Source organism: Streptomyces toyocaensis, from assembly GCF_000725125.1.
Lineage (GTDB): Bacteria > Actinomycetota > Actinomycetes > Streptomycetales > Streptomycetaceae > Streptomyces > Streptomyces toyocaensis.
Genome location: NZ_JFCB01000002.1, coordinates 281,955 through 323,205 on the forward strand (window position 1 = coordinate 281,955; position 41,251 = coordinate 323,205).

At 70.5% G+C, this 41,251-nt stretch carries 41 protein-coding genes (1 of these 41 running past the window's edge); 24 read left to right on the forward strand and 17 right to left on the reverse strand.

Annotated features, from left to right (window positions below):
- On the reverse strand, positions 1-315 hold the beginning of the coding sequence (locus BU52_RS05110) for a TetR family transcriptional regulator (protein ID WP_051857926.1). It extends 348 nt beyond the left edge of the window; only the first 315 of its 663 coding nucleotides appear in the window; the start codon lies at positions 313-315; its stop codon lies off the left edge, out of view.
- A gap of 203 nt (positions 316-518) precedes the next feature.
- Between BU52_RS05110 and BU52_RS05115 the strand changes: the two genes are divergently transcribed.
- The 5 genes from BU52_RS05115 to BU52_RS05135 all read left to right on the forward strand — a co-directional run bounded on the left by BU52_RS05115 (position 519) and on the right by BU52_RS05135 (position 5,563).
- Positions 519-1,466 (forward strand): ABC transporter substrate-binding protein, encoded by a 948-nt coding sequence (locus BU52_RS05115; protein WP_051857927.1) that lies wholly within the window; start codon positions 519-521, stop codon positions 1,464-1,466.
- Positions 1,467-1,468: 2 nt separating this feature from the next.
- The gene (locus tag BU52_RS05120; RefSeq protein ID WP_051857928.1) at positions 1,469-2,446 is read left to right on the forward strand and encodes an amino acid ABC transporter permease; all 978 of its coding nucleotides are present in this window, start codon (positions 1,469-1,471) and stop codon (positions 2,444-2,446) included.
- A gap of 32 nt (positions 2,447-2,478) precedes the next feature.
- The gene (locus BU52_RS05125) at positions 2,479-3,231 is read left to right on the forward strand and encodes an amino acid ABC transporter ATP-binding protein (RefSeq protein ID WP_037928952.1); all 753 of its coding nucleotides are present in this window, start codon (positions 2,479-2,481) and stop codon (positions 3,229-3,231) included.
- Positions 3,228-4,466 (forward strand): M20 family metallopeptidase, encoded by a 1,239-nt coding sequence (locus BU52_RS05130; protein WP_037928715.1) that lies wholly within the window; start codon positions 3,228-3,230, stop codon positions 4,464-4,466. The genes BU52_RS05125 and BU52_RS05130 overlap by 4 nt, the downstream gene beginning before the upstream one ends.
- A 230-nt stretch (positions 4,467-4,696) precedes the next feature.
- On the forward strand, positions 4,697-5,563 hold the full coding sequence (locus tag BU52_RS05135; protein ID WP_037928718.1) for a MurR/RpiR family transcriptional regulator: 867 nt from the start codon (positions 4,697-4,699) through the stop codon (positions 5,561-5,563).
- A gap of 53 nt (positions 5,564-5,616) precedes the next feature.
- Here the strand turns inward: BU52_RS05135 and BU52_RS05140 are convergent, their stop codons facing one another.
- Positions 5,617-6,075 carry a DUF6233 domain-containing protein gene (locus tag BU52_RS05140; protein ID WP_235216258.1) on the reverse strand — a complete coding sequence of 153 codons (459 nt, stop codon included), beginning with the start codon at positions 6,073-6,075 and terminating at the stop codon, positions 5,617-5,619.
- An 88-nt stretch (positions 6,076-6,163) separates the two neighbouring features.
- On the opposite strand from BU52_RS05140, the gene BU52_RS05145 reads away from it, so the two are divergent.
- From BU52_RS05145 to BU52_RS05155, 3 genes are all read left to right on the forward strand, one after another.
- Positions 6,164-7,171, forward strand: coding sequence for a DNA polymerase Y family protein (locus BU52_RS05145; RefSeq protein ID WP_037928723.1), 1,008 nt, complete (start codon positions 6,164-6,166; stop codon positions 7,169-7,171).
- Positions 7,172-7,279: 108 nt separating this feature from the next.
- Entirely contained in the window at positions 7,280-7,927 is a 648-nt protein-coding gene (locus BU52_RS05150) for a formylglycine-generating enzyme family protein (RefSeq protein ID WP_037928726.1), read from the forward strand.
- Positions 7,928-8,094: 167 nt separating this feature from the next.
- Positions 8,095-10,266 (forward strand): TerD family protein, encoded by a 2,172-nt coding sequence (locus tag BU52_RS05155; protein WP_037928729.1) that lies wholly within the window; start codon positions 8,095-8,097, stop codon positions 10,264-10,266.
- A 192-nt stretch (positions 10,267-10,458) separates the two neighbouring features.
- On the opposite strand, the gene BU52_RS05160 is transcribed toward BU52_RS05155, so the two are convergent.
- Positions 10,459-11,547: a M23 family metallopeptidase gene (locus tag BU52_RS05160; protein WP_037928733.1), complete on the reverse strand. Its 1,089-nt coding sequence runs from the start codon at positions 11,545-11,547 to the stop codon at positions 10,459-10,461.
- A gap of 497 nt (positions 11,548-12,044) precedes the next feature.
- Entirely contained in the window at positions 12,045-12,764 is a 720-nt protein-coding gene (locus tag BU52_RS05165; protein WP_051857929.1) for a restriction endonuclease, read from the reverse strand.
- Between the two features lie 806 nt (positions 12,765-13,570).
- On the opposite strand from BU52_RS05165, the gene BU52_RS05170 reads away from it, so the two are divergent.
- From BU52_RS05170 to tpg, 5 genes are all read left to right on the forward strand, one after another.
- The gene (locus BU52_RS05170) at positions 13,571-15,229 is read left to right on the forward strand and encodes a multicopper oxidase family protein (protein WP_037928739.1); all 1,659 of its coding nucleotides are present in this window, start codon (positions 13,571-13,573) and stop codon (positions 15,227-15,229) included.
- A gap of 248 nt (positions 15,230-15,477) precedes the next feature.
- The gene (gene thrS / locus BU52_RS05175) at positions 15,478-16,728 is read left to right on the forward strand and encodes a threonine--tRNA ligase (protein ID WP_037928956.1); all 1,251 of its coding nucleotides are present in this window, start codon (positions 15,478-15,480) and stop codon (positions 16,726-16,728) included.
- A 160-nt stretch (positions 16,729-16,888) separates the two neighbouring features.
- Positions 16,889-17,056 (forward strand): hypothetical protein, encoded by a 168-nt coding sequence (locus BU52_RS35525; RefSeq protein WP_167343495.1) that lies wholly within the window; start codon positions 16,889-16,891, stop codon positions 17,054-17,056.
- A 277-nt stretch (positions 17,057-17,333) separates the two neighbouring features.
- Positions 17,334-19,580 carry a telomere-associated protein Tap gene (gene tap, locus BU52_RS05180; RefSeq protein ID WP_037928742.1) on the forward strand — a complete coding sequence of 749 codons (2,247 nt, stop codon included), beginning with the start codon at positions 17,334-17,336 and terminating at the stop codon, positions 19,578-19,580.
- A gap of 12 nt (positions 19,581-19,592) precedes the next feature.
- Positions 19,593-20,150: a telomere-protecting terminal protein Tpg gene (tpg, locus tag BU52_RS05185; RefSeq protein WP_037928745.1), complete on the forward strand. Its 558-nt coding sequence runs from the start codon at positions 19,593-19,595 to the stop codon at positions 20,148-20,150.
- A 60-nt stretch (positions 20,151-20,210) separates the two neighbouring features.
- Here the strand turns inward: tpg and BU52_RS05190 are convergent, their stop codons facing one another.
- The 4 genes from BU52_RS05190 to BU52_RS05205 form a co-directional block, all read right to left on the reverse strand.
- Positions 20,211-20,603, reverse strand: coding sequence for a VOC family protein (locus BU52_RS05190; RefSeq protein ID WP_037928748.1), 393 nt, complete (start codon positions 20,601-20,603; stop codon positions 20,211-20,213).
- Positions 20,600-20,902 (reverse strand): ArsR/SmtB family transcription factor, encoded by a 303-nt coding sequence (locus BU52_RS05195; RefSeq protein WP_037928752.1) that lies wholly within the window; start codon positions 20,900-20,902, stop codon positions 20,600-20,602. Before BU52_RS05195 ends, BU52_RS05190 begins: the two co-directional genes overlap by 4 nt.
- A 245-nt stretch (positions 20,903-21,147) precedes the next feature.
- Positions 21,148-22,032, reverse strand: coding sequence for an aldo/keto reductase (locus BU52_RS05200; RefSeq protein WP_037928754.1), 885 nt, complete (start codon positions 22,030-22,032; stop codon positions 21,148-21,150).
- Positions 22,033-22,045: 13 nt separating this feature from the next.
- On the reverse strand, positions 22,046-22,984 hold the full coding sequence (locus tag BU52_RS05205) for an NAD-dependent epimerase/dehydratase family protein (protein WP_037928756.1): 939 nt from the start codon (positions 22,982-22,984) through the stop codon (positions 22,046-22,048).
- A 70-nt stretch (positions 22,985-23,054) separates the two neighbouring features.
- Here BU52_RS05205 and BU52_RS05210 point away from each other — a divergent pair, with 70 nt between their 5' ends.
- Entirely contained in the window at positions 23,055-23,954 is a 900-nt protein-coding gene (locus tag BU52_RS05210; protein ID WP_037928758.1) for a LysR family transcriptional regulator, read from the forward strand.
- A gap of 208 nt (positions 23,955-24,162) precedes the next feature.
- Here BU52_RS05210 and BU52_RS33260 read toward each other — a convergent pair whose 3' ends face one another.
- From BU52_RS33260 to BU52_RS05225, 3 genes are all read right to left on the reverse strand, one after another.
- Positions 24,163-24,402, reverse strand: a complete 240-nt coding sequence (locus tag BU52_RS33260) for a hypothetical protein (RefSeq protein WP_078903123.1) — start codon at positions 24,400-24,402, stop codon at positions 24,163-24,165.
- A 394-nt stretch (positions 24,403-24,796) separates the two neighbouring features.
- Positions 24,797-25,660 carry a YwqG family protein gene (locus tag BU52_RS05220; protein ID WP_037928760.1) on the reverse strand — a complete coding sequence of 288 codons (864 nt, stop codon included), beginning with the start codon at positions 25,658-25,660 and terminating at the stop codon, positions 24,797-24,799.
- A gap of 162 nt (positions 25,661-25,822) precedes the next feature.
- The gene (locus BU52_RS05225) at positions 25,823-26,512 is read right to left on the reverse strand and encodes a helix-turn-helix domain-containing protein (RefSeq protein WP_078903118.1); all 690 of its coding nucleotides are present in this window, start codon (positions 26,510-26,512) and stop codon (positions 25,823-25,825) included.
- 142 nt (positions 26,513-26,654) lie between these two features.
- On the opposite strand from BU52_RS05225, the gene BU52_RS05230 reads away from it, so the two are divergent.
- Positions 26,655-27,644: an alpha/beta hydrolase gene (locus BU52_RS05230; RefSeq protein ID WP_037928762.1), complete on the forward strand. Its 990-nt coding sequence runs from the start codon at positions 26,655-26,657 to the stop codon at positions 27,642-27,644.
- 129 nt (positions 27,645-27,773) lie between these two features.
- A complete protein-coding gene (locus BU52_RS05235; RefSeq protein ID WP_037928763.1) occupies positions 27,774-28,202 on the forward strand; it encodes a VOC family protein in 429 nt (142 codons plus the stop codon).
- Positions 28,203-28,473: 271 nt separating this feature from the next.
- Here the strand turns inward: BU52_RS05235 and BU52_RS05240 are convergent, their stop codons facing one another.
- Positions 28,474-29,226 carry an HAD family hydrolase gene (locus BU52_RS05240; protein ID WP_037928765.1) on the reverse strand — a complete coding sequence of 251 codons (753 nt, stop codon included), beginning with the start codon at positions 29,224-29,226 and terminating at the stop codon, positions 28,474-28,476.
- A gap of 536 nt (positions 29,227-29,762) precedes the next feature.
- Between BU52_RS05240 and BU52_RS05245 the strand changes: the two genes are divergently transcribed.
- Complete coding sequence (locus BU52_RS05245; RefSeq protein ID WP_051857930.1) at positions 29,763-30,461, forward strand: ScbR family autoregulator-binding transcription factor; 699 nt, start codon at positions 29,763-29,765, stop codon at positions 30,459-30,461.
- A gap of 45 nt (positions 30,462-30,506) precedes the next feature.
- Here the strand turns inward: BU52_RS05245 and BU52_RS05250 are convergent, their stop codons facing one another.
- Positions 30,507-31,121: a hypothetical protein gene (locus tag BU52_RS05250; protein ID WP_037928776.1), complete on the reverse strand. Its 615-nt coding sequence runs from the start codon at positions 31,119-31,121 to the stop codon at positions 30,507-30,509.
- 243 nt (positions 31,122-31,364) lie between these two features.
- Between BU52_RS05250 and BU52_RS05255 the strand changes: the two genes are divergently transcribed.
- Positions 31,365-32,597 carry a PP2C family protein-serine/threonine phosphatase gene (locus BU52_RS05255; RefSeq protein WP_037928792.1) on the forward strand — a complete coding sequence of 411 codons (1,233 nt, stop codon included), beginning with the start codon at positions 31,365-31,367 and terminating at the stop codon, positions 32,595-32,597.
- Positions 32,598-32,917: 320 nt separating this feature from the next.
- Here BU52_RS05255 and BU52_RS05260 read toward each other — a convergent pair whose 3' ends face one another.
- The 4 genes from BU52_RS05260 to BU52_RS35210 are packed head-to-tail and all read right to left on the reverse strand — an operon-like array spanning position 32,918 to position 35,649.
- Positions 32,918-33,793 carry a cytochrome c biogenesis CcdA family protein gene (locus BU52_RS05260; RefSeq protein ID WP_037928802.1) on the reverse strand — a complete coding sequence of 292 codons (876 nt, stop codon included), beginning with the start codon at positions 33,791-33,793 and terminating at the stop codon, positions 32,918-32,920.
- Positions 33,786-34,571, reverse strand: a complete 786-nt coding sequence (locus BU52_RS05265) for a DsbA family protein (RefSeq protein WP_037928805.1) — start codon at positions 34,569-34,571, stop codon at positions 33,786-33,788. The genes BU52_RS05260 and BU52_RS05265 overlap by 8 nt, the downstream gene beginning before the upstream one ends.
- Before the next feature lie 59 nt (positions 34,572-34,630).
- On the reverse strand, positions 34,631-35,140 hold the full coding sequence (locus BU52_RS05270; RefSeq protein ID WP_037928808.1) for a hypothetical protein: 510 nt from the start codon (positions 35,138-35,140) through the stop codon (positions 34,631-34,633).
- Between the two features lie 53 nt (positions 35,141-35,193).
- Positions 35,194-35,649, reverse strand: a complete 456-nt coding sequence (locus BU52_RS35210) for a hypothetical protein (protein ID WP_157847817.1) — start codon at positions 35,647-35,649, stop codon at positions 35,194-35,196.
- Positions 35,650-35,774: 125 nt separating this feature from the next.
- Between BU52_RS35210 and BU52_RS05275 the strand changes: the two genes are divergently transcribed.
- From BU52_RS05275 to BU52_RS05300, 6 genes are all read left to right on the forward strand, one after another.
- Positions 35,775-36,764: a phosphotransferase family protein gene (locus BU52_RS05275; RefSeq protein ID WP_078903119.1), complete on the forward strand. Its 990-nt coding sequence runs from the start codon at positions 35,775-35,777 to the stop codon at positions 36,762-36,764.
- Positions 36,765-36,877: 113 nt separating this feature from the next.
- Positions 36,878-37,462: a GNAT family N-acetyltransferase gene (locus BU52_RS05280; RefSeq protein ID WP_037928972.1), complete on the forward strand. Its 585-nt coding sequence runs from the start codon at positions 36,878-36,880 to the stop codon at positions 37,460-37,462.
- 699 nt (positions 37,463-38,161) lie between these two features.
- Positions 38,162-38,401: an MbtH family protein gene (locus BU52_RS05285; RefSeq protein ID WP_037928811.1), complete on the forward strand. Its 240-nt coding sequence runs from the start codon at positions 38,162-38,164 to the stop codon at positions 38,399-38,401.
- Between the two features lie 23 nt (positions 38,402-38,424).
- Entirely contained in the window at positions 38,425-39,297 is an 873-nt protein-coding gene (locus BU52_RS05290; protein ID WP_037928813.1) for an aspartyl/asparaginyl beta-hydroxylase domain-containing protein, read from the forward strand.
- A gap of 28 nt (positions 39,298-39,325) precedes the next feature.
- The gene (locus tag BU52_RS05295; RefSeq protein WP_037928816.1) at positions 39,326-39,982 is read left to right on the forward strand and encodes a 4'-phosphopantetheinyl transferase family protein; all 657 of its coding nucleotides are present in this window, start codon (positions 39,326-39,328) and stop codon (positions 39,980-39,982) included.
- A 67-nt stretch (positions 39,983-40,049) separates the two neighbouring features.
- On the forward strand, positions 40,050-41,251 hold a 1,202-nt coding region (locus tag BU52_RS05300), incomplete at its 3' end, for a phosphopantetheine-binding protein (protein ID WP_037928819.1).

Genomic DNA, 41,251 nt, shown 5'->3' on the forward strand with positions numbered 1-41,251 from the left:
GGCCAACGCGTCCGACGCGGTCGGTGCCGGCTGCAGCAGGGCGCGGTCCACACCGATGAGGAAGCGCTCCGCCTCACGCCGTACCAGCGCCCGGCTCAGTCCGCCTCGGCTGCCGAACTCCTTGTACACCGTGGGCCGTGACACCTCGGCGCGGGATGCCACCTGCGACAGGCTCACGGAGTCCCAGCCCTTCTCCGCCGCCATGGCGCGTGCCGCGTCCAGGACGTCGTCACGCATCTTTCTCCGCCAGGCCTCGCGGGGCGGCAGCGCGACCGCCGGACGGTTCGAGGCTTCGGTGAACGATGTGTCCTCCATGGCGCTCCCTTGAGTTCGTCGTGGGCCGGGTGTGCCGACGGACGTTACAGATCGGGCACTCCAGAGGGAATATGTACGACCGGATGCGCTCACGCCAACGTAACGTGAGATACATCTAGTCAGAACCAGAGGCTTTCTGTAACTTCCGGATCGTGGTCGGCGGCCCCTCCGCCGGCCAAGACTCCCGAGAGGTCCGATCCGCCATGAACGCTCGCACGGCCCGCCCCCTGGCGGCCGCCACCGTAGTGACCACCGCCCTTGCCGCGCTCACTGCCTGCTCCGGTGGTGACGACTCCGCACCTGCGGCGAGCGGCAGCGTCTCCGTCGCCGGCGTCACGATCGAGAAGGATCCCGCACTGCACGCCGCGCTGCCCGAGGAGATCAGGGACGCGGGCACCGTCAAGGTCGCCACCGACGTGCCGTATCCGCCCTTCGAGATGTACATGAAGGAGGGCGGGAGCGAGCTGACGGGCCTCGACTACGACCTCGGCCAGGCCCTGGGCGCCAAGCTGGGCGTGCGGTTCACCTTCGCCCCGCAGAAGTTCGACGGGATCGTCCCGGCCATCCAGGCCGGCAAGTTCCACGCGGCGATGTCGGCCATCACCGACAACAAGGAACGGCAGAAGGTCGTCGACTTCGTCGACTACTCGCAGTCCGGCTCCGGCATCCTCGTCGCCGAGGGCAACCCCGGGAAGATCGCCACCCTGGACGACCTGTGCGGGAACAAGGTGGCCGTGCAGACCGCCACCAACCAGCTCGACCTGCTCAAGAGCCACCAGGCCGAGTGCGCGAAGGCGGGCGGCAGCAAGATCGACATCCAGACCTTCCCCAAGGACTCCGACGCCCAACTCGCCCTGCGCTCCGGCAAGGTCGTCGCCCAGGTGCTGACCAAGCCGGCCGCCGGATGGACCGCCAAGACCGCCGACGACGGCAAGACCTTCGACCTCGTCGAGGACCCCGCCGCCCCCGGCGGTTACCACGCCTCGCCCAACGGCATCGCCGTCAGCAAGGACCTGCCGGAACTGACCGATGCCATCCAGAAGGCCCTCCAGTCCCTCATCGACGACGGCACCGCCACCAGGATCTTCGAGAAGTACGGTGTCGCCTCCATCGCCGTGAAGGAAGCCACCAGGAACGCGGCGGTCGACTGATCATGGTCGAGCTGAAGACACCCCGGGACACCGCCGCGCCCGCCCACGGTCACGCGGCGGACGACCTCGTCGTCGTGCCGGTACGCCACCACGGCCGCTGGGTGGCCGCCGCGGCGGCCTTCACCGCCCTGGCGGGGCTGCTCGGATCGCTGGCCCGGAACGACAACCTGCGCTGGGACATCGTCGGCGAGTACCTCTTCGCCGACCTCGTCTTCGACGGCCTGTTCACCACCCTGTGGCTGACCGCCGCCGCCATGGTCCTCGGACTCGCCCTGGGCACGCTGATCGCGGTCATGCGGCTCTCCCCCAGCCCCGTCCTCCACGGGCTCGCCACCCTCTTCGTGTGGATCTTCCGCGGCACTCCGCTGCTCGTGCAGATCATCTTCTGGGGGTACGCGGCCGCCCTCTACAAGTACGTGATGATCGGCATCCCGTTCACCGACATCACCTTCTTCCGGGCCGAGACGAACTCCCTGCTGACCCCGGCCGTCGCGGCACTGCTCGCCCTCGGGCTCAACGAGGCCGCCTACGCCTCCGAGATCGTGCGCGCCGGTATCCAGTCGGTCGACACAGGACAGGCCGAGGCCGCGCACTCGCTGGGTATGCGTCCCGCGCTCACCATGCGCCGGATCGTGCTGCCCCAGGCGATGCGCGTCATCATCCCCCCGATGGGCAACGAGACCATCAACATGCTGAAGATGACCGCCCTGGTGTCGGTCATCTCCGCCCACGACCTGATGTCCAACATCCAGGACGTGTACGCCCAGAACTACCAGGTCATCCCCATGCTCGTCGTCGCGAGCCTGTGGTACCTCGCCCTGGTGACCCTGCTCGGCATCCCGCAGGCCTGGCTGGAGCGCCGCTACGGCCGCGGTACTTCCCGCGCCCAGCACGTCTCCCCTCTGCGGCGCCTGCTCGGCGGAGTCGCCCGGACCACGCGCAGGGGAAGCCGCGTCATGAACAAGGAGGCGGGCCGGTGAGCGCCCCCACGGAGCAGGCCGGGAGCGTGCCGATGGTGCACGCGAAAGGTGTGCGCAAGCACTACGGCAGGCTGGAGGTCCTCAGGGGCATCGACCTCACCGTCCGGCGGGGCAGCGTGTGCTGCCTGCTCGGTCCGTCAGGCTCGGGCAAGTCCACCTTCCTGCGCTGCATCAACCACCTCGAGAGGGTCGACGGCGGCCGGCTCACCGTCGACGGCGAGCTCGTCGGTTACCGCCGGCACGGTGGCAAACTGCACGAACTGCGGGAACGGGAAGTGGCCGAGCGCCGCCGCGACATCGGCATGGTGTTCCAGCGTTTCAACCTCTTCCCGCACATGACGGCGCTGGAGAACGTCATCGAGGCACCCGTACGGGTCGCCGGGGTGGCCAGGGCACACGCCCGTGAGGAGGCGCGGCAGCTGCTGGAGAGAGTCGGCCTCGCCGACCGCGCCGGCCACTACCCCTCGCAGCTCTCCGGCGGCCAGCAGCAGCGGGTGGCCATCGCCCGCGCCCTCGCGATGAAACCCAAGCTGATGCTGTTCGACGAGCCGACCTCGGCCCTCGACCCGGAACTCGTCGGTGACGTCCTCGACGTGATGCGGCAGTTGGCCGACGACGGGATGACGATGGTCGTCGTCACGCACGAGATCGGCTTCGCCCGTGAAGTGGGCGACACGGCGGTCTTCATGGACGAGGGCGTCATCGTCGAGGCCGGCGACCCACGGCAGGTCCTGGTCGACCCCGAACAGGAACGAACCCGCGCGTTCCTGTCGAAGGTCCTGTGAGCGCCCCCTCCCGGAAGCGGCCCGGACCCCGTCCCGTCGACCTGCTCGGCCCGGCCCGCAGCCGTCTCCGGCGCTACCTGCACGACCTCGCCGACCTCGTGGCCACCGACTCCGGCTCGTACAGCCCCGACGGGGTCAACGCGGTCGCCGACTGGGTGCAGACGCGCCTGACGTCGCTCGGATTCGCCGTCGAACGGATCCGGCCGCCTGCCGCGGACGGCCCGCCCGTGGCCGCCCTCCGCACGGGCGACGTGCTGGTCGCCCGCAAGGCCGGCCGTCTCACCGAGGCGGACGGCGGGCGCAGGATCCTGCTCGCCGCCCATATGGACACCGTGTTCGAGGACGGGACCGCCGCCGAGCGGCCCTTCACCCTTGATGGCACGCGGGCCCACGGGCCCGGAGTCAGCGACGACAAGGGCGGGTTGCTGGCCGGTCTGACCGCGCTGGACCTGCTGCAGGAACAAGGGGAGTCCCCATACGCCGAGCTGGTGTTCCTGGCCACCCCGGACGAGGAGATCGGGTCCCCGGTCAGCCGGCGGATCACCGAGGAGGTCGCCCGTGGCGTCGACCACGCCCTCGGCCTGGAGTGCGCGCGCGAGAACGGGGACCTGGTACTCGCCCGCAAGGGCGTCGCGGACTTCCGGCTCACCGTCACCGGCCGCGCCGCCCATGCCGGTATCGAACCCGAGCGCGGCGCCAACGCGGCCCTCGCCGCGGCCCACCTCGTCGTGGCCCTGCAGGCCCTCAACGGGCGCTGGGACGGAGTCACCGTCAACGTCGGCGTCGTCCGGGCCGGCCACCGCCCCAACATCGTCTGCCCCGAGGCCGAACTCCGCCTGGAGGTACGCGCGCCCACCGCCACCGACGAGCGCAGGGCGAGGCGGGCCATCGAAGAGGCAGCCGCACGCCCCGCGGTGCCCGGCACCGCCGTGACCGTCGAACAACTCGACCACTGCCCGCCGATGGAGGCGACCGAGGCGTCACAGCGGATGTTCGCCGCGGCCCAGCGGGCGGCGGCCGCACTCGGATTCACCCTCGGGGCCACGGCCACCGGCGGCGTCGGTGACGCCAACCTGATCTCCGGCACGGGCGTTCCGGTCCTGGACGGCCTCGGTCCGGTCGGCGGCGCCGACCACAGCCCGCAGGAGTGGCTGGACACCACGACCGTGCCCCAGCGCGTCGCCCTGCTGGCCTCGCTGATCACCATCCTCGGTGACGGCGGCAACGACGCATGATCCAGAGCCCTCGGCCGTGACACGCCCCGGCCGAGGGCCCTGCCCGCACCGACGTCCGACACCTCCCGAGGAGCACCCATGCGCGAGCGTTCCCGCCCCCGCCGGCGCCACGTCCTCGCTCCCGACGCCGTCGGCGGTCCGGGACCGGCCGGCAGGTCCGGCCGGTCCCGGCCGCCCGCGCGGGCACTAGGCTCGGCACCGGCGCCCCGCAAGATCCGAAAGGAGCCCTCATGGCCTCCGGCACTCTCGCCGACGACATCCGCCTCAAGCTGGGCACCCTCAGCCCCGCCGAGCGGAAGGTCGCGCGGGTGCTCCTGGCCGCCTACCCCGCCGCGGGCTTCGAGACCGTCGCCACGATCGCCGAACGCGCCGCCGTCAGCGGGCCCACGGTCCTGCGCTTCGTCGCCCGCCTCGGGTTCGGCGGGTTCCCCGAATTCCAGGCCGCCCTGCGCGCCGAACTCGACCAGCGCAACGCCTCGCCGCTCTCCCTGTACGAGGAGACGGGGGACGACACCACCGGCGACGACTCGGCTGCGGGCCTCATGGCCCGCAGCAGCAAACTGTTCACCACCGCCGTGGCCCGGACCCTGGCCGAAACCCCGCCGCACGACCTGGAACGGGCCATCACGCTGCTGTCCGACCGCAAGCGCCGGATCACCCTGGTCGGCGGCCGGTTCACGCACCTGCTCGCCCAGTACCTCGGCCTGCACCTGATGCAGTTGCGCGGCGACGTCCACATCCTGCCCGAACGCGACGTCGAACGGGCCGCCGCCCTGGCCCGGCTCGGCCGCCGGGACGTCCTCGTGGTCTTCGACTACCGCCGCTACGAGAGCGACAAGATGGCCCTCGCCCAGCTCGCGCAGGACCAGGGCGGCAAGGTCGTCGTGTTCACCGACACCTGGCTCTCACCCACCAGCGCGCACGCCGAGGTCGTCCTGCCCAGCCAGGTCACCACTCCCTCCCCGTACGACAGCCTCGTGCCCACCCTCGCCGTCATCGAGACCGTCGTCGCGGGCCTCATCACCGCGCTCGGCGACGAGGCCCACCAGCACATGAGGCGCACCGAGGACGTCTCCCGCCGTACCGGGCTGGTGTGACCGGACCTCAGCAGCGCCGCCTCTGCGGCGAGGGAGCGCCGCCGGGCGCGGGGTCAGGGGCGGACGCCGTTGTGCTGCACGCCGGGCCCCACCTGTCCATGAACCGTGGCGACCGGACGGTTCCAGTGCTCGATCAACGGCACCGCGGCGGCAGCGAGGGCCGGGCGGCCGGATAAGTCGGTGATGCCGAGCAGGCTGTCGGGCCGGCAGTGCCCGCACGCTTTCAGTCCCGCGGCGAGCAGGCGGCGGGCTTCCTCCCGGTCGACGGAGCGGCGCCGCCTGCCGGCCATGTGGCAGTCCCCGGCGTGCACCTGCAGGGGTGGGCGCTGGTCGCCGATGCCGAGTTCGACGATCCAATCCGGCGGTGCCGGCCGGTTGCGGCGCCCACGCTCCTGTTCGGCCTGCCGCCTGGTGAGGGCGGCGATCTTGGCGTCGATGCGCTGCAGCCACAGGGTGTGCCAGACCCGCAAGGTGTGCAGGCGGTCGAGGTCGGGCGGCAAGTCGTCGAACATATTTTTGATTCTATGCCCATGATCCATCACTCGCGCACTCGCGTGTTCGATTTTTCGTTCGATAACGTGGGTGGTGGAGGTGGCTGTCATGACCGCAGAGGCCCTACCGGCACGTGAGGTGCCGACGGTGATGCATGTGCGCTGTCCCGACCGGCTGCCGGAGCCGACCTACCGGCGGGTGCTGGAAGAGCTCACCGAGCTGTCACCCGTGGTGCAGGCGTTGCCGCCCTCGGCGGCTCTGGTCGAGCTGAAGGGTGCCTTGCGCTACCACGGCACGGACACCCTGCGGCTGGGAGAGATGCTGAGGGTCCGCACGGTCTCCCGGCTCGGTGTCGACGTCCGTGTCGGGATCGGCCCCACGGTCACGGTCGCGGCCACCGCGTCCGCCCAGGTGCCCGAGCCGGGCGGTGTCCTGGCCGTCACGCCCGGCCGGGCAGCCGACTGGCTCGCTCCGCTGCCGGTCCAGGCGCTGCACGGCATCGGCCCGCGCCAGGCCGAAGCCCTGCACGAGTACGGCGTCCACACCGTCGGCCTGCTCGCCGCCGTCTCCCCGGCAACCGTGCAGCGCCTGCTCGGAGGCCAGGCCGGCCGGACGGCCGCCGACAGGGCCCGCGGCGTCGACCCACGCCCCGTCGTGCCCCGCGCCCTGCCGGCCTCCGCGACCGTCCGCCGCACCTTCGACCGTCAGGCGATCGACGGCGCCGCGGTCCGCGCGGCCCTCCTCGACCTGGTCGTCCAGCTCGGGCGGCTGTTGCGCCGCCGAGGCCAGGCCGCCCGCGCCCTGACCCTCACCCTGCGCTTCGCCGGCGGCGCCGCCTGGGAGAAGACCCGCCGCCTGACCGAGCCGTCCGCGCACGACGACGATCTGCGCGCCCTTGCCTACCGGCTGATGGATGCCGCCGGCCTGCAGCGCGGGCGTCTCACCGGCCTGGTCCTGAAGGGCGAGGACCTCGCCGACGCCGATCAGGTCGCCCGGCAGATCAGCCTGGACAGCGCCCGCGAGGCCCGCCTGGTCGCCGAAGCGGCCATGGACCGCATCCGCGACAAGTTCGGACCCGACGTCATCGGCCCGGCCGCGACACGCCGTGCGTCGTGAACCCGGCGTCGCCATCCCGCGAGGAGGGGCCGTGCTTGTGTCACCTCGGCCGCCGGCAGGAAAGAGGCCGGTAGGGTGGCCGTTGTGGAAGCGGGGGCACACAGCGAGATGGTCGCGATCCCGTCGGGACAGGTGATGCTGTCGGACCGGCGGACGCAGAAGAGCTGGCCGGTCGAGGTCGAGCCGTTCGAGATGTCGGCGTGCCCGGTCACACAGTCCTGGTACGCGCGAGTCACCGGCCGACGGCCGGGTGGCGCCCCGGGGGAGAGGCTGCCGGTCGAGGGCGTTTCCTGGTGGGACGCGGTCGGGTTCTGCAATGCCTTGTCCCGGCGCGAAGGGCTGGCGCCCGCATATCACCTGAGCGGCGACGCCGAGACGGCCGAATGGGACTTCTCCGCGGACGGGTACCGGTTGCCGACCGAGGCCGAATGGGAGCACGCCTGCCGTGCGGGTACCACCGGCCCGCGGTACGGCCGGCTCGACGACATCGCCTGGTACCGAGAGAATGCGGAGGGACGCCTCCACTCCGTCGGAGGCAGGCAGCCCAACGCGTGGGGCCTGTACGACATGCTGGGCAACGTGTGGGACTGGTGCTGGGACGTCTACGACGCCGAGGTGTACGGCACCTACCGGGTGCTCCGCGGTGGTGGATGGGCCGACGAGCACTGGAGCTGCCGGGCGTCGGTGAGGCGGCGCAGCCACCCGACCCTACGGATCGACGACGTGGGATTCCGCATCGCGCGCTCCACAGCCTGACGCGCCCCGAGGGAGCCGAAGGAGACTCGGTCCGCCCGCTGCCGAACGCCTGCCGTCCGGGCACTGACGCCCGCGCGGCCGCCCGGGCAACCGATGTCATGTCCGGAAGGCTGCCCGCACAGAAAACTCCCGTGCACCGTTTCGTACTACCCTGCGATCATTCCCGAATGGCGCACGATCTCGCATCACTGGTCATCCGGCACACCCACCGCATTCCCTTCCCGCAGGGCTCTGCAGGAGAAGGCGCCGCCGCCGCACGGCAGTTCGACGCGGCGCTGGCGTCCGTGGGCTTCAAGCTCTCGGCGGAGCTGCTGCAGCAGTTGTCCGGACTGTCCGAGGACGCGGTCGTGCGCACCGCCGAGCGGACGCTGGGCACGGTGAGCGAGATGGCGGGCGACCACGTCCGGCACAACGCGTACTTCATCGATTTCCCGGCGAACGTCCCCGACACCGAAGAGTTCTGGATGCGGTGCGTGGCGAAGGCCCTCGGCGACGACACGTCGCGGGAGAACGTACTGACCCAGTTGGCGCGCGGTGCGTTGAACCTGCTCAGTCTCCCCGCGTACGGGCGCTACCAGCACACCTACGAGGAGATGCTCGCCGCGCAGGACGAGCTGATCGCCTCGGCGGGTGACCGGGTGACCGTCCTGCACCTCGGTCGGGACCTGGACGACGAAGTCACGGACCTGTATCTGGCCCTGGCGGGCAGTACGACCCCACTGGGCGAAGACCACCTGGGCGACCTCAAAACCCTCGCCGGGCGGTGCGCGCTCGGCCCTCAGCCGGAGTCGATCCCGGTCAGGGAGAACCGGGCGGTCGTCAACGAGGCCCGTCTCGCTGTCGGCGCGGACCTCCTGCTGGACACCGTCGTCGACGTGCTGCGGCTGGCCTGCGCCCTCTCGGGCGGCGACGTCACGCTGCAGGAGCCGACCCGGTTCCGGGCGTTTCCGCGGCCGGTCCGCCGTGCGCTGCTCGCGGGCCTCGACGCCGTGGTCGCGGCGAACCCCACCAAGCTGACCGACGTACACGCGTACCGGGAACGCTTCAAGCGACTGGGGGAGCGTCTCCACCCGCACGAGTATCCGCGCTGGCCGCACGCGGCCGACGTGTTCGCCGTGGCCCGGGGCGAGAGGGACGCGCGGTCCATCGACAGCCGCCTCGAGAAGCTGCTCGACGAGTCCGACGTCCTCGGTGCCGTGCGCCTGCTGACATCCGCTCCCGGCAAGCTGTTCCGCGCCCTGGACCACCTGCTGCGCGTCGCCGCCGACCAGGCGGAACGGGACGCGGTGGTCGCCGCCGCGGTCCAGGTCGCTCCCGAGGTCTCGGGCCGGGTCGTGCTGTCGGTCCGCGAGCACCTCCAGAACCGGGAGAGGGAGAGCGGCAAGCCCCGCGTCTTCGTCAACCGCCGGGGCCGCGGCTGGGTCGCTCCCGACGTCCGGCCGCCGATCCCCGCAGCCGACCGCGATCGCCTGGTCGCCGCCCTCGACGCCGACATGCGCCGCAGACTCCCCGCGCCGGCCCGGCTGCTCCTCGACCCCGACGTCCTGGACGTCGCGATCCCGCTCAGCGGCAGGGCGACCGCTGCCGGCCTGGGCGTACTGCCGCGAGGCTCGATCTCGGCTGTCGACGGCGAGCAGTTGCGCTTCTTCGTGTACTGGAAGGAGACCGAGAGGCGGACCGACTACGATCTCTCGGCGCTGCTTCTCCGCTCCGACTACAGCACCGACTCCTGGCTCTCCTACACGTCCCTCACGGCTGTCGGGGGCGAACACTCGGGCGATGTCACCGAGGCGCCTGACGGTGCCTCGGAGTTCATCAACCTCTCCCTGGACCGGGTACGAAGCCCGGTCGTCGTTCCGCAGGTCAACATCTACGCCGGCGAGGGCTTCGAGGAGGTCGCGGAGTCGTTCTTCGGTTTCATGCTGCGTGACGGCGAACAGAGAGGCAGGCCGTTCGAGCCGCGCACGGTGCGTATGAAGTCGGAGCTCCGCGGGGTGGGGCGAGTCGCGCTGCCGGTGGTCTTCCGGCGGGAGGGGGACGGCCGGTGGGGCGCGAAGTGGCTGCACCTGTACCTGAGAGGTGTCTCGTCGGCCAACCGGGTCGAGGAGAATCGGATATCGGTGTCGAAGGCGGTGCGTGCCGTCGTGGAGCGCGAGTACCTGACGGTGCGGTACCTGATCGACCTGATGTCCGACCGTGCCACGGCCGTGGAACTGTGGGACGGCGAACGGGTCCCGGACGAGCCTGTGATGTACATCGGTCTCGAACGTCCCGAGGGCCTGCCCCCGGACTCCACGGTCATCACCCTCGACAATCTGCGCGACGTGATCCCGCGCTGAGTGCTAGCGTTGCCCGTGGCGAGGCCATGAAAGGGCTTCCTTCTCCCTTCCTTACTCCGAAACGAGTTCTTTCGCTTTCCTCGCCCTCGACGTCGCTCCGGGCGGCGCCCGCGCTCACCGCGCGGGCGTCGCCCGGAGCCGTTCCACAGCATCGAGCCCGGCCGGCCCGCGTGTCGGAGGCCTGAGCGCGCGTCAGCTGGTGCGGTTGTAGATCGCCGTACCGGGACAGGCCGTGTAGCCGAGACGGGTGCCGCAGCCGGAGTACTGGCTGGAGCCGTTCCACCAGGTCCAGCCACCGATGGTGCGGCCGTTCAGCCAGGTGTACTGGCCCGCGTAGTTGGCGTCGTACGTGCGCAGGCTCCAGTGCACGTGGGCGCCGGTCGCGGAACCGCCGGCACAGGTGTCGGTGCCGATGGTGCCGAGCAGGGCACTGCCGGAGATCGCCGTCCCGTTGTAGTAGGTCGCGTTCGACATGTGGTAGTAGTCCGTGGAGAAGCCGCCGGGGTGGATCACCCGGGTCCAGCCGCCGCCGGGGCCGCACATCGAGGTCGCCGTGCCCTCACGGGACGAACGGACTCGCCCGCTGGCGTTGCCACCGGCGAAGTCGAGGGCGCTCCAGTAACCGGTCGCGCCGTCATGGGAGTGCGGGCCACCGGTCAGTGTCATGTAGTAGTCGGGCATCCAGGGCAACAGCAACCCGTTCGTGTTGGCCTGGGCCCCGGCCGGCGACACCTGCGTGCCAGGCGTCGCCCTGTGCTCGGCGTACGCCGTCATGGTCTGCCGTTCCGCCTTGCCCACCAGCGGGGACCGGGCCACGTGGTCGGCGAACTCGCGGTCGCCCTCGAGGCCCGAGATCCATTGTCCGTCCTTGCGGTGGGCGATGTAGAGCCAGCCCTCCGGCTCGCCGTGCCGCGCGCGCGACGCCTCCACGTAGGCAACGCCACGGGCCCAGTCGCGCGAGGCGGTGCGTACGTCGACGACCACCTTGCGGCCCTCGTCCGCGAGCTTGGCGACGGCGGCCTCGGGGGCCAGTCCCTTGGCGTCGTGGGACCGGGAGAGGACGTCCGTGGAGACGGCGTCGACCAGTGCCTGACGGCCGGTGCCGAGACGGTCGGCGACGACGCCGGGCATCTTCGCGGTGACACCGGGGGACGGCGACTCGGCGGCTACGGGAAGCGTGGACGAGTCCCGGTCGGCCGCCGGCGCCGAAGGCGCCGCCGCGAGCAGGCCGGTGAGAGCAAGGGCGGTGACGGTGATTCTCATGGACAGTGCGGACAGCATGGGCGGTGGTCCTTCCGTGAGAGGACGGGCACGCCGTCGGGCGGACGGCGAAGCCCGAAGCGGAACGGCCTCAGGGGCAGCAGTCGGAGGCCGGCCGGTACAGGCCCGGCCCGGATGCCGCGCCGGAGGCCGGTCCGAAGCGGGTGCGCGGTTCCGGGCGTGCCGTGCGGGATGGAAGAGCGAGTGCGGACCGTCGCCGGGGTCGGCAGGGTCACCTAACGGGTGTTCAACCTGCTTTGACGTGTACCTGATCGAGTGTGCTGTCCTGGGTCAACGCGTGTCAACCAGGTCATGACGTCGTCATTCGTCGGCCCAATGACGGTTGAGCCCAGAGGCGCCGGAGTTCGTCGGCGCGGTGCACGGCCTGCGCGGCCGCCGGCGTTCCCGTCAGCGACCGGGGCAGCACCGGGGCCGACGGCGGCGAGCCCGTCACCCGAACCTCGCACCAACCGTGCGCCGCGCTGCGCGACTTCACGGCGGCCGACTGGTCCGCGTGGTCAGCCGGCAGACGTCGGGCGACGCGGGGGCGGCACGGCCCGCAGCAACTCCCACAGTGGACGCGAGCTCGACGCCCACACCGCCAGGGTCTGCCGGTCCACGACATGGAGCCGCTGCTCCTTGGCGAAGGTCACGGCCGGGCCCGTCACCCGTCCGTTCGTCACGATCACCGCGACGTCGGCACCGTGAACCTGCCGAGCCGTTCCGTTGAGCACCTGAAGCTCGGGCGTACCCACTGCCGCCCCACTGGCCCCGTTGCGGCGGTGCTTGCACTGGATCACCCAGCGCCGCCCGAAGGGATCCGTGGCCTTGACGTCCGCGCCCAGGTCACCTCTCCCACCGACCCGCTGGGCATCCTGACAGCCGTCGCGGCGCATCAGGTCCCGCACCGCGTCCTCGAACCGGGTGTGGTGCAGCGCGTCCAACTGGGGCAGCCCATACCGCAGACCACGCGCCCGTACGGCCTCCCAGCGCGCCTGCTGCCGCCGAGTGTGGAGCCGGCCGGCACCCACCAGCACGGCGAGCGCCAGGAGCACCATGAGCACCCACCCGTGCGCCACCAGCCACTTGGCCACCATCACGGCCAGTCCTACGCCGGCGGTGGCCGCCACGGCGAGCGCGGTCAGCTGGGCGTCCCTCTGCTGCTTCCTGCCGGCCCGACGCGTACGCCGCCGCGCCGGCGGCCGCCGCCGGGTCACCGATCCCTCCGCATCGGGCATGACACCGCGAACTTCGTCCGCGGGACTCTGTCGCCCGCCCCAAGGGCCCTTTTCATGTACGTCCGAACCCCAGGCATGCAAGCCTCCCCCTCGCGACGACTCCCCGTGCAACCGCATGATGGCAGTGCTCACTGACATCGCGTCAGGTTCTCATCACCTGACGGGACACGTCCTCGGAGCCGCACTGACGCGTAGGGAGGCCCGGCCTGCTCTCGGCCTGCAGGTCCGTGCGGGCGTGAGCCCGGCGGGTCTCCGCCGGCCGGTTTCAGGTGGTCCACGCCGGCGCCCGGCAGGATCCTCCTGGACGTGTGTCAAGGAGGGTCCTCTCCGACCGTTCACCGCGGCGTGAGCCGACTGCCCCACGCGCGCGGCGGACTCGCTCGTTCGGAGGCGGTTCCCGCCGACCCGATGTCGCCGGGGCGCCGACTCGTCGCACGGGTAAGGACGGACCACATGACCGCGCCGAAAAGTCTCATATGCGACAAAGGTGCACTCTGTCAGGGTAATGTGCTCATATGACTACTGACCCGGGAGTCGAATGCGGGCGCGGCCTGCACGGACGGCGCGTGCCGTCCGGTGCCCTGCCGGTCGGGATATCCGCACGGCCGCTCTGAGTGGCGTTCCGGGCGTCGGCGAGGGAGTTCGCCGATGCCCGGAACAGTCGATTCCGCCATCCGTCGGATCGTGCTCACCGCCCTGTCGGCGCCTGGTCAGGAGAGTGTCTCCGGCCGTCTGGTCCGGTCCGGGCAACGGTGGCAGACCCACGCCTTCACCTGCCTTCCCTCACCAGCGAGGTACACCCAGTCATGCGCACGGACCACACCAGTCAGACCTCTCCCACGCGTCGTGCCGTACTCGGCGCGGGGATCGCGGCCGCGGGCTCCGGGCTGCTCGCCGCCTGCTCCTCCGTCGGCTCGCGTGACCGCGGCAATCCCGGCGCGCCCGCGCCGGACACTTCCACCGGATCCACGCCGAACGGCAGAGAGGCCGGCGAGACGCATCCGGCCCCCGCCGAACCGCGCCGCAAGCACACCCTCAGGGCCACCCTGTCGCCGGTCGAGCTGGGCGCCGGACGCACCTTCAGGTCATGTACGTACGAGGGACTGCTGCCGGGCCGGGAGATGCGGGTCACCGCGGGGGACACCCTGGCGCTGACACTGGCCAACCAGCTGCCGGAGGCGACGACCGTGCACTGGCACGGCATCGCGCTGCGCAACGACATGGACGGCGTGCCCGGGGTGACCCAGCCGCCGGTCGAACCAGGGGAGACGTTCGACTACCGCTTCACCGCCCCGCACCCAGGCACCTACTGGTTCCACCCCCACATGGGACTGCAGATCGACCGCGGTATGTACGCGCCGCTGATCGTCGACGACCCGAGAGAGCCACTCAGGTACGACCACGAGTGGATCGTCATGCTGGACGACTGGATCGACGGCGTGGACGGCTCCACGCCCGACGACGTTCTTTATCAACTCCGCAAGGGCAAGCCGCCGGTGGGCCACGGCAACAGTCCGGAGGGGCCTGTGGGGGCCGGGGGCGGGGCGTTGGCCGGCGCCGCGTCCGAGGGAAGGGACGACGGGAAGGGCCCCGGAAGGGAAACGTCGCCGTACCGCGGAAAAGGGCCCAGGCGACTGATGTCGGGCGCCACCAGCAAGCTGCTCGGTGGCCACGCGGGACACATCGCTTACCCCTATTACCTGATCAACGGGCGCACGGCGGACGACCCCACACAGTTCAGGGCCAAGCCCGGCGACCGGATCAGGCTGCGCATCATCAACGCCGGCGGGGAGTCGGCCTTCCGGGTGGCTCTCGGCGGGCACCGGATGACCGTCACCCACAGCGACGGCTTCGCTGTGCAGCCCTACCGGACCGACGCCCTGGTCATCGGCATGGCCGAGCGGTACGACGTGCTGATCACCGCGCAGTCCGGGGTCTTCCCGCTCGTCGCGCTCGCCGAGGGCAAGCAGGGCAGGGCCATGGCTGTCCTGCGCACGGGCGCCGGAGCGGTCCCCAAGCCGTCCGCGCATCCGGTGGAGCTGGACCGTGAGGTGCTGGTGTCCGCCCGCCGGCTGCGGCCGGACGAGTCGGTCGCGATGCCCCGCCGTGGTTACGACCGCCTGCTCAGGCTGAAGCTGACCGGTGGCATGAAGAACTATGACTGGGGGATCGACCACAAACCCTACGACCCGGACACGCTCCACAGGGTCGAGCGGGGTGAGAGGGTGCGGCTGGTCATCATCAACGCCACCCACATGTGGCACCCCGTGCATCTGCACGGCCACACGTTCTCGCTCGCCGGCCTGGATTCGAACGGCGCCCGCAAGGACACCTCGATCGTGCTGCCCCACAACAAACTGGTGGCGGACTTCGACGCGGAGAACCCCGGAGCGTGGATGCTGCACTGCCACAACATCTACCACTCGGAGTCCGGGATGATGACAACCCTCGCATACCACGGCTGAGGCGTCTGCGAGCGAGCGGCCCGGCGCCCGGGGTTCTTGGGCACTCCTGACAGGAAATGACCGGGTGGACGTCGCCGCGTCCTGCTAACGTCTCCGACATGAAGCGCGCCGCTGTGACGACGACGCCGGAGAGTGTCCCGGCGCGCTGACGGACGACCTGACGTGAAGCCCCGGGGCAAGTGCTCCGGGGCTTCGTCGTGGGTCCGGTCACTTGCTCCGCCAGCAGCGAGGAGACCGCGATGACCACCGTGCACGAGCACCGCAGACTGGGCCGTGAGCTGGGCCTGTTCGACACCGACCCGCTGATCGGCGCCGGCCTGCCGTACTGGCTGCCCGACGGTGCGACCGTCAGACACACCCTGGAGGAGTACATCCGTGCCGTCGAGCGGCGGGCGGGCTACCAGCACGTCTACTCACCGGTCCTCGGCAAGCGGGAGCTGTACGAGATCTCTGGGCACTGGGCGCACTACAGCGACGACATGTTCCCCCCGATGGACCTCGGCGGGGAGCAGGTCGTCCTGCGGCCGAGCCTGTGCCCCCATCACGCGCTGATCTACCGCTCCCGCTCCCACAGCTACCGCGAACTGCCGCTGCGTATGGCCGAACTGGGCGGCATGTACCGCTCCGAACTGTCGGGCGTGCTCGGCGGGCTGACCAGGGTGCGGGCCATCCAGCTCAACGACGCGCACGTCTTCTGCACTCCGGGCCAGGTCGCCGAGGAGGCGCAGGCGGCACTGCGGATGATCCGCCGGGCGTACGAGGCGCTCGGTATCACCCCGACCCGTTACCGGCTCTCCCTTCCGGACTCCGGTGGCAAGTACGTGACCGCACCCGGGATGTGGGAACGGCCAACTGCCCTGCTGACCGACGTCCTCGACCGTTCCGGCCTGCCCTACGAGGCAGCCGGGGGAGAGGCCGCGTTCTACGGCCCCAAGATCGACGTCCAGGTCACCGACGGCGCAGGCCGGGAGTCCACCCTGTCCACCGTCCAGGTCGACTTCCACCAGCCCGAGCGGTTCGACCTGCACTACATCGGCGCGGACGGCGCCAAGCACCGCCCGGTCATGATTCACCGCAGCGTCATCGGCAGTGTGGAACGTGCCGTCGCCCATCTCGTCGAACAGCACGGCGGTGCCTTCCCCGCCTGGCTCGCCCCCACTCAACTGGCCGTCCTCCCGGTCTCGGACACCGAACTGCCCGATGCCACGGGCCTCGCCCGGCGCTGCACCCGCCTCGGAGTGCGTACCGAGATCCTGGGACCGGACCGCGGCAGCCTGGCCGCCCGTGTCCGCCAGGCCCGCCTGGTTCCCTACCAAGCAGTCATCGGCGCCAAGGAGGCCGCTGACGGTCACGTCGCGCTGCGCTTGCGCGACGGACGCCGGCTCGCCCCGCGACCGGTCAGTGACGTACTCACTCGCATCGGCGCTCTCATCGGGGCCCACAGCACCGACCTGTGGGCGGACACCGCCTCGTGGCAGCGCCCTGATCAGCAGCCCTGACTCACCCCCCAGGCAAAGCCACCACCGCGGCCGAGGCGGTCGGGGTGACGGCGCGGGGACAGCTTCTGCCACGCCGACGGCATCGGCAAAGGCCCTTGCACGTCTGCGGAGACGATGACCGGGCATACGGGCTTCACCCCCTTCGAGAGGAGCTCGTTCCATGGCCGGCATAGTCGCGGCGGTGCTGTTCTTCGTGGCGTTTCTGATCAACGCGGCGGATATCGGCACCAACGATGTGTTTTCTTCGACGAACGTGATGCTGCTGGGACTGACCGCCCTTGCCCTGCACGTGGCCGGGATCGGCGCCGGCAGGTCCCGCAGACGCTGACGCGGGTCTCTTCGACGGGTCGGTCAGTTGAGCGGATGGGTCCCTCCGCTCAGCGATCACCCGACTGGTGTGGAACCGGATCGCGCCGCTGACGCCGGCCGATCCGGTCCGCACGTGAACTCACGATCACATGGGGCCACGGACGGCGGTGCACGGACCCGGGCGTTCACCGTAACGGCACGCGTCCTTCTCTGACCGCGATTCGTACGCCACCCGTGCGGTACATGCATGCTGTCCGTACGGCTGGCGGGGTAGCATGCCGGCCAGGAGGTCGTGCATGTCCGAGCTGTTCGACGCGGTCGACGCGCTGGTGGCGTCCCGCGCCCCGCTGCCCCCGGCGCAGGAGCGCAAGAGGCTGCGTACCGCGCACGGCCTGACGCTGGATGAAGTGGCTGCCGTGCTCAAGGTGCGCCGGGCGACGGTGTCGGGCTGGGAGTCGGTCAAGAAGACGGTCGAGCCGCGGGGCCCGGAACGGGAGGCGTACGCGCGGCTGCTGAACAAGCTCGCCGAGCTCTACCCCGCCCCCGCAGCGCCGAAGGAGCCGGCCTCCACGGCGGTGCCGGCCGCGTGCACCGGCACACTCGCCCCGGTGGAAACGCAGACTGTGCCCCCTGGCCCGGTATCCGACGCCGCGGACACGACAGCATCCGGGAGCACCCGGACCCCTGTCTCCGCTCCCCCTGCCGCCGCTCGGGCCGCGACGTCGCGCCCGGCGCGCACCACCAGGCCGTCACCGCCGACGCGCCGTCCGGATCCGAAGAAGGCGCCCCGGGCCGACACCCCGGCGGACGGCACCGGCCTGCGGTTCGAGAACGGCCCGCTGGCGGTCGTCGACGTGGAGGACGGGCAGGTGCTGGCCTACTGCACCGGCGGCTTGGTCCTGGACGTGCCCGCCAAGAGCCTGCCGGCTCTGGTGGAGTGGACCCTCGGGGAGGCGAGGCTCGGGCAGCCGAGATTGTCCGGTGCGGGCCGGGACGCCGATCCGCTGCTCGTGCTCACCGAGGCCGCGCTGAAGCGCTTCGGCCTGCCGACAGCTCTCAGCGAGGAGGAGCGGCTGGCCGGGCGGATCCCGGAAGGCCACAGGGTCGTCAAGCAGCTGGCGCGCGCCGATTGGAAGCTCACCAAGCGCGGGTTGGGGCCGTGGGCGCGGATCTATCGCCCCGCGCAGGGTTCGGAGCGTGCCTGTGTGCAGCTGTGCATCCCGGCGTGGCACGCGCTCGACGCCCGCCACTGGGGTGGGGCAGGGCAGCTGCCGCCGGCGGAACTCGCCCGCATGCTCGGGCTGTACGCCTCCCGCGTGATGACGCCCCGCGGCTCCACCGCCGTGACCGGCCTGGAGCTGATGACCGCGCTGCACCCGCCGACCCGCGCCTCCGCGCCCGACACCGACGGCCGTCGCCACTCCGAGCACAACCCCGGCAGCCTGGGCAAGGACCCGGTCGACCCGGCGCCGTGCGAGGCACCCGACGGGCACCCGCTCCTGGCCGACCTGCCCCGCTTCCACGTCCGCGGTCCCCGGGAGAAGCTGTTCGAGGAGGCGTACGACTGGGCGCGGCCGATGACGGATGCCGAGTGCACCCTGCGGCACCTGGTCGGCATCGACGTGAACATGGCCTTCGCCGCCGGCGCGAACGGCCTGCTCGTCGGCCTCGGTGCGCCCACCCACGTCAAGGCCCCCCGGTTCGACCCGAAGCTGCCCGGCTCATGGCTGGTCGATCTCTCACACGTCGACCTGTCGAGGGTGAAGGTCGGCAAGGAGTGGGTGCAGCTGGACGGTTCGCTGCTGCCCAGCCCGTTCACGCCGAAGGGCGAGCGCCCCGAGGGGCCGGCCTGGTATGCGACACCCACCGTCGCCTACGCGGTGGAACTCGGCTACGAAGTGCGTCCACTCGAGGCGTACGTCCGGTACGAGAACGGCCGTTACCTGGACGGCTGGTACCAGCGGCTGCGGGACGCCTACCTCGCCACGATGGCCGACCTCGGCGTGCGCGCCGACATGGACCCGCCCGAGTTCCTCGCCGCGATGCACGCCTACCAGGAGCGCGATCCCCACCTGGCGATCGTCGCCTCCGCGATCAAGGCGACCGTCAAGGGCGGCCTGGGCAAACTGCGCGAGCGCCCCCGCGGTGAGGGCTGGCGGCCCGGGCAGCCGTGGCGCGCGCTGTCCCGCCCGACGTGGCGGCCCGACATCCGCGCGGCGGTCATCTCCCGCACCCGGACCAACCTGCACCGCAAGGTCGTCAAGCATGCGGCGTTCACCGGTCGGTATCCGGTCGCCATCCTGTCCGACTGCGTCGTCTACGCTGCCGCTGGTCCCTCGCCACTGGACGTCCTGCCCTACCGCGACGGCAAGCCGCTGCCGGGCGGCTTCAAGCTCGGCGTCAACCCCGGCCTGGTCAAGCACGAGGGCACCCAGACCGTCCTGTGGGGCGAAGAGGTCCGCGAGCGGTTCGACGCCCCCGACCTCAACCTCGCCCGCTACATCAAGGACGGCGCCGTCACCGACGTCGACAACGGAGAGTAGGGGAAGGCGAGGATGAGCCTGTTCGGTGAGGGCCTGGACGCCGCGGTGCACAGGGTGTTCACCCGCCCGACACCCAAGAGCGCACCCGCCCAGATGCGCTACCTCGTCAAGCAGCTCAAAGGCACCCGGCCTGTCGCCCGAACGCTTCGCATCTCCCAGCGCACCGTCGAGCGGTACGTGAAGGGCCAGATCAAAAAGCCCCGCCCCGACCTGGCCGCGCGCCTGGAGCGCGAGGTGACGAAGCGGTGGCAGCCGCAGATCCGGGCCAGGGCCAAGGCGAAGGCAGCCACCACCGACGGCATCGTCATCGACACCCGCGCCCGCCTCGGTTACACCGCACCCGTCGGCTCCACCGACGAATCCCGCATCCGGCACCTGACCGTCGCCCTGCCCCCGCGGCACGCCGCCCGCCTCTTCGAGGCCCGGGAAGCCGGCGCCGGCGACCAGCAGCTCCAGCAGATCGCGGCCGAGGCGCTCCGCGAGGTGTACTTCCAGGACAGCGGTCGCCGCGCCGGGAGCCTGGAGGAGGTCCGCTTCACGGACATCGAGCACCTGGAGTTCGAACTGTAGGCGCCACCGCACACCACGCGAGCCCTGGCCCGCTTGTGGACCTCGCCCGAGGCCGACCGCTCACTGCGCCTGTGATGCGATCTGGATCAGATTGCCGCATGTGTCGTCGAAGACGGCGGTGGTGACCTGGCCCATCGCCAGGGGCTCCTGGGTGAATCGAACGCCGAGGGCGTGCAGGCGCTCGTACTCCGCCTCTACGTCGGTGACGGCGAACTGGGCGAGCGGGATCCCGTCCTTGACGAGCGCGTCGCGGTAGGGCTTGACGGCTGGGTGGCCGGCGGGCTCCAGGAGGAGTTCGGTGCCGTCGGGCTCGTCGGGCGCGACGACGGTCAGCCACCTGGCCTCCTCGCCCAAGGGGATGTCGTGCTTCTTCTCGAAGCCGAGGATCTCGGTGTAGAAGTGCTCGGCCTTGGCCTGGTCGTCGACGAAGACGCTGGTCAGATGGATCCTCATGGTGTTCTCTTCTCTGGTTCGGACGGGTCGGGCATGGGCCATCGCTCGGCTATCCGCCGAAGCGGGGCTGTGTTCAGGTCGTGGAACTTGTAGCGGCCCTCCCGTCTGGTCTCAACGAGCCCGGCGGCCTCCAGCAGGGCGAGGTGCTGGGACACCGCCTGACGCGAGATGCCGAGCTGGTGCTTCATGCTCAGTCGCGAGCAGATCTCGAAGAGCGTCTGTCCGGACTTCTCCGTGAGCTCGTCGAGGATGGTGCGGCGGGTGGGGTCGGCCAGGGCTTTGAAAAGGTCGTCGGCCACGACCCCACGATAGGCAAGAAACTACTTGCCTAACAAGTCCGTCGCAATCACCTCATCCGGATCCGGACCCGTGACGGTGGAAACGCCGCTCGGCGCTCTGCCGCCGGAACCCACGGGCGACGCCGTTCTCACCGAACGGGTGTCGTGGACGATGCGTCAACGCACCGTGGCCATGGAGCGGGATACCGGGGAAGACGAGCGCCGCGTGCGAAGGCGGCGAGGTGACGACCTACTGGCGGACGGCCTCAGCCCGGCAGGACGTCCTCGAGCTGTGCCAGCTCCTCCGCGCTCAGCGTGAGCTCCGCGGCACGTGCCGAGTCGGTGATGGAGGCCGGGCGGCTGGCTCCCGGCACCGGGATCACTGCCGGGGAGCGGGCGATCAGCCAGGCCAGCGCTATCTGCTGCGGGCTGACGCCGCGCTCGGCTGCGATGCGGTGGAAGGCCGTGCCCGCCGAGGTCGGACCGGACGGACCGTCGAGGGAGCTGCGGGAGATACCGCCCAGCGGGCTCCAGGGCAGGAAAGCCAGGCCCAACTGCGTGCTCAGCCGCAGTTCGGGCTCGCTGGTACGCAGGGCAGGCGAGTACTGGTTCTGCACGGAGACGAGTCCGTCGCCGAGAATCGTGTGTGCCTGGCGGATCTGGGCGGTGTTGACATTGGAGATTCCGGCGGTGCGGATGGTTCCGGCGTCGAGCAACTCGCGCAGGGCGCCGACCGAGTCTTCCCAGGGCACCGTCGGGTCCGGCTTGTGCAGCTGGTACAGGCCGATGGCCTCGACGCCCAGACGCCTGGCAGAAGCCTCGGCGGCCCGCTTGACATGGGCAGGAGTGGCCGTGACGGTCCAGCTGCCGTCGCCGGGGCGGCCGCGGCCGCCCTTGGTGGCGACCAGGACGCCGGAGGTGTCGCCGCCGTAGCCGGCCAGGGCGCGGGCGATGAGGAGTTCGTTGTGGCCCACCTCGTCGGCGTGCCAGTGGTAGCTGTCGGCGGTGTCGATGAGCGTGACGCCGGCGTCGAGGGCGGCGTGGACGGTGGCGATGGCCCGTGTCTCGTCCGGGCGGTGCTCGATGGACAGTGGCATGGCGCCCAGGCCGATGGCGCTGACGGCAGTGTCTGCGACGGTGCGGTACCGCATGGTGGCTTGATCCTCAGACGGTGGGTGACGGCTCGGTGGTGAGCGTTTCGGTGACGGCGCCGGGCATCCAGTCGGTGCTGCGGGAAAAGGAAAAACCCAGCTTCTTCGCGCGGGCGTTGCTCATGGCGTAGTAGCGGTCGAAGGAGAACGGTGAAGCTTCCCCGCCCGCCGGGACGGTCCGGTGAACGGGCTCCCGGCCGATTCGCCTGGCGATGATCGCGACCAGGCCGTGCACGTCGAGCGGGCCGTCGGAGCAGGCGTTGATCGGACCGGTGAAGTCGGCTGCGGTGGCCCACAGCATCAGCTCTGCCAGCTCCTCGTAGTGGATGAAGACAGTGGGCTGGGCCTTCGTGTGCACAGCGATGGCTCGGCCTTCGGCGATGCGCTCGGTGTAGTGCGCCAGCCGGCCGGTGAACTCCAGCGCGCCGCCGCCCAGTACGTGGGCACTGCGCACCGAGACGAACTCGAAGCCGCCGGCGCGGGTGAGGACGGCCTCCGCCTGCCGCTTGCCCTCGGCATAGTGCGCCTCCAGGTACGCGTCGTCGTGCCAGGGCAGGTCCATGGCCACCAGCCAGGCCGCCGGGTCCACGACGTCCTCCGGAACCGGCGTGTCTGCCGGCGAAGCAGGCAGGGCGGCGGTCGCGGGGTCGTAGACCTCGATCGTGGAGGTCATCACGTAGCGCCGGGTGCGGCCGGCGAAGACGCGGGCGGCGACAGCGGCCTGAACAGGGGTGTAACAGACCTGGTCCACCACGACGTCGAAGGTGCGGGCGTCGAGTGCGGCCGTCAGGGCGGCCTCGTCGTTTCGGTCGACGACGAGGTGCTCGACGCCGGGAGGTGGCGGGACGGAGCCGCGGTTGATCACAGTGACCTGGTGGTCCTCGTCCTGCAGCCGTTCCACCAGGAGCTTTCCGAAGTACCGACTTCCGCCGATGACGCAGATCTCTCGCATGCACTCATCCTGAAGACCTATTGTCATCGGCAGAAGTGCCGGCTTGGTAACTGGGTATTAAGGAAAACTGTTGATCGATGTGCAGCGGCTCCGCGTCCTGCGGGCGGTGGCGGAGCACGGCAGCTTCAATCAGGCGGCCATGGCTCTCCGCCTCACCCCCTCGGCTGTCTCTCAGCACGTGGCCGCCCTGGAGCGCAGCCTCGGCGCCCAGGTCGTCGCCCGCACCACCCGCGGCGTCACCCTCACGCAGGCCGGCCGGATCATGGTCGGCGCCGCCGAATCCGTCGCCGCGGAACTCGCACACGCGCAACGGCAGATCGCCCAGCTCAGCACCGGCCGTACCCTCCTCACCGTCGCCACCTTCACCAGCGGGGGGAGAATCCTGCTCCCCGGCGCCCTCTCCCGGCTCACGGCTGCGCATCCCGGCACCGTCCTGCACATCAGGGAGGGCGAACCCGAGGACACCCTGCCGCTGGTCCGCCAGGGAGCCGTGGACCTCGCCCTCGCCTACCACTTCGACGGCCCGCTACCCGTAGGACCGGGAAGCTCCAGTCTGGAGTGGACGCCACTGCTGACAGACCCCCTGCACGTGGTCCTGCCGCAGGGGCATCGCCTCGCCGATCGCAACGCGCTCGACCTCACCGAGCTGGCAGCCGAACCGTGGGTGCTCGGCTGCCTGAAGACCGAGGCGTATCTGCGCGGCTACGCCGAGCGCGCCGGCTTCGATCCGGAAGTGCGCGGCACGACCACCGACTACTTCTTCGCACGCTCTCTCGTCGCCGCGGGCATGGGTGTATCCCTCATACCGTCCATTGCGCTCGACCCGGAGATCCCCGGCCTGTGCGCCGTCCCGATCAAGGCTCCGGGACCGATCCGGCACATCGGTGTCGCCGCAATCAGCCGTGGCGACCGGCCCCACGTCACGAGGCTCGTCGACGCCCTTCGCGAGGAGGCGAAGCAGTCGCTGTGATCTGGGGAGGGGTGGAGACCGCGGACGCTCGTGTGCGGATTCATGTCTCGGCATACGCCATGCATCGAGTACCGCGACGAACACAGTTGCCTCGTGGCGGACAGTGAGTTCTCGAATCTCGTGCTCGGCCCGGTGGCGCTTGAGGAGGTTGTTCCCGCATGCGACCCCGTGTCGCTCACGGCAGTCGGTTTTGTTGTAGACGGCAGACCTAGAGGCCGGCGCAGATTCTGCGAGCCTCGGCCAGTTCCTTCTTCACCTCGGTGTCGACCTGGAAGACCTGGCGGTGGCGGTTGTGCGCCCGGGTGATGGCCTCCGCGAGCGGCTCGTACGCGGCGTCGCCCGCGGCGGCGGCCGTGGCCAGGTCGAAGGCGCCCGCGAAGCGGTACAGCGCCTGTTCGCGTTCCTGCTCGCGGACCTTCTTCTTCGGGAGAAGCTTCGCTTCGTCCATACCGGCCAGCGCCTCGCACGCGCCTCGGGCGTCGCCCCTGGGACCACTGCCCGTGTCCGGCGTGCCTCCGGTCAGTGCCCAGGCCACGCCTACCCCCGCGCCGCCCACCAGCACTCCGATCAGCAGGGCAGTCGCCAGCGGACCCCGGCTGCGAGGCGGCCGGACAGGCGGGGCCGGTGGGACGGGGACCTGATTCGGCTGCTGTGCCTGCATGTACACGACCATAGCGGGCTGTTCGTCCGCGTCCCCCGGTGGGTCGTCGGCCGGGTCCCGTCACCGCGGACGACGTCGACCTCGGGGTGGGGCGGTAAGGCCGGTTCGCTGGAGTGGGACTGCTGGGAGACCGTCGAGCCCTCACCGGTCAGGCCGTCGCGTGAGGCGCGAATCGGTCGGCTCATGGGTTCCAGTACACGTTGGTGAACGTCCGGTCGAAGCGCCCGGCAGCCAGGTCCTTGCGCTGGATCGCCCAGTGGACGCTGGACCCGGCCGCCACTTCACCGAGGTCGGGGCTCCAGCTCGCGAGCAGCACCCAGTCCGCGACGTTCTCGGACACCGGTTCCCCACCGCCCCAAGCGCCCGTCGACGCCTGCTCCGCCGCACAGCGCACCAGGCCTGTCAGCGGGTCGAGATGAACCATCTCCTCGTCGGCGTACCCGCCCAGGTGCAAGGGGCCCCGGAGGTCGAGATGGCGGCACGCCATCTCCCACTCTTCGGCCAGTTCTTCGGCGTGGGGGAAGCCGGGCAGCGGCTCCAGGCCGCCATCGGGCAGTTCGACCTCGAAGTGGTACGGCAGCGACGGTTCGGTCCGGACCCGCAGCTCGCCCTGAGGGAAGGCATCGGCTACCTCCCGCTCCTCGGGGACGCCGTCCAGGTCCCAGGCGTACGGGTCGTGCACCTCCGTCGGCGTCCCGACGGGGACGTGCACGACGGCGCCGTGGTTGGTGAGGTCACCGTGGTCGCGCGGCCAGGCGAAGAGGAGCAGGCGGCCGTCACACGGCAGTGGCAGGTCGGTCGAGGCCTGGGGCAGCGCCGCGAGGTCGACGGAGGCGACGTAGGGGAAGGGAGGGTGCGGGAGTCCGGCCGGCAGGAGCACGGGGCCGCCGAACCGGGCGGCGACCGGGCCGTCGTCGCGCCTCGACAGGACGGCACAGGGCCGCACCATGTCGATCCAGCGGTCGACCTCGTCGGCCGGAATGCCCAGTTGGATCGCTTCGTCGCGGAAACGGGCCAGTCGCTCGCGCAGCTTCTCGAAAGTCACACGGCCAAGGTAGGGCCCGGTACTGACACTACGCCCTGCTGCCGCCCCGGTGGCGTTCTGATGCTCCAGGACGTCCTCGGCCCACCGGAGTGGGCGGACCTGCCCACGCCCGCCGGCCGGCGTGGCGTGACCCCGCTCGGGTGGGCAGACGGCTCCGCTCGGTCAGGTCGGCGATGCGTCAGTCGGAACGGGCGCCGGATCCCACGGCTGCTCCTCACGGTTGACCTGGGCGGGATTCGGCCGGCGGTTCCCGCGGCCGGCAGCCGGAGGAGTGCGCAGCCGTAGGCGCTCGCCCTGGGGTCCGAACATGATCAGGTACTCGACCGGTCCGCCGGGTGCGGCGTTCGCCACCCCGTGCGGAATGCGGGTGTCGAACTCGGCGACGTCCCCGGCGGCAAGAACGAGGTCCTGGCTGCCGAGGGCGAGCCATAGTCGTCCGTACAGGACGCACAGCCACTCGTACCCGTCGTGGGAGACCTGCCCGGGGCGTGCGGGCGCGTCCTCGACGGCGGGCAGGACGTGCTTGTGGGCGTGCAGACCACCGACGTACCGGGTCAACGGCAGCACCGCTTTGCCATCCCCGAATCTCAGCGGCGCGGCAGCACGCGGCTCGGTCGCGGGGGCGGGCGCGGTGCCTGCCAACTCGTCCATGGAGACGCCGTACTCCTTCGACAGCTGCAGCACCACCTCCAGGGTGGGCTTGCGCCGGCCGGTCTCGATCCGCGACAGCGTGCTAGGTGAGATGCCGGTCGCGCGGCCGACCCCGGCGAGCGTCGCACCGTGCCGCTCGCGCGCTGCCCGCAGCCGGGGCCCCATCGCGGCCGGCGTGCCGTTCACATCGTCGACCGCCACCTCGCCCGCTCCTTCTTCCCCTGCCGCTCCATCGCCCCCTGCCCTGCAAGTTTGCCATCCTGGCAAGGCTGATCGCGTCGGGCGCCTGTCACGCCGCATGATCGGTGACGCGCCGCGTCCCCCGCGAACCGAGGAGAAGCCCATGCACCCCGAGCCCACCGCCGAGCTCCGCCATCGCACCGTCGAGGCCCCGGCCGGGCGCCTGCACCTGGTCGAGCAGGGCACCGGACCACTCGTCCTGCTCGTGCACGGCTTCCCCGAGTCCTGGTACTCCTGGCGCCGCCAGCTCCCGGCCCTCGCCGCCGCCGGCTACTGGGCGGTGGCGATCGACGTACGCGGCTACGGACGCTCCTCCAGGCCCACCGCGACTGAGGCCTACCGGATGCTCGACCTGGTGGAGGACAACGTCGCCGTCGTGCGCGCTCTCGGCGAGGAGAACGCGGTGGTCGTCGGCCACGACTGGGGCTCCAGCATCGCCGCCGTCTCCGCCCTGCTCCACCCCGAGGTCTTCCGCGCCGTCGGCCTACTGAGCGTCCCCTACGCGCCGCCCGGCGGCGGCCCCCGCCCCACTGACATCTTCGACCGGATCGGCGGCCCCGAGCAGGAGTTCTACGTCTCCTACTTCCAGGAGCCCGGCCGTGCCGAGGCGGAGATCGAGCCCGACGTCCGCGGCTGGCTCGCGGGCTTCTACGCGGCCCTGTCCGCCGACACCATGCCTGCCCACGGCGAGCCCGACCCGCACTTCGTCGCCCGCGACGGCCGGCTTCGCGACCGCTTCCCCACGGGGGTCCTCCCGGCCTGGCTGAGCGAGGACGACCTCGACTTCTACGCCGGAGAGTTCGAGCGCACAGGGATCACCGGCGCACTCAACCGCTACCGCAACATGGACCGTGACTGGGAGGACCTCGCCCCGCACCGCGGAGCCCCGATCAAACAACCGTCCCTGTTCATCGGCGGCGCCCTGGACGCCTCGACCACCTGGATGTCCGACGCCGTCGACGCCTACCCCACCACCCTCCCAGCTCTGTCCGCCTCCCACCTCCTGGACGACTGCGGCCACTGGATCCAGCAGGAGCGCCCCGACGAGGTCAACCGCCTGCTGACCGGTTGGCTCGCCACCCTCCAGGGCTGAACCAGACGGCCCGCCTGGGCACCAGCCCCGGCCGGCGGCAGCGAGCCCGTCGCCTCCCGCATCGATGCAGCACCCATCAGCGCCTGAACGATCCGGCGATCGCAGGGTGTTCCTTGATACGGTGCGCCGATGTCAGCGATCAAGAGGTTCCAAGTCACTTTTGACTGCGCAGAGCCGGAGCGCCTTGCTCGTTTCTGGTGCGAGGTGTTGGGGTACGTCGTACCGCCGCCACCGGAGGGGTGGGCCACGTGGGACGACTTCAAGCAGTCCCAGCCCCCTGAGCAGCGGGACTCATGGTTCGCCTGCACTGACCCCACGGGTGTGGGCCCGCGGCTGTACTTTCAGCGGGTTCCCGAGGGAAGGGCCGCCAAGAACCGGTTGCATCTCGATGTGCGGGTCGCCACCGGACTGGTGGGTGAAGAGCGCCTGGCCGCACTCGAGGCGGAATGTGCGCGACTGATCCCGCTCGGCGCGGTACACGTGCGAACGCTGTACGACGGCAAGGACGCCTGCATCCCCATGCTGGACATCGAGGGCAACGAGTTCTGCCTTGACTGAGCATCTCTCCCGGTCCGGCCGGGGCGAGACCGGCTTCCACACACCCGGCCGGCTTTGAGGCCGCCGGGACCGACGAGGAGGCGACAGGCACGGCCACAGCCGCCGCCCGGACACTCGCCGCTCCGATCCGCATCGACGGCGCCCGACGACGCGTGCGATCGCGTGCGCCGCCTGCGCGGTCGGCTCGACACCGTCGTGCACGGGCTCCCGCAGGGTCACGTCCGTCTCGGCTGCGCAGCACAGCGGATCCACGACGAACCAGCCTCACCGCTCACCACGGTGGCGAGGAGCGCCGCCAACCCCGCACCCAGCCCAGCACCTCGGGGCAATCCAGAGCCATGACCCAGGCATCGGCATACCCGGTGTTCCCGCCGTCCGGCAACGGGCCCACGCCGACCACCCGCAGGCCGGCACGCCACGCCGACTCGATCCCCGTGAGGGAGTCCTCGACAGCCAGTGCGGCTTCCGGGAGGACCTCGCACAGACGTGCCGCCGTGGTGTACACATCGGGCCACGGCTTGGGCCGTACTGCGTCCGACCGCTCGACGTCGTTCACCGGCTTCGGTTCCTCGGGATTTCCCGGTGGCACCGTGGGCACGACGACGTGGCGGAAGTGGCGGCGCAGTCCGGCGCGGCCGAGGCTCTCCTCCACCACCTCGAGCGGGCAGTTGCTGGCCACGGCCAACGGCAGCCGCCCCGAGAGGAGACGTACGACCTCACAGGCGCCCGGCATCGTCAGTGGGTCCTCCGCCACGAGGGACAGGAAGTGCCCCAGCAGAGCCGTGGTCAGGCCCGCGGTCAGTTCGGGTTTGTTGGTCTCCTCGGCCATCAGGCGGCCGCAGTCGACGTAGTGCACGCCTTTGGCTCGCTCGGCGAACCCCGGCGGGGGTAGCAGACCGAACTCACGGAAGGCGCGGTTACGCGCATTCTGCCAATGACGTTCCGTGTCCATCAGTGTGCCGTCGCAGTCGAAGACGACGGCCTCGGGCGACCAGTTCGACAGGGTTTGAAGCGTCGGCGTCATGGTGGCCTCCTGGGGGAGAGGGCGGGGGGCGGTCAGTCACGCGACGTGTAGGACCGCGGGGTGAGGAGGCGCGGCCCTCGATGCCGGGCCGCAGGGGGAGTCGGGTTCTTCCGACGGTGCGACCGACGAGACGGCTCGCATTTCAGGGCATCAGCCACAAACAGAAAAACATTGCGACGACTACGATATTTAGGCCCGGAAAGGCGATGCAATCACCACTTCGAGTACTCGACCGTCAGGCGCTCAAGGTGTATGTGGTCGCCGCAGCCGACTGCCCGTGAGTTGCTGATCGTGTGTCATGAAACCTTTGTCATGGGCAAGTTGCGGCAGATGCGCGCGGCAAGAGAATGACGCGCCGGCATGCGGCGAGAGATTCGGCCGACGAACCATGAGTGGCACCCGAGAAGCCACTTTCCACTCGTGGGTGTTCAGATTCGAAAGAAATGCGCAATCGCCGTGCGAGGGTGACGGTTCATTGCTCCGGGCGTACGCGGGCGCACTACATTCTGGGTCGTTCACGACGGAGCCGGACTGAGGTGCACGAGATCTTGCAGGAACGGGCCAGAGCAACCCGCAGATCACTCCTGGAGGCAGCGGCCTGCCTCTTCGCCCAGCAGGGTTACGCGGGCACGAGTGTCAATGACATAAGCGCCCGGTCCGGGCGAACCAGCGGATCCGTCTACTTCCACTACGCCAGTAAGGAAGGCATCGCTCTGGCTGTCGTCCAGGACGGCTTCGCGACCTGGCCGAGCCTCGTCACGTGCTACGGCGACCGGAGCGTGCCGCCACTGGAACGTCTCGTCACACTGAGCTACGAGATTGCCCGCGCCCTCGCCGAAGACTCCCTGACACGCGCGGGTGCCCGCCTGTGGGCCGAGCGTCACACCATCAACGTGGATCTTCCCGACCCCTTCCCCCTCTGGACGACCGCAGCCACACGTCTGCTCGCCCAGGCCCGAGCCGGGGGCTGTCTGGCCGCCGATGTCCGCCCGGCCGCCACCGCCCGCACCCTGGTCCGGGCCTTCTTCGGATTCTGCACCCTCACGGAGGCGCTGGAGGGCCCCCAGGCCCTCACCGGCCGCCTCTCCGACTGGTGGCAGTTGGTCTTGCCCTCACTCCAACGGAACCCCGGATCCGGCCAGTTCGCCAGGCGGCCGGCACTCGTCACGTATCCCTCCGGCAGCAATCCGCCCGTACCCGTACCGCTCCTGCCGACGCCGCCGGAGACACGCTGACCCCCAAGCACCCCGCCCACCGCCAGGAAGGGCGCCCACAGCCCGTCAAGGAGACAGGCCCTGGCCGGTGACGGCGTCACGTGGCTTGCCGCCGTCGGCCAGGGACTCGGCGGCTCGTACCCGGTTGGTGCGGAAGCGGCGCAGGTACGACCGTGCCATGGGGCCCGGCGGGACGCCCCGGGCGAAGGCGCGCATGTTGCGTTCACCCGTGTTGTATCCGAGGGCGAGGAGTTCGTCACGGGTGTAACGGTGTACGTGCCGCCGGGGCAGCTTCCGGTCGAGGTCCTTCAAGTGCAGGGCGGCCGTGCGGATGGCCAGGGCGGGGTCGTCGCGCAGGTCCTGCCATCGCTCCGGCAGACTGTGCGCGCGCCGGACCCGCTCGAAGGTCGCCCGGTGCATGTTGGCCACGCCGAAGGACGCCCCGGGCTTCCACCACTGCCACAACCGCTCCAGCAGGGGATGGTGGGGTTTGTACGCCTCGTTGTGGAGCACGGTCATCACGAGCAGGGGGGAGACTCCTGCCTCCCGGGCAGCGCGCACCACGACCGCGGCGTAGTCGGCAGGCGTGTAGTCGCCGGGACGCAGCGGCGGCGTCCGGGTGTGTTCACGGTCCACGGTTCGAGCCCCCTGCTTCGCCGCCTGCATCGATGGTTCGCCCATGGCGATCGATCACCCCTCCACCGTCCTGGACCGTCCTGAGGAGCACCTGCCCCTGCGGTGCCGCCCCAATCCCGACCTGTGGCGAATGAAGGACGAGCGCTGATCCACTGACGGCGACGGAGGCCGGCTCCGGTGGGCTGCTCAGGTGACGGTCGGGGCCCGGGGGAGCAGTGGCCCGGGCACGGGGCGCGTTCACTCCTATCGTGGAACCACGGTGATGGTCGGCGTCGAGGCGGGCAGTACATGCGTGATCCGCGGATCGATTATGAGGCGGCCTTCCAGGCTCTGCCCGGGATGGTGGCGCTCCTCAGCCCGGACCTGGTCTTCGCCGACGCCAACGAGGACTTCCTCCGGCTGGCCGGGCGCACACGCGAGCAGCTTCTGGGCCGCTACATCTTTGACGTCTTTCCCGAGAACCCCAACGACCCGGCCGCCGCCGGGTCGCGCGAGGTCGAGGCGTCGTTGCAGCGTGTGGTGGCGACCGGGGAGCGCGACAGTATGGCGCTGCTGCGCTACGACATCGAGGATGCCGACCGGCCCGGGCACTGGGAGGAGCACTTCTGGAGCCCGGTGAACTCGCCCGTGCTGGATCCGGACGGACGGGTGGTACTGATCGTGCACCGGGTGGAGGAAGTGACCGAGCTCATCCGTGCTCGCGGGGGCACGGGCACCGACAGCAGCCGGGCCCGTGTGCTGGAGGCCGAGCTCTACACCCGCTCCCGTGAACTGCAGGAGATCAACGAGCGCCTGCGCCGGGCCCATGCACGTGAACGTGAGGTCGCCCTGGCCCTGCAGGAGGCGATGCTGCCGGCTCCGGTGCCGGTCGGGCACCACAGGGCAGCCGTCCGCTATCGGCCGGCCGTCGGCACCCTGAACGTCTGCGGCGACTGGTACGACATGGTTGAGCTGCCCGGCGACCGCATCGCGGTCGCTGTCGGCGACGTCGTCGGCCACGGCCTGGAGGCGGCCGGTGTCATGGGGCAGCTGCGCAGCGCGCTCAGCGCGGCCGCTCGCGTCGCCGACGGTCCGGCCCAGGCGCTGGAAGCCCTCGAACTGTACGCCCGTCATGTCGCCGGTGCGGAATCGACCACGGTGGTGAAGACCTACATCGACTGGGGCATTCACACCCTCACGTACAGCAGCGCCGGCCACCCACCACCCGCCCTGCTGGACCCCGACGGCACGGTGACCTTCCTCGACCGGGCGACCGATCCGCCTCTCGGTGCCCGGCCGGAACACGTTCCGCGGCCCGAGGCCAGTACGGCCTTCGCCGAGGGCGCCACCCTCGTCCTGTACTCGGACGGTTTGATCGAACGCCGCGGCGAGGACATCGACGTGGGCCTGGCCCGTCTCGCCGGCTCGCTCGTCCGCCACGGCCGAGCCGGCCCCGAGGCCCTGGCCGACGCCCTCCTGGCCGACCTCCTCCCCCCTGCCAGCACCAACGACGACACGGCCCTGGTCATCATCCGCCTGTGACAGGCCCCGTGGCGCCGTGTCCGAGGCACCTCACCGCCGTTCTGCGGGTGCCGCCGCCGTCCTGTGATGCGGTGGCGGCACCCGGAGGGCTGATCGGCGTCGGCGACAGGTGAGCCGGTGAGCCCCGCACGTTCAGATTGATGGCTCGCTCACTCCGGTGCCAACGGGGATACGACCGAACGGTTTCGGCAGTGCGGCACCTCCTTCAGCCGGGGGATGACGACCCGGGGCCCGGAGAACGTGGGCGGCTGCCGGGACCGCCGCGCTGTCGGCCACCCTCGTTCAGGGATTCGGTTCGGGCGGAGTCCGAGGTCATGAGGTCATGCCCCGGTGGATCCATGGGTGTGCGCCGAGGGTGGGTGCTGTTCCTTCTTCCGTGCGCTCCCGGTTCGCAGCAGGACGGCGAGGGCGGCGGCGGCCGCGGCCACCGCCAGACCGAACAGCAGGAAGCGGTCGGGGACCGCGCCCGCCCACCGGGACAGTCGTTCCTCCCAGGCGAACTCGGCGTCCACTCCCATCAGGGAGGGCAGTGCGGAGGTGCCGTCGAACGCCAGGAACAGGACGCCGAGCAGAATGAACATCACCCCGCCGGCCAGGGAGGTGGTGTGCAGAGGCACGGTCCCGACGTGGATCATCCGGCCACGCAGCCACTGCCGGCGCCCGAGGTCGTACCGGTCCCACAGGGCGGCCAGGACGAACATCGGCACGGCCATGCCAAGGGCGTAGACGGCCAACAGCGCACCGCCCCGCCAGGGGCTGCCGCCCATGGCCGCGACGGTCAGGACGGCGCCCAGGATCGGCCCCGCGCAGAAGCCCGCCAAGCCGTAGACCGAGCCCAGCGCCAGCACGGAGAGCGCGGATCCCGAGCGGCGCCTGCCGGCTGCCTGCTGCAGCCGGCGTGAGCCGAATCCCCGGCCGAGCACCTGAGCCACGCCCAGTGCGATGACCAGCCAGCCGCCGGCCGTGACGAGGGTGTCCCGGTGGCCGTAGAAGAGCCGTCCGGCGAAGGAGCCGGCCACCCCGAGCGGCACCAGGGTGAGGCAGAGCCCGGCGTAGAAGAGGGCCGTGCGGCCCAGGAGCCGGGTGCGGCTGGTGAAGGAGTACGCGAAGAACGCCGGCAGCAGCAGGGCCGAACAAGGGCTGAGCAGGGCGAGCAGGCCACCGAGGAAGGCGAGCAGCACCCCGGGGTCACTCATCGCCGTCTTCCCGCTGCCGCGCCTGCTCGGCGGCCTCGTCGATGATGTCGGTGAAGACGTCCGTGGGCTGGGCGCCGAGCACCGGCCGGCCGTTGATCAGGAACGCGGGTGTGCTGGTGACCCCGATGCCGTAGCCCTCCTCACTGTCCCGGGTGACAGCCTGGCGGGCGGCGCCGGAGGCCATGTCCTTCTTGAACCGGGCGAGGTCCCCGACGCCGGCCTTCCGGGCCATGGCGATGAGCTTGTCCTCGTTGAATTCGCCCGCGTTGCGGCGGCGCGATTCGGCGTAGGCCTCGTCGTGGAACTGCCAGAAGCGGTTCTGCCGTCCGGCCGCCCAGCCGGCTCGTGCGGCGTGGTCGGACTCGGCGCCGAAGACGGGGAAGTTGCGCCACTCGATGCGTAGGATCCCCTCGTCGACGTAGTCGCGGACCAGGTCCGGCTTGGTCTCACGGGCGAACCGGCCGCAGAACGGGCACTGGAAGTCGGAGAACTCGATCAGCACGACGGGGGCGTCCGGACTGCCGAGGGCGAGCGGGTCGGTGGCGTCCCGGCGTGCCAGGGCGAGCAGTTGGGGGTTCGCCGGCTGCTGCTCCCCGGGAGTCGACACCGTGGCGGGAGCGGCTGTGCCCCCTGCGGTGGTGTCGCGGCCGGGGGTGAGGGCGAGGACGGCGGTCACGACGGCGGCGGCCAGCACGATCAGGGCGAGGACGCGCCGGGTGAGGCCGGGGCGTGGCCGGCCGGCTCCTGAGGACGCGGGGCGTGCGGATGTCTGGGGCATGGTGGTGCTCCGAAGGGCGAGAAGGGGCGTAGAAGACGGGTGCGCGGAGCGGCGGAGGCTCAGCGGCGGGCCGGTACGGGGCACGCGTCGGCTGTGGAGAGCCTGCGCAGTGCCGCCTCGGCCAGCAGGGCGAGGGAGACGACGGCCACCAGCGGTTGCAGCGGGGCCCAGTAGGTGAGCGCCCCGGAGGTGCCCAGCAGGACCAGGACCAGCTTGTTGCAGACGGGGCAGCCCACTGCCAGCAGCGACAGCACGCCGCCGGCCGACCCGAGCCGTCCGGCGGTCTTCGCGGACGGATCGCCGTGGTCCTCCGGGGCTCCGGCGTCGCGCCGCGGTGTGACGAAGGTGGCCAGAATGAAGCCGGCGAGGACCGCGGTGGCGGCCAGCACGGGGTAGTTCCACCACTGGACGGGGACGGAACGGGAGAACAGGGGCGAGGGGACCACCGCGGTGGGCACGCCCACCAGCACTGTGGTCAGGGCGGCACCGGCCGTGGCGGCGACCCACTGCGGGGACTGCCACGCGGCCAGCGTCGCTCCCGCCCGGCGCGGTGACCGGGAGGAGGGCATGGGAAGGACTCCGTTTCGCTGAGGATGTGAGGGGACACGGCGCGTGGGCCGGTCTAGATCCTCAGGACGGAGAGCCGCACCGGGTCGGGTGCGGGTGGCGCGGATTCCGGCCGCGCGCTCGCGGCGCCCGGGCCGGCCGGCGCGGGCGCTGTCCGGCGCTCCCCGTGTTCCGGCGTCGGCAGCGGTGTCGAGGGGCGGGAGCCGTCCCGGGTGGCGGCGGTGTCGGTGTCGGCCTGTCCGCCGCACTGCTTGGAGTCCGACGACGAAGGGGTGGCCGCCTCATGGAGAGCAGCGGCTTCCCGGGAATCGCTGCCCGGCTCTGCAGCAGCTCTGCTCAGGAGGAATCCTGCTGCGGGCGGTGCGCCGGCTGCGGCGGAGGCCGGTCCCGTGCGGACGGATTCCGCCGCGGACTGCCCGGCCGCACACAGGGACGAGACCAGCACGGCGACCAGCACCAGAACGCAGCGCAGCACGGAACCCGCTCTGTGGTGCGAGAAGGGCAGTGTCATCGTGAGGGCTCCGTGAGGCGGTACTGCGTGCGGTAGCCACGATAGGGCATACGGGTAGGGGTATGCCTCCGAGGGTCGGTGGCGGCATCGGGCCACCGCACCGGGGCCGGGGATAGGGTCGGCGGATGCGCCGGTTCATGGACGATGAAGTCCTGTCAGGGATTGTGTACGAGGCACTGGGGGCGGAAGCCGACGTCGTCGGAGTGGACCGGCTGCGCGGAGGGAGCAGGAAGGGGGTCTACCGGGTTCACACGGGCGGGGCACGTGGCGGGAGTGTGATCGTCTACAGCTGGGCCGGGGCCGAGAACTTCTGGCCGGCCGGTGAAGCCGTCGACCCGGCCCACCCGTTCGCTCCCGCCTCCGGGCTGGTCCCCTTCCTGGCCGCTCAGCGGCGGCTGGACGACCTTGGAGTCCGGGTTCCACGGGTGCTTCTGGCTGACGACAGCCGACGCCGCCACCCGGCCGATGTGGCAGTGGTCGAGGACGTTGCCGGGGGCACTCTGGAAGCGTTCCTGGAGACGGATCCCGCACCCGCGTCACATGCCTTGAGTGAGCTGGCCGCCATGCTCGACGTGATGCACCAGCAGCACAGTCAGCACTACGGCAGGGTGGACGTGCTCGAACGGGGCGACCAAGCGGGTGGCGATTCATGCGAGCAACTGGTGCTCGACCGTGCCATCGAGGATCTCGCTGAGGCGGCCGAACGTGACCCGAGGGTCGGATCAGCCGTGTCTCCTTTGCATGATCGCTTGCAGGAACTGGCCACGCGTGTGGCTCCGCGCACGGAGCACGGACTGATCCACGGCGAACTCGGGCCCGACCACGTCCTGGTCGATGCCTCCGGACACCCCGTCCTCATCGACATCGAAGGCCTGATGTTCTTCGACGTCGAGTGGGAGCACGTGTTCCTGCAGTTGCGTTTCGGTGGCCATTACCCCGTCCTGGCCCGCCCCGGACTCGATCCGGCACGGCTCGACCTCTACATGCTCGCGATGCGTCTCTCACTGGTGGCCGGCCCCCTTCGCCTGCTCGACGGCGACTTCCCGCACCGCACGGTGATGCGGGACATCGCCGAGCACAACGCGAAGGCAGCACTGGCCTCGTTGGCCCAGTAGCACCCCGCTCCGCGACACCAGGGCCCGCACGGGCGGTGTCGTGGTCATGAGGGCCGCACCGGGACCGGATATTCGGTGTCGTGCCCGTCCCTTGAGGACCCAGGATGGTGCGCATGACTTTGGCCGCTCCCGTACTGCACACCGCTCGCCTGCGACTGCGCCCCTTCACCGACGCTGACGCGAACCCCCTCTTCGCGCTGCACAGCAGCGCCTACGTGCTGCGCTACTGGGACTCCCCGCCGTGGACCGAACGGGCCCGCGCGGAGAAGTTCATCACGACGTGCCAGAAGATGGCGGACGAAGGCACCGGGGCGCGGGTGGCCATCGACCGTACCTCTGACGGGGCCTTCGTCGGCTGGTGCGGGCTGAGCGGATGGAACCCGGACTACCGCAGCGCGTCGCTGGGCTATCTCCTCGGCGAGGAGATGTGGGGCCACGGCTACGCGACGGAGGCCGTACAGGCCTTGCTGCGATGGGCGTTCGACACCTTGGACCTGAATCGTGTGCAGGCCGAGGTCGATACACGCAACGTGGCATCTGCCCGGGTCCTGGAGAAGATCGGATTCGCGCGTGAAGGGACGTTGCGGGAGGACTGCGTGGTGAACGGCGTGGTTTCCGACTCGTGGGTGTTCGGGTTGATCAGGCGAGAGTGGCGACCGTCGGTTGTGCCGATGTCGGCCCGGCAAGAGGGCAGTTGAGTCCGCTTCGGTGGACTCCGCGCTCGGGTCGGGTGAGGAAGAACGCGACCGTGCAGGGCTGAAGGCCTTGCTGACGACCCGCGGTCGCCGCCGGGACGCGGGGGTGCGCTTACGGGTGTCCGCACCGCACAGCAGTCGCCGACGCGGCGCAGATGTGCAGGTTGCGGCAGGACCGCAGTTCCGCCCGTCGCGTATCGCCCCGATCCCTCGCCTGCCGGCGTCCACCGTGCACGGCATTCCCACCCGCCACCGCCCGAACCCCCTGGCCCTCCCGGACCGGCCCCCGGCCGGACGCCCCTCGTCCATCGGAGGGAACGGTGGGCCGTTGTTCTCGCTGAACGCCGGGATGTGAGACGTCTAACTGCGAGATTACCGGGAGGCAGTTGACGATCACTATCAGGTCAACCTAGGCTCCTTCTCGGTTCGAACGTGGAAGCAGGCGGGGGAAGTACTGCTCCACGGCGAGTTAGGGGGGTAAGGGAATTCCACGACGCGTGTCAGGCGCTCTAGGCCGGATCGTGCGCATCCTGTTTGCCTAGGCCGTCTTCTTCTGTTCGGTTCTTGGGTGTTCCGCGGCCCGGCTTTCGCGTGCCCGCGATCCCTGTGACCACTGTTTCTCGGTTCGGCTGTTCCGGTGATGACACGGAAAAGCGCCCGGGAGTGCGGCCATGACCCAGTCGTGCCCTTGTGAGGTGTTGTGTGTCCAGTTCTTTCGAAGAGACCGATGGCAACTACCACGTGCTGCTCAATGACGAAGAACAGTATTCAATGTGGCCGGCCTCGGTGGACGTGCCCGCGGGATGGCGGATCGCACTGAACGACGCGAAACACCAGGACTGCCTCGCCTTCATGGAGAACAACTGGACCGACATGCGACCGCGCAGTCTTCGCTCGGCCATGGCATCCACCACGGGTGCCCGTTCCGCCAACGAAAGTTGAATTCGACACCAGGAGGACGACGCGTGCGCTCGCACATACTCGGCCGTATTGCACTCGACCAGGAACGCTTAGCACAGGACCTCGCCCATCTCGCCGCGGTGCCCACCGTGGAAGAGGAGTACGACGAGTTCAGCAACGGGTTCTGGAAGAACATCCCGCTGTACAACGCGAGCGGCGCCAGCGACGACAGGCTGTACCGCGACCTTCACGGCGCACCGGCGCAGCCCACCGGCCACGTGGAGCATGTTCCGTACCTCAACGAGATCATCACCACCGTCTTCGACGTCGAGCGGCTCCAGATGGCGCGCACCAGGAACCTGAAGAACGCCGTCGTCATCCCGCACCGGGACTTCGTGGAGCTCGACCGCGGACTCGACCAGTACTTCCGCACCCATGTGATGCTCGAGGACAGCCCGCTGGCCTTCCACTCGGACGACGACACCGTCATCCACATGCGCGCCGGAGAGATCTGGTACCTCGACGCGGCCGCCGTCCACTCGGCTGTCAACTTCGGCGAGTTCAGCAGACAGTCGCTCTGCGTCGACCTCGCCTTCGACGGCGCGTTCGACGAGAAGGAAGCCTTCGCCGACGCCTCCGTCTACACCTCGGACGTCAGCCCCGCCATCCATGAACGCAAGCCGTTCACCAAGGAGCGGGAGGCCGGGATCCTCGCCCTGTCCGGGGTGATCGGACGAGAGAACTTCCGGGACATCCTCTTCCTGCTGTCCAAGGTCCACTACACGTACGACGTTCACCCGAGCGAGACCTACGAGTGGCTCGTGGCCGTCTCGAAGGAGGCCGGCGACGACAAGATGGTGGAGAAGGCCGAGCGGATCAGGGACTTCGCCATCGGCGCACGGGCATTCGGCGAGCGCTTCTCGCTGACCACCTGGTAAGCGATCGAAGAACGGGCCCGAGGGAACAGTGATCGAAGAGCTACTTCCCGTCGACGTGAGGTCCGCGGAGGCGTTCGACGACGACGCGGACATTCATCTCTTCCCCGAGGAACGCGCGGCCGTCGCCGACGCGGTGCCGCGACGCCGACGGGAATTCTCCACGGTGCGCCGGTGTGCCCGCACCGCGCTCGGCGAACTCGGAGTTCCCCCGGTCCCCCTGCCGCCCGGGCGGCACAGGGCCCCGCAATGGCCGGCCGGAGTGGTCGGCAGTATGACGCACTGCTCCGGATACCGGGCGGCCGCGGTGGCACGGGCCAGCCGGGTGCATTCCGTGGGCATCGACGCCGAGGAAAGCGCCCCGCTTCCCGAAGGCGTGCTCGATCTGGTCGCCCTGCCGGCCGAACGGGACCTCGTGGAACGGCTCGGCGCGCGAAGCGACACGGTGCCCTGGGACCGATTGCTGTTCAGTTGCAAGGAGGCTGTCTACAAAGTCTGGTTCTCCCTCGCCCAGCGGATGCTGGGGTTCGACGGGGCCCGGATAGACATCGATTCCGGCGGGTTCTTCTCCGCGCGGTTCCTGGTGCCCCCACCCCGGGCGGCCGGGAAGCCGGTACCCCGGCTCACGGGGCGCTGGATGCACCGCGGCGGTTTCATTCTGACAGCCATCGCCCTCCCCTGTCCTTAAACGAATTCCCGGTGTGTGCCTCGCGCATCCGGGCACCCTCGCGCGCCTTCCCTGGGACGGAAATCCGATGACCGAATCGCCCACGTTCACCGAGACCTTCACCGTCACCGCCGACAACCCCCTGTTGAGCGGGCACGTCGTGTACGGCCGCAGCCTGCTGCCCGGTGTCGGCTACGTGGACCTGGTGCTCCAGGTGCTCGCCCGGCAGCAGCACCCCATGGCCGAGGTGGAGCTGCGCAACCTCACCATCCTCGCGCCGCTCGTCGCCGGGCCCGGTGAGGCCGTCCTGACCACCGTCGAAGGGCGCCCCGCTGCCACCGGGGGATGGACCGTCGAAGTGCGCAGCCGGCGCCCCCAGGACTCGACCGACGTCCTGCACGCCGTCGTCACCGCCTACCATCGCGGCCCCGTCACCTTCACGGAGCGGCTCCCGCTGCCCGTCCAGGGGACGACGCGGCACACCACCATGGGCGAGATCTACACCTGGTGCCGGGAGTACGACCTCTTCCACTCGGGTCTGATGAAGCTCGACGGCGCTGTCCACCACCGCCCCGGCGACTGGATCGCCGAGCTGGAACTCGCCCCTGAACACCAGAGCAGTACCGGGGCGTTCCTCTTCCACCCCGCCCTCTTCGAAGCCGGGCTCCTCGGTGGCGGTGTCGCCCTGGGCATGCTGCACGGGGACAACGACGGCCCCGGCCTCTACCTCCCGCTGATGTTCGACCGGTTCCGCGCGGCCGGGCCACTCGGCGGGCGCTGCTACGTCCGGGTGCCCGCCGAATCCGTCCGCCGCGACGACGAACTCATCCGTCTCGTGGTGGAGTTCTACGACGAGACCGGCCAGAAGGTCGCCGAGGTCGGGGAGTTCGTCGCCAAGCGCATTCGGGCGGCCGCCGCACTCGACGTCCGCGAGGACACTTCCCCCGCCCGGCCCGCAGCCCTCACTCCCGCTGTCGTGCCGGTGGCGGATTCTCCGTCCGCTGCGGCGGTGTTGCGGGAGTTGGTGGGGGCTCGGCTGGGTGTGGCGGCGGATGCGGTGGATGTGGGCTCGGGCTATTACGAGCTGGGGTTGGGATCTGCTGATCTGCTGGCGCTGGTGCGAGAGTTGGAGGAGCGGCTGTCGGTGGAACTGTCGCCGACGGTGATGTTCGAGCATCGGTCGATCGCTGAGCTCGCGGCATGGCTGGCGCCCCGGTTGCCCGCGAGCGCCGACGCGACGGCGCCGGCCGCCGCCGCTGTCGTGCCGGTGGCGGATTCTCCGTCCGCTGC

Coding starts and splice junctions, on each gene's coding strand:
- BU52_RS05145 (WP_037928723.1), top strand. CDS start 6,164: ATGACCGCAGAGGCCCTACCGGCACGTGAGGTGCCGACGGTGATGCAT.
- BU52_RS35525 (WP_167343495.1), top strand. CDS start 16,889: ATGGCCGGCATAGTCGCGGCGGTGCTGTTCTTCGTGGCGTTTCTGATC.
- tpg (WP_037928745.1), top strand. CDS start 19,593: ATGAGCCTGTTCGGTGAGGGCCTGGACGCCGCGGTGCACAGGGTGTTC.
- BU52_RS05275 (WP_078903119.1), top strand. CDS start 35,775: ATGCGCCGGTTCATGGACGATGAAGTCCTGTCAGGGATTGTGTACGAG.
- BU52_RS05120 (WP_051857928.1), top strand. CDS start 1,469: ATGGTCGAGCTGAAGACACCCCGGGACACCGCCGCGCCCGCCCACGGT.
- BU52_RS05170 (WP_037928739.1), top strand. CDS start 13,571: ATGCGCACGGACCACACCAGTCAGACCTCTCCCACGCGTCGTGCCGTA.
- BU52_RS05250 (WP_037928776.1), bottom strand. CDS start 31,121: ATGGGCGAACCATCGATGCAGGCGGCGAAGCAGGGGGCTCGAACCGTG.
- BU52_RS05270 (WP_037928808.1), bottom strand. CDS start 35,140: ATGCCCTCCTCCCGGTCACCGCGCCGGGCGGGAGCGACGCTGGCCGCG.
- BU52_RS05260 (WP_037928802.1), bottom strand. CDS start 33,793: ATGAGTGACCCCGGGGTGCTGCTCGCCTTCCTCGGTGGCCTGCTCGCC.
- BU52_RS05125 (WP_037928952.1), top strand. CDS start 2,479: ATGGTGCACGCGAAAGGTGTGCGCAAGCACTACGGCAGGCTGGAGGTC.
- BU52_RS05155 (WP_037928729.1), top strand. CDS start 8,095: ATGGCGCACGATCTCGCATCACTGGTCATCCGGCACACCCACCGCATT.
- BU52_RS05230 (WP_037928762.1), top strand. CDS start 26,655: ATGCACCCCGAGCCCACCGCCGAGCTCCGCCATCGCACCGTCGAGGCC.
- BU52_RS05205 (WP_037928756.1), bottom strand. CDS start 22,984: ATGCGAGAGATCTGCGTCATCGGCGGAAGTCGGTACTTCGGAAAGCTC.
- BU52_RS05115 (WP_051857927.1), top strand. CDS start 519: ATGAACGCTCGCACGGCCCGCCCCCTGGCGGCCGCCACCGTAGTGACC.
- BU52_RS05265 (WP_037928805.1), bottom strand. CDS start 34,571: ATGCCCCAGACATCCGCACGCCCCGCGTCCTCAGGAGCCGGCCGGCCA.
- BU52_RS05160 (WP_037928733.1), bottom strand. CDS start 11,547: ATGCTGTCCGCACTGTCCATGAGAATCACCGTCACCGCCCTTGCTCTC.
- BU52_RS05280 (WP_037928972.1), top strand. CDS start 36,878: ATGACTTTGGCCGCTCCCGTACTGCACACCGCTCGCCTGCGACTGCGC.
- BU52_RS05135 (WP_037928718.1), top strand. CDS start 4,697: ATGGCCTCCGGCACTCTCGCCGACGACATCCGCCTCAAGCTGGGCACC.
- tap (WP_037928742.1), top strand. CDS start 17,334: ATGTCCGAGCTGTTCGACGCGGTCGACGCGCTGGTGGCGTCCCGCGCC.
- BU52_RS05255 (WP_037928792.1), top strand. CDS start 31,365: ATGCGTGATCCGCGGATCGATTATGAGGCGGCCTTCCAGGCTCTGCCC.
- BU52_RS05150 (WP_037928726.1), top strand. CDS start 7,280: ATGGTCGCGATCCCGTCGGGACAGGTGATGCTGTCGGACCGGCGGACG.
- BU52_RS05200 (WP_037928754.1), bottom strand. CDS start 22,032: ATGCGGTACCGCACCGTCGCAGACACTGCCGTCAGCGCCATCGGCCTG.
- BU52_RS35210 (WP_157847817.1), bottom strand. CDS start 35,649: ATGACACTGCCCTTCTCGCACCACAGAGCGGGTTCCGTGCTGCGCTGC.
- BU52_RS33260 (WP_078903123.1), bottom strand. CDS start 24,402: ATGGACGAAGCGAAGCTTCTCCCGAAGAAGAAGGTCCGCGAGCAGGAA.
- BU52_RS05235 (WP_037928763.1), top strand. CDS start 27,774: ATGTCAGCGATCAAGAGGTTCCAAGTCACTTTTGACTGCGCAGAGCCG.
- BU52_RS05240 (WP_037928765.1), bottom strand. CDS start 29,226: ATGACGCCGACGCTTCAAACCCTGTCGAACTGGTCGCCCGAGGCCGTC.
- BU52_RS05190 (WP_037928748.1), bottom strand. CDS start 20,603: ATGAGGATCCATCTGACCAGCGTCTTCGTCGACGACCAGGCCAAGGCC.
- BU52_RS05140 (WP_235216258.1), bottom strand. CDS start 6,075: ATGTTCGACGACTTGCCGCCCGACCTCGACCGCCTGCACACCTTGCGG.
- BU52_RS05165 (WP_051857929.1), bottom strand. CDS start 12,764: ATGCCCGATGCGGAGGGATCGGTGACCCGGCGGCGGCCGCCGGCGCGG.